This window comes from Paenarthrobacter sp. YIM B13468, assembly GCF_042788025.1.
GTDB classification, from domain to species: domain Bacteria; phylum Actinomycetota; class Actinomycetes; order Actinomycetales; family Micrococcaceae; genus Arthrobacter; species Arthrobacter aromaticivorans.
Genome location: NZ_JBHZPI010000022.1, coordinates 57283 through 111190 on the forward strand (window position 1 = coordinate 57283; position 53908 = coordinate 111190).

Consider the following 53908-nt stretch of genomic DNA (forward strand, 5'->3'; position numbering starts at 1 on the left):
TCCTTGATAAGGGCCTTCCCGCCAGCGGCACCTCGTCCGCCTGCGAAGGGAACATCCTTGTCTCAGATAAGGAACTCGGCCCCGAGCTGGAACTGACCCGCTACTCCCTGGACGTTTGGCACGGCGATCTGGCTGAGCACAAGCGCCTCTGGGAATTCGAAACCAAGGGCGGGATCATCGTGGCCTCGCATGAAAGCAGCCTGGCCTCACTCAACCGGGTGATGGCCGCCCAGGCTGGCTACGGCGTTCGCGTGGACAAACTTGACCCGGACGACCTGAGGAAAGCGGAGCCACACATCGCACCGAACGCCCTGGGCGCGGCGAGCTACCCCGAAGACTGCCAGGTCCAGCCAATGCTGGTTGCGGCGCACCTGGTCCGGTTGGCGACCCAAGCTGGTGCCCGTTTCATGGCAGATACGCCCGTCAGCGGATTTCTCCGCAGCGGCCACCGCGTTACTGGCGTTCGGACGCCACGAGGCGAGTTCTCCGCCGGAGCCGTGGTCAATTGCACCGGAACGTGGGCCGGCCAACTCGCTGCCCTCGCCGGGGTCAACGTCCCGGTTCTTCCCCGCCGCGGTTTCGTCATGGTCACCGAGCCGCTGGCGCCCATGGTCCACCACAAGGTCTATGCCGCCGAGTACATCGACAACGTGGGCAGTTCCGACGCCGGGCTCCAAGCCTCTCCGGTGGTGGAAGGTACCCCCAGCGGCACAATCCTGATCGGTTCAACGCGCGAACGCGTTGGCTTCGACCCCGCGGTGAGCACTGACGCGCTCCGGACCCTTGCGCGTAACGCCGTGGCACTCTTTCCCTTCCTTGAGCACGTCAAGGCCATCCGCCATTATCACGGGTTCCGGCCCTACTGCCCGGACCATCTCCCAGTGATAGGGCACGACGAACGCGCACCTGGCCTATGGCACGCAGCCGGCCACGAGGGTGCCGGCATCGGTCTTTCCGCAGGAACAGGCAAGCTCCTGGCACAGGCCTTGGCTGGCAGGTCACCGGACATGGACCTGGCCCCGTTCGCCCCCGCCCGGTTCGGCACACAAGCCCCCAACAGCTCTCACCGAGAGGACGCCAAAGCATGAGCAAATACTCACCAGGAGACGAGTCGGCTGGCACGCCCGGCGAGGTCACCGTCAGCTTTAACGGCCGTCCGATCACAACGTCCGCCGGCCAAAGCGTGGGATCCGCGTTGGTCACCAACGGCATCACCACCTGGCGCGATACCCGTAAGCAGGCGCGGCCCCGCGGGTTGTTCTGCGGGATCGGGGTTTGCTTCGACTGCCTTGTAAGTGTGGATGGCATACCGAATCAGCGCGCCTGCTTGGTGGAAGTGTGCGAGGGCATGAAGATCGAAGGTTGCTGGGAGGGCACTGACGCCGCCGCGGTGCCTGCCAATGTCCCTGCAGGGCCCGAAGGGGGCCGGGAATGAACGCCACACTTCCGGGCACGCTAAAAGCCGACGTTGCCGTGGTTGGTGCAGGGCCGGCTGGGCTCGCTTCGGCCGTTAGTGCAGCGGAAGCTGGAGCTATCGTGACCGTTGTGGATGCGGGTTCGCAGCCCGGCGGCCAGTTCTGGCGGCACCGGCCCGAAGCCGTCGACCCACATCCTGATGGCAAAGGCCACCACGGCTGGCAGACGTACAGTGACCTCCGCGCCCGTTTCGACGCGGCCCGGCAGAGCGGCAGCATCGTTTACCTGCCCGGGCGACAGGTCTGGATGGCAGAGAAGATCTACAAGGGCTTCATTGTCCGAACGACACCCACTGTCGCCAGCGGCCAAGCAAAAGGGGCCGGCGCCGCGGCTTCCGGGACCGACGACGGCGGCAGCACCGTCGTCGCGACCCGATTGGTTCTCTGCCCTGGAGGCTACGACCGGCAATTGCCGGTACCGGGCTGGGACTTGCCCGGCGTGATGGCCGCGGGTGGAATCCAAGCCTTCATCAAGGGCAACGGGGTCCTGCCGGGGAAGCGTTTCGTCATCGCCGGCACGGGCCCGTTCCTCTTGCCGGTGGCGGCGGGGATCGCAGAAGCAGGCGGTGAGGTGCTCTCGGTGCTGGAGTCGTCGTCGCCGGTGGCTTGGTTGCCGCACCTCAAGGCAGCCGCGAGTGTGCCGGAGAAGGCCGTCGAGGGTGTGGAGTACGCGGCGGTGTTCGCCCGGCACCGGATCCCCTACCGCGTTCGGACCATCGTCACAGAGGTGCTGGGACGCGATTTCGCCTCCGGAGTGCGCACAGCCAAAGTGGATGCCGACGGCCGGGTCCGGTCCGGTACGGAGCGCGTCTACGAGGATATGGACGTTGTGGGATTCGGCTGGGGATTCACCCCGCAGATGGAGTTGCCGCTGTCACTCGGAATCGAAACCCGACTGGATGCGGATGGCTCCCTTGTGGGCCTGGTCAGCGAGCGCCAGGAATCCAGCGTCCCCGGCCTATTCCTGGCAGGTGAGGTAACCGGCGTCGGCGGCGCTTCGCTTGCGGTGCTCGAAGGCCTCGCGGCAGGTGCAGCGGCAGCCGGTGCATCGGCGACCGGCGAACAGGGTCCACTACGCGCCATGGCGCGGCACCGGCGTTTCGCCGAGGCGATGCATCGTGCCCATCCCGTACCGGTCGCTTGGCAGGACTGGCTCGCCCCGGAGACCACTGTGTGCCGCTGCGAAGAAGTCACTGCGGGCGAGATCACCGAGGCCCGTGAGAAGCTGTCGGCCCGCGACGCCCGGACGGTGAAGTCCTTCACGCGCGCCGGAATGGGCTGGTGCCAGGGCCGTGTCTGCGGTTTCGCGGCCGCGTGCTTGGGCGCCGGGCCGGGCGCCGCTCCAACCGTTGAGAGCCTTTCGGCCGCCGCGAAGCGCCCGCTGGCTGCACCTGTGGGGATCGGCGAACTGGCCGACCTCAACATCACAGGCCACTGACCTTTTCCCTCTGAACTGCCTCCCGAAGGAGATTCCGCATGACCTCGATCGCCCCGGCTTCCGCCGTCGTACTCCCACCCACCACAGACGCCGAACTGGAACAATTGCTGACCGCGGCCCAGACCGCGGCGGCACCCCTCGCTGCGCTCCGTCCCGGCGGGCGGGCCGCACTGCTCGACGCCGTTGCTGACGCAATGGACGCAGCAGCGGACAGGCTCGTTCCCGAGGCACAGCGTGAGACCAACTTGCCCGAGGCCCGTCTTCGTGGCGAACTCAAACGCACCACCTTCCAGCTGCGCCTCTTCGGCGAACTTTTGCGCGACGGTGGCTACCTCGACGTCCGGATCGACCATGCCGATCCCGAGTGGCCTATGGGTGCGCCGCGACCGGACCTGCGACGCCTTCGGGTACCGCTTGGCCCGGTCGTAGTGTTCGCCGCCAGCAACTTTCCCTTCGCGTTCTCCGTTGCCGGGGGCGATACCGCCTCGGCGTTGGCCGCAGGCAACCCCGTTCTGCTCAAAGCCCACTCCGGCCACCCGGGTCTGTCCAGGCTCACGGCTGAGGTAGTGAGCTCCGCACTGCGCAAGGCCGGCGCTCCTGACGGCACGTTCGCGCTCATCGCCGGGACTGCAGCGGGAGCCGCAGCACTGCGGGACCCACGGATCAAAGCCGGCGCCTTCACTGGTTCCATCCCTGGTGGGCGCGCCTTGTTCGACATCGCGAGCTCCCGGCCGGAACCCATCCCGTTCTACGGAGAATTGGGCAGCAACAACCCTGCATTCGTCACCGAAGCCGCGGCCAACGAACGGGGCGCGGAGATCGCCCAAGGATTCGTGAGCTCCTTCACCATGGGGGCCGGGCAGTTCTGCACCAAGCCCGGAACGCTCTTCGTTCCTTCCAGGTCCGGGTTGGTGGAAGCACTCCGCGACGCAGTCCTGCCGCCTGCCGCTCCCCTGCTCAATGACCGCATCCAGTCCGGCTACACCGATGTCCTGCAGGATCTGCAGTCAAACCCCCGCCTCACCACACTGGCGCAGGGCGCAGGTCCACTGGACAACCCGCCGGCTCCGACGCTCCTCCACACCACCGCCGCGGATATGTTCGCCGATCCGCACGCCCTCCAGACGGAATGCTTCGGACCCACCGCCGTTGTAGTCACCTACGACGACGAGTCCCAACTCGCCGGGCTCGCCGAGACGTTCGAGGGGCAACTGACGGCCACCATTCACGGAACCGACTCCTGCCAGATAGCGGCGTTGGTGGAGGTACTGGCACGCAAGGCGGGACGTGTGGTCTGGAACCAGTGGCCAACGGGCGTCTCGGTCACCTATGCCCAACAGCATGGCGGACCGTACCCCGCCACCACCGCCATCGGAAGCACCTCGGTTGGCACCGCCGCAATCGAGCGCTTCCTGCGGCCGGTGGCTTACCAGGGCTTCCCGCAACACCTCCTTCCTGAAGCACTCCGTGAGGATAATCCCGGTGGGGTGCCCCGCCTGGTGGACGGCCAGCGGGAGCAGTAGCCATGGCTGCGGTCTCGGTGTGGAGGATTCTCAGCCGACGTGTGGGCGGCGTTCCTGGCCGGGTTGTTGGCGAGCAGGATGCCGGCAGGCCGAGCTTTGGCCAAGGATTGGATGCCAGCGACTCCTACTGGTGGATCCTCGCCGGCGGGATCCACGTGCCGGGATTTGGAGACTACGAGGAGCCAACGCATGCAACATAGGCCGTAGCCGCGACTGCCGCGACCGTAAAAGAAACATCAGAGGCGGGTTCTCCGTGACGACAACCAGCGCCCCGGCAGGAGCACCAAGGCAGCAACCGCTGCCTGAATCACGAGGCCAGTAAGGGCGACGGGCACCGGAGGCGCAAGCTGATCACTTGATTCCCCTCCGATACACGGAACATCACGGCTCGGTCCATCGGCGGCCCACTGCAAGCCGGACAACACCCATGTCAGTTCATGCTCCTTGGGGAGCGTCTCGGCGGCGATGCTACCGAAGAGCAGGATCGGATTGGACGCTGCCAGCCAAGCAACCCACTCTGTATGCGCCACTTCCACGGGGCGCAGTTGCCCAACGCACTCGTATGCTGTGATCCGTCCTGCATCGTCCCGCTCCACGTTGATGGGCACTGACGCTTGGTCCATCACCGCCGTCCCCGGAATCAGCGCGATGGTAGCCGCTACGTTGCCCAGGCACAGGAACGTAACTAATGCCGAAGCCAAGGCAACCCCTGCCGCCGTTCGGGGCGAGCAGGCGCGGGCACCGGCGCCTATGACTCCAAACAACACAATTTCAAGAACAACAACCACGACGCCGGCACCCGCCAACGCGATCGGCCCGCCGACGGCCATGCCCACGATGAGCAGCAAGATGCCGGACGGCACCGCGAAGGCTGCCCCGCGGAACATTCCGGCGAACAGCACACCCAAGAATGTTCGAACTGTTTGACGGAAGCCCCACGCTGCCCCGAGGAGGGCAGAAACGACTGCCATAAATCCGGCCATCAGTATGTACGTGGCGCTTGGCAGACTGGATTCGAACCATCCGTTGGCATCGCCGAAGGCCACCACAGCTGTGGCCATCGCCCAGGCCAGAATCAAGGCGGACGCGCACGCCAACCAGAACCACCACGATTGCAAGGACATGCGGCAGTCAACCCAGGCCTCCCGCACAGCGGCTCCAAGAATGCCGGCGATCCCAGGTTGATGGTTCAGCCTGTGTTCACTCCCCGCGGTCCCGTCATGCCGCGGAAACCGGTCGTCGATTACGCCGCCGCCGATCACTTCGTATTCCGATTCGCTGCGCGCCGGCCCCGGGTCCTCCGGGTTCTCAGGAACCCTGGCCATGGCACCACGCAATGCTCATAAAAGGGATCGTACGCCCGGGGACCTGCTGCTGAAACAGACTGTGTGGCCGCCATGTGGTCACAATTCCTACCAGCCCTGCACACGGCGATAAACTGGCCAAATAAGCTACGCAGGCGTGCTCCAATTTCGATTTTGGCATGCCGCGTTCGAACCCTATTGATGCAGTGAGGGTGCGCGCATGACTATGCCCACTACCGAAGTGAAGATCGACGAGCTCTCCGACGGAGCTGCCATTACCAAGCAGCTGATCGTTCAGAAGTTCGGCGGTTCCTCGGTTGCCGATGCTGATGGCATCAAGCGGGTCGCTCAGCGTGTTGTGGATGCGCAGAAGGCCGGCAACGAGGTTGTGGTTGTTGTTTCCGCCATGGGAGACACCACAGACGAACTCCTGGACCTCGCAGGCCAGGTTACGGACTCCGCTCCTGCCCGCGAAATGGACATGCTCCTTTCCGCCGGAGAACGAATTTCCATGGCACTGCTTGCCATGGCCATCAACAAGTTTGGCGCCTCCGCCCAGTCCTTCACGGGCTCCCAGGCAGGCATGATTACCGACGGCATCCACGGCAAGGCCCGGATTATCGACGTCGACCCCCACCGCATCCGCACCGCTCTGGACAAGGGACACATTGCGATCGTTGCGGGCTTCCAGGGCATGAGCCGCAGCACCAACGAGATCACAACGCTGGGTCGTGGCGGCTCGGACACCACGGCCGTTGCCTTGGCTGCAGCGCTCGAAGCCGATGTTTGCGAGATTTACACGGACGTGGACGGCATCTATACCGCCGATCCCCGTGTTGTGTCGTCGGCCCAGAAGATCGACCGCATCTCCAGCGAGGAAATGCTGGAACTTGCTGCTTCCGGCGCCAAGATCCTGCACCTGCGGTGCGTTGAGTACGCCCGCCGTTTCGGCGTGCCGCTGCACGTCCGTTCGTCATTCAGCCAGCACGAAGGCACGTGGGTCATCCCGGGCGCCGATGAAAAGTTCACGATTCAAGAGGGAGTTGCCTTGGAGCAGCCAATCATCTCCGGCGTTGCACACGACCGGTCCGAAGCCAAGGTCACCGTTGTAGGCGTGCCGGACATCCCGGGCAAGGCCGCTGCGATCTTCCAGGTGATCGCGGACGCGCACTCGAACATCGACATGATCGTACAGAACGTGTCCACCCACGGCACGGGCCGCACGGATATCTCGTTCACGCTTCCCATCGTCGAAGGCGCCGATGCCTTGGCCGCCCTGCGTGCAGCTGAAGGCCAAATCGGCTTCGAGAGCATCGAATACAACGAGCACGTTGGCAAACTGTCTCTGATCGGCGCGGGAATGCGCTCACACCCCGGTGTTTCGGCAACGTTCTTCAAGGCCCTCTCCGACGCCGGCATCAACATCGACATGATCTCCACCTCGGAAATCCGCATCTCGGTTGTCACGAGCGCCGATGCCCTGGATGACGCCGTCCGCGCCATCCACGCTGCATTCGAGCTCGACGGCGACGCTGAAGCTACCGTTTACGGCGGCACGGGCCGCTAGGGTCACCAAGCCTTACAAAACAAGGAGGACCGGAGCAAGTGAACTGGTCCCCGAAAGTTGGACTCTCAAATTGGTGAGGTCTCCACTTTAGCGGCCAGCGACCGGCTCTTCTGAGAAGGCTCCGTCCCCACTTGGGACGGAGCCTTCTTCGCGTGGCGGTATGCCCGTCGTCAACAGGTGCTGTCGGCGGGCGTGTTGGCTGGCATATGCCTCTCTATGTGCTCAGGTCGACACGGTCCGCGCCGGGTTGGTCTCACGCCGCTCCGGCGGCGATATCCAGACTTTTCATCCGCACGCCCGCGCTGTTGGTCCTTACCTTGGCGAGCAGCCAGCCGGCGATCGGCAGGCGGGCGAGGCGGATCATCGCGGTCCGAAGCAGCAGCTCGGCGCGGTTGCCTGGGGTGAAGAAACTGCGCATGTTCACGCCGCTGCCGAGGTGGTGGTCGACGAACGGGCGCAGGTGGTCCTCCCAGTCCTGCAGCGCTCGTGGCACGTCGTGCGGGTGGCGTTCGAGCATGGTGCCGAGCAAGTCGGCCCCGGCCAGGCCGGTGGATGCCCCCATGCCGGAGTAAACGGTCAGGCACCACGCTGCGTCACCGACGAGCACGACTCGCCCGCGGTGCCAGTGGTCGAGGTGCACCTGCTCGGCGGAGTCGAACAGGTGGTCGGGGGCCTTCTCGAACTGGTCGAGCAGCCAACCGAGCGTGGATCCGGTGGGCTCGGGACCGTAGGCGGCGCGCAGCGAGTCGATAGCTGGCCGGGTGAACTCGGCGTCCACGTCGTCGGTGCGGTAGGAGAGCAGCACCGTCGGCGGACGGTCTGCGAACGGGAACACCCATGCTGATCGGCCCTCCTCGGCCAGGATCAGCCCGTCTTGTAGGCGATAGCCGGGTACCGCCTCGGGCAGGCTGTACGCGGCGATCATGTAGTTCATTGGACGGATCGGGCTCTGCTCGGGCTCGAACGCAAGCCGACGCACCGTCGAGCGCAGTCCGTCTGCCCCGACCACCAGGTCGAACCGTTCAACGATCGACGTCTCCGTCGTCAGGTCGCGGATCTCTACGTCCACCCCGTCGAGGTACTGGTCCAGCGCGATCGGCACGGTCGAATACCGGATCTCCACTTCGTCGGGCAGGGCGGTGAAGGCCGCGTCTTCGATGTCGCCCCGCAATACGAGTCGAGACCCGCCGAACACGTCGGCGTAGCTTAGACCGCGGCGGCGCCGGCCCGTGCGGTCGACTTCGTAGCTTAAGGCTTCCGGAGCGACGCGATTCGGCACTGCATCGGCGATGCCCAGTCGTTCGGCGGCAGCGACCCCGGTCCCGAACAGGGCGATGAAGTATCCGCCGCGGCGCCGCTCGGGGGCCTTTTCCAGCACTACCACGTCCCAGCCCGCGCGATGCAGTCGCAGCGCGGAAGCGGTCCCGCTGATCCCGAGGCCGACCACCAGGGCCCGCTGTCGCAATGTCATGTTCTTGTCCATGGGATTGGGCGCGTCGAACGTCTCTTCAGCAGCAATCATGAGATCTCGTGCCTTTCGGGAGTGGGTGGTTTCGACGCCGGTGCGTTCAGACATGGGGTGTCGGACCCGGTCCAGCCGCGTGCAGGGCCGCGTCGGTGTCCGCTATGGCCAGCATCCTGTTGATGTCGGCCCCGGCCAGTGCGCCGGCCGCTGCGGAGGCCCCGACCTGGGCGGTCAGATCGGTGGCGTTGCCGGCCACCCACACTCCAGGCACCTCTGTGATGCCGGCCGTGCCGGAGGCGAAGCTGCGGCCCTTGTTCGGCAGGTCCTGGTCGGGCAGGTGCAGACCTTCCAGGCCCTGGGCGCGGATCTGCAGCTGCGCGAGGACCGCGAGGATGCGGCGGGCCACGACCTGGCCGTCGGCCAGGCGTACCCCGGCGAGGGCGCCGTCGGCGTCGTTGACGACCTCGGTGACCGGGGTGTCGATGACGCGGATGCCGCGGGCGGCGAAGCGGGCGCGGTTGTCCTCGTCCAGGTCGGTGCCGTGGGTGAAGTAGGTCAGGTCCTCGGTCAGCTGACGGTACAGATACGCGTGGGCGATGGAGAGCGGGCCGGTGGCGAGGATACCGATGGGTTCGTCGCGGACCTCCCAGCCGTGGCAGTACGGGCAGTGCACCACGCTGTGCCCCCAGTGTTCGGCGAGCCCGGGCACGTCCGGCAGAACGTCGGTGAGGCCGGTGGCCACGAGGATGCGGCGGGCGGTGATGCTGCGGCCGTCGGCGAGGGTGACGGTGAACCGCAAATCCCCGTCAGCTGAGGGGGCGGCGGGCTCAGCCGAGACCACCTCGCCGAGGACGATGCGTCCGCCGTAGTGGCGCACGTGCTCCCGTCCCCGTCGAAGGATCTCGGACGGCGGCGTGCCGTCCAGGGCGAGGAGGCCGTGCACGGCTTCCGCTGGCGCGTTGCGGGGGTAGCCGCTGTCGATCACGACGACCGAGCGGCGGGAGCGGGCGAGGATCAGAGCGCCGTTCAGTCCTGCGGCGCCGCCGCCTACCACCACCGTGTCGATAGTGCCCTCGGCCAGTTCGTCGCTCGTGAATGGAGGATTTGTCTCATGCATGGTTTGGTCAGCCTTTCGGGTTCTGGACGGCGGTCGGGTTGGTTTCGCCGCGAGGGTCAAGTGAGCCACTCGCCACCCATGTCGCGATCCGTTCCGCGATCGCTTCGGGGGCTTCGATGTGCAGGAAGTGGCCGAGGTCGGGGACGACGGCGCGCACGTGCGGAGCGGCATATCGACGCCGGTCGTCGACGTTCGGGGGGAGGATGCAGTCGTCCTCTGCGCCGTGGATGTGCAGCAGAGGCACCGTGATGGGGTGGGAGAGGCGGCGTGCAGCCTTCAGCATGCCCAGGCGAGTCATCGCCCGGTAGTACTTGAGGGGCGCGGGAAAGCTCGCTCCGAGGTGCTCGTGCAGCTCCGCGCGGAGAGCCGGATGGAGCGACAGGCTTGGTGACCATTGACGCCAGAGGCGGTCGATGAGGGCGAAGTCGCGGGCTCGGGCGATCATGCCGCTTCCGGGAAGCTGGAAGAAGACCATGTACCAGCTCCGGCGGAGCTGGGCGGGGCGAGGCCGGCCGATGAATGTGAGGGGGTGGGGGATAGCGAGCGTGACTGCGCGTTTGATGCGCTTCGGCGCGGTGACGGTGGTGTCGTACGTGATGAAGGCGCCCCAGTCGTGGCCAATGAGGTCCACCTGGCGCCGGGGAGACCACTGGTCGATCAGTGCGACCACGTCGCCGGTCAAGGATGCGAAATCGAACGGACCCGCGGTCGGAGACGGGGCGTAACCGCGAAGCCAGGGCGCGAGGACGTATCGACCCTGGCGGCCGAGCTCGTCGAGGAACGCCTTCGCCGTTGGCGGGTGGTCCGGGAATCCGTGCAGGAAGATCGTCGGTTGACCTGTGGGGTCACCACCCTGCAGAGCGTGAAAAGTCCCATGCGGCAAGTCGAAAGTGACGTGTTCGAAGTCCATGCGTGTTGAGCCTGTTTCGAGAGTGAGCGGACGAGAGATGCTGGTGCTGGCTTCGGTGTCAGCCGGCCAGTTGGTTGAGCTTCCGGATCTGTTTGTCGAAGGTGCGCGAGGGCACGAACCGGCGCAGGACGCTAACGCGTCCGGCCATCGAACCGGCGGTGTACCTGGGTGTCGGCTTGGAATCGGTGGAGGCCGCGACGATCACCTTCGCGACAACGTCAGGATCGTCGGCGGTACGTAAGGCGGTGGCCAGCACGTCTCGGGAGACCTCCCGCTGTGCGGAGTAGATCGGCAGTGGCGAGTCCGGTGCCAGGCTGCTCGCCTCGAAACTCGTGCTTGTAAAGGCCGGCTCGACCAGCAGCACCCGGACGCCGTGCTCGCGAAGCTCGTGGTCGACTGACTCCGAGTAGCCCTCGACTGCATGCTTGGTGGCGGCGTAGATAGCCATGAAGGGGGCTGGGATCAGACCGAGTACCGAGGAGACGTTGACCACACGGCCACTGCCCTGGGCGCGCATGTGGGGCAGCACTGCGTTTGTCATCCGCATCAGGCCGAAGACGTTGATGTCGAAGACCTCCTTGGTCTGGTTGATCGAGCTTTCCTCTCCGGCCCCGACTGCGCCCACGCCTGCGTTGTTGACCAGGACGTCGATCCGACCAAACCGTTCGATCACCTTCTCGACCAGGGAATGGACCGATTCGTCGCTGGCTACATCGAGATCGAGGAACGACACCCCGGCAAGCGGGCGGGCGATCGCGGCGTTGCGGCTCGTACCGATCACCGCGAAGCCGGCGTCCACGAGGGCGCGCGCTGCCGCACGCCCGATTCCTGAGGAAGCGCCCGTCACGAGGGCCACTGGGAGAGCTGTCTGCATGTTGGTTCCTTCGGCTATAGGCGTGACTTCGCCGCGCCAGATATAGGGGGTCAGACGTTTGTGTACTGAACAGTCAACAACGTAGGTGGTTCTGTACTGATTTGTCAACTACGACCGTTCGGCTCTACCTTGTATGTATGGCGAGACCACGAACCTTCGACCGCGACCACGTTCTCCATGCCGCCGAGCGGCAATTTCGCGAGTCGGGCTACAACGGCACGAGCGTTGACGACATCAGCGCAGCCACCGGCCTAGGCCGCGGCAGTCTCTATGCCGCTTTCGACGGCAAACACGGTGTGCTGGTGCAAGCGATGGCCGGATACTTCGACCGGCTGGGAAACGTTCCGGCGAAGGTGCTCGCCGGCCCGGACGAGGGGGCACTCGAACGCCTCCACGGCTATCTGCTCCGTGCCGTCCACGGGGTGCCTCTTGCCGACGACGTGCCCCCAGCTTCCGACCGGGCGGCGGCTGCGTGCTTCGCGGGCAAGATGGCTCTGGAGATCGGCGCCTCCGACGCCGAGGTGCAGCGCATTGCTGCCGAGTGTTTCTCTATGCTCGTGATGGCCGTGGCCGAGTGTGTGCGCGCGGCGCAGCGCAACGGAGACATCGACCCGGACGCGGATGCTGAAGATCTTGCATACCTCTTGCTGACCGTTATCCGCGGGACCGACGTCGTCGGTGCGTACGGCCACAGTCCTGCCCGCTTGACTCAGATTGCCGAGAGCGCGTTCGCGTTGCTGCCACGCGTGAGCCGCCGCTGAGGAGGGCGCAGCCGAGCGGCTGAACGCAACCCGGCGTTATACCAGCGGATGTATTCGTGCAGGGCTGCTGGCAGTGCCTCCGTGCTGACGACTTGGACACGGTGGAAGAGCTCTTCCCTGCGGTGTCCAAAGAAGTTCTCTACGACGGTTTGTGAGATCTTCACTTTAGCGGTCAGTGATCGGCTCCTCACTGAAAGGCCCCATCCCAAAGTGGGGGACGGAGCCGAGACCGCACCCCGGACGCTTAGCTACCTGCGGATGCTCCAGGACACGCCGTCACTGTCAGGCACTACGAGAAGCACCTCGGACAACGAACTTCTTCCATGCATAAAACTGCTCCCCGGTCCTCCTTGCATTACTGCCCGGATGGCGCCAGCAGGACGTCGATGAGCTGCCTCAGTCCCTCCGCCATGTCCACGTCTTTGTCGTAGAGCCACTGCAGCTGCAGGCCATCGAAGGCCGCAACAACCAATCTGGACAGAATGGCGGCGTCAACGTCGGTCCGGACCTCGTTGGCTTGCTGTCGACGGGCGATGTCCTCTGCTATCTCCCGCACCACTGCCTCGTAACGTTCCTTGAAGTAAGGGTGTGAGTCGTGCGCAGGGTGGTTGGCCGTGGCGGACGCTACTGCGTAGAGCGTGGTCAGTCCAGGTTCCGTTCGGTTCCGCTCGGCGATTGCGGGCATCAGGTGTATCCCCACACCTTCGTTACCGCTTGCGGCCAAGGACCGGCGGTCGCGCTCTGCCAGGACTGCGGTGAGAAGCTCCTGCTTGCCTTTGAAGTAATGGAACAGGGTGGCTTCCTTGACGCCGACCAGATCCGCGACGTGCTTAAGGGCTGTGCCTTCAAATCCCTCTGTGGCAAAGACATCGGTGGCCGTCTGGATGATCTGTTCGCGGCGCTCCGCACCTTTCGCGTATTGGCCGCGTGCCCTCGACATTGACATCCGCTCAGTCTATTTCACGCGCCAAAAATCGAGTTGGACTAGATTTATCGCTCAAAAACCTAGTCACGCTAGATTTTTGACGCTAAAGTCGGTGTCAAGACCCGACGGTCCTGGGCCCAGTGCTCGCAGTCTTCAGCGCAGTGGACGCAGCCTTTCCCGTTACCCGTATCAAAGGAGTCAAGTAAATGAACCCCACATTGTCGGCCGCAGTCACGGCCCCGCAGGCCGGAGCGCCGGACGCCGAGGCCCGCATCCGGGAACTCGCACAGAGCCTCTCCCTGGAGCAGCAGATCCAACTACTGACGGGAGCGGACGTCTGGGCAACCCATTCGATCCCCGAGATCGGACTGAGCCGCGTCGTCCTGTCCGACGGGCCAGCAGGCGTCCGCGGCGAAGACTTCGACGAGCGGCACGACTCAATCTCCCTCCCGTCGTCGTCCGCACTGTCCGCGACGTGGAGCGTGGAAACGGCTCGTCGCTACGGACAGGTCCTCGGCCAGGAGGCCCGCCGCAAGGGCGTCCACGCCGTGCTCGGCCCCACCATCAACCTTCATCGTTCGCCTCTGGGTGGACGTCATTTCGAGTGCATGAGCGAGGACCCGCGGCTCACGGCAACCATGGCCGCCGGGTACGTTGCCGGCGTGCAGTCCATGGGCGTAGGAGCGACTCCCAAGCACTACCTGGCCAACGAGGCCGAGACGGAACGCTTCACTTCCGACTCCGTAGTGGACGAACGCCCGCTGCGGGAGCTCTACCTGGCAGCGTTCGAAGACGCCATCACGGAGGCGCGGGCATGGTTGGTCATGAGCTCGTACAACTCCATCAACGGCACCACGGCGAGCGAAAACAAGCTGCTGGAGACGCCGCTCTCCACGGAATGGGGCTTCGACGGCGTGGTGGTTTCCGACTGGACGGGAGTGCGCTCGATCGATGCCGCCAACGCCCACCAGGACCTGGAAATGCCGGGGCCTGTAGGCCATTGGGGCCCCAAGCTTCTGGCCGCCGTCAATGATGGCCGCGTCAGCCGGGAGGCCATCCTGGAAAAGGTCATCCGTATCCTCCGTCTCGCTGCCCGCGTCGGCTCCCTCGAAGGCTTCGAGCCCGCGGTCACCGGGCTCCCCGCCAAACTGGACGGGGCCGCCGTCGCGCGTGAAGTTGCCGTCCGCGGCGCCGTGCTGGTCCGTAACGAAGGCGGCATCCTGCCGCTGGAGGCCACGACGCTGAACAGCCTTGCCGTGATCGGCCACAACGCTGAAGAGGCACGCACGCAGGGCGGCGGAAGCGCCACGGTGATGCCCAAGTACACCGTCTCACCGCTTGAGGGGCTGCGCAAAGCACTGCCCGACCGCGTCAAGGTCACCTACGCGCGCGGCGCCAAGGTGGCCGAGGGCCTTCAGGCGTTCCCCCGGACTTCCCTGCACAATCCGGTCTCCAACGTCCCGGGGATCCGCGTTACGTTCCTTGCAGAAGACGGCACAGAGATCTCGGGCGAAGACCGCCTGGCGTCACACTTGATCTGGTTCGGCATCGGCATCCCGGAAGGCGCCTCCATCATCCGGATGGAAACGGACTGGACAGCCGACTCTGCAGGTATCCACCACCTCGGAGTGGGCACGGTGGGGCACATCCGTCTCTCATTGGATGGAGCCGAAGTCTTCAACGACGAGATCCAGGACGACACTGACGTCCTGGGTGCCGCCCTCTTCGATCCGCCCAAGACTGTTCACGCAGTTGAGACCGCAGCCGGCCAGCAGGTGCGTATCGAAGCCGAATACCGTCTGCCCAAGGAACAGGTCATCCCGTTCACGGCAATCCTGCTGGGTGAAGAAACCGTGGTGGCGGATCCGCAGGCCGAAATCGACGCAGCGGTGGAAGCCGCCCGGGCTTCCGATGTTGCCGTGGTGGTCGTGGGAACCAATGCATCCATCGAATCCGAGGGCTTTGACCGTAAGAACCTGGACCTCCCCGGGTTCCAGAACGACCTCGTAGAAGCTGTCGCGGCGGTCAATCCACGCACGGTGGTGGTTGTAAATTCGGGTTCACCTGTGGTGATGCCGTGGCTCGGGAAGGTAAACGCGGTGCTGCTGGGCTGGTTCGGTGGACAGGAGTTCGGCAGCGCGATTGCAGACATCCTGCTTGGTGCCGAGGAACCTGGCGGCCGCCTCCCAACCACGTGGCCGGCAGCCTTGGAGGATGTCCCGGTCCTGAACACCACTCCCGTGGACGGCAAAGTGGTGTACTCCGAGGGAATTCACGTGGGCTACCGGGCGTGGCTCAAGCAGCAGGGCGAAGGTGGTCCTGCTCCGGCGCTGCCTTTCGGCTTCGGGCTCGGGTATACGACATTCGAGTTGGGCACCGCCCACGCACCACAGTCGGTCACGGCCGGCAACGATGTGGTTGTGCACGTCCCGGTGAAGAACACCGGCACGCGTACGGGACGTGAAGTGGTCCAGGTCTACCTCGAGCGCACCGATTCCGCTGTGGAACGTCCGGTCCGTTGGCTGGCAGGCTACGCAGGAACCCACCTTGCTCCAGCGGGGACTGACAGCGTCGAAGTCCGGATCCCGGCAAGGGCTTTTGCGCATTACGACGGCGGCTGGCAGTTTGAGCGTGGAAGCTTCCGCTTGCTGGTGGGTCGCCATGTTGCGGATAGCTTCCAGACTCTGGACATCGAGGTGCGGTAATAATAGAGGGCAATTGGCGCGGCGTGGCGGCCTTTTTTGGGCCGCCACGCACGTGGTTTTCGCCACAAGCGCCGTATCTGGGGTATGGTATGGAATTTTCATGGCATGCTGTACGTTGCATACCCGGTAACCCCCTAACACGAAGAGGCATCAAAAAGTGGCAGCCGACTACGACGAACTCCGTACCGATGTAAAAGAGAACCAGGAGCAGTCCCTCCAGGCGCTCCAGTCCGCCAGCGCCCCCACGGCCAAGAGCGTGGTTCTTGAACTCGACGAAACCGACGGCCTGGACGCCAACGGTCCCGGTGGCGAAATCGTCGCCGAAGAACTGATTATCCAGGTCATCCCCCAGGCAAACGACGAGTTCACTTGTAACTCGTGCTTCCTGGTCCGCCACCGTTCGCAGATTGCCCGCGAAAAGGATGGCGTCGCCTACTGCACAGACTGCGAAGGCTAAAGACGGCCACCACCCCGGCGGAACATGAATCGTCAGGGAGTGCCGCCGTCGGGATTAATTGCGGAAGGACCGGAGCACGTGCTCCGGTCCTTCCGCAATTAACTACTTGTCGCCCGGTTCCTGCATGCCCTTCTTATCGGGCTCGGACAGTCGCTCCTCGTCGGTGTATTCAGGTGCGACCACCGGGGAAAGAGCGTCACCAAGCAGACCGGCAGCCTCCCTGCCATCCTCTGGAGCAGGCCGGTCCGGCGACTTGTCGTCCTCCAGCGGAGTGTCCGTCATAGCCCGCCTCCTTGTCCGCCGATCATCTTCTGGCGTCGGTGATTACTCACCCTGAGTTGGAGAATCCGCGCACCGCCGGCGAGCGCCACGAGCACGCCTCCTCCAACAGCTGCGATGAACAGCGTGGTGCCGAGGGCGAGTGCTCCTTCCAATCCGAAGAACCGAACGGTGACCATGTCCTGGTTCTGGACGAAGAAGACGATCAACAGGACCAACACCACCAGGCCCACAGCTACGGCCACCCAGATTGCTGCTGTCCGTGTGGGGCGGGAATTGCCCGGAGCCACCCGCGACTGTGGGTAGTCCGCCCGTCCAGGACCTCCCCGGGCCATTGCGGCATCATCTTGAGCGCTCATTGACAGCCCCCTCATTTCCCAGAACGAATGCGTGCTCACCACATGTCCATGCACTCATATAATAAGCGTGCTTATAAGTGGCTCAACAGTGGCCCGGGCATAAGGGCTGCCGTACATAAGGAAGGACCGGAGTTCGCGGTCCGGTCCTTCGGTATTTGGGTGCCGTTGTTACTGTCGGTCACACGCTGTAGTCGGTTGAAGTTGGCCCGGGATCGTCGTTGCGGACGGCGTAGTGATGGCCTTCCGAGTCGGTCTCAACGTCGAAGTGCTTCAAATCTTCCTCGGAAGCCGTTTCGAAGTCGTCGTGCTTATGCACAACAGGGGCATCCGTGTCCCCATGGGTTGCTGGTCCGAATACGGACTGCAGCCGCTCGGTCACGTGCTGAAAGTTTTCCAACTTGCGTCCCATGTTCTTCCACCTCCTTTCAACGGGAGAGAGAAAAGCGGCAGGACGGCGCATGCCGTACCAGTACGCCAATTTTACGCCCGCGGACCAGAAAAGGCGCAGAATCCCAACAGGCGAAAAGGCTTAGCGCAGGGACTTGTCGTCCGGATTACGGGGAACCACGTATGTGCTGCCATCCGGACGGCGAAGGGTTTCCCATTGCTGGGTCTCCGCTTCGCGTTGGGCCAGGAGCCTGCGGTTGGCCTCGGTCATTTCGTGATCAATGGAGCTGCTGTGTGCGGGGCCAAAGATGATCCTCAGCTTTCCGGTAGCGCGCATGAACTTCTGGGTAAACGATTCCTTTGCCACGCGGATCGACTCCTCTTTTAGACGCTTCAACAAGTTCATAGTACGCTAACAATTAGTGCACTAACTAATTGGCGGGAAGGCAGTCATGACCCAGACGGATGAGACAATCCAGGCCAGCGAAACTGACGACCTCCTTTTGGAGCGCCAGCTGTGCTTCGCGCTGACGGTTGCCTCGCGAAGCGTGGTGGGCATCTACAAGCCCATCCTCGAACAACTAGGGCTTACCCATCCGCAGTACCTTGTGATGCTTGCACTCTGGGAGCGGAGCCCCAGGACTCTTAAGGACATCAGCGACAGCCTCCTCCACGAACCCGCCACCCTGTCCCCACTCCTGCGCCGACTCGAGGAAGCCCATCTCATCACCCGCGAGCGCGTACCGGGCAACGAGCGGGCTCTTGCCGTCAAGCTGACAGAAAAGGGGGCAGCGCTTCGGGATCAGGCAACGGCGGTTCCTGGTGCGATCCGGGAGCGCCTGCAGCTCAGTCGCGAGGAGGTGGCCGAACTCCACCAGGCTATGACCGGCCTCATCGCGGCAACCCAGCGCAGCGACACCTGAGACCCAGCGCAAGGCAACCAAGCGCCACCCGGGTCCCGGCTCAGCGCGCCAACGTGAGAATCTCGGCCCCGTCGTCGGTGATGGCTATTGTGTGCTCACTGTGGGCCGTACGGCAACCTGTGGCGCTTCTCAGCGTCCACCCGTCGTCGTCGGTAACAAGCTCGGCGGTGTCCGCCATAACCCAAGGCTCCAGTGCCAGCAGTAATCCGGGACGCAATTTGTATCCACGGCCCGGCCTCCCGGCATTGGCGATGTGCGGGTCCTGATGCATCGTCGATCCGATGCCATGACCACCGAACTGGGTATTGATCGGGTATCCGGCCGCACTGAGGACCGAGCCTATGGCATGGGAGATATCACCGATGCGGGCGCCAGGTCCGGCCACGGCTATCCCTGCGCTCAAGGCCCGCTCGGTTGCGTCGATCATTGCCAGGCTGTCCGAGGGCTTTGAATCGCCCACTGTGAAGCTGATAGCGGAGTCTGCAGCGACCCCATTCTTGGAAACGGCGAGGTCCAGGGACACGAGGTCGCCGTCGGCAAGTGTGTAGTCGTGAGGCAGTCCATGGAGTACAGCGTCATTGACGGACGTGCAGATGTAGTGCCCAAAAGGACCGCGCCCAAAGGACGGCGAATAGTCGACGTAGCAGGATTGGGCCCCGGCATCGACGATCATGGCTCGCGCCCATTGATCAATCTCCAAGAGGTTGACGCCCACCATGCTGCGACTCTTCATCGCTTGAAGGATGTCGGCCACCAAGGCACCGGCCTCCTTTGCCCGATGCAGTTCGGTGCGGCTCAGAATCTCGATCATGCGGCGCCTTTCCCGTTCAACCAATAACTATCCCGGCCATATTATCCCGGTATTAGAATTGGAGCCATGGTTAGGTTGCCACTCACAGCTGAAGAGGTCGAACGCGGGCAGCGTCTCGGCGCCATGTTGCGTCGAGCCCGGGGAGGGCGCTCCATGCTGGAAATTGCACTCGAGGCCCAGGTTTCACCGGAGACACTTCGAAAGATTGAGTCCGGACGTGTGGCAACCCCGGCATTCCAGACCATCGCAGCGATAGCCGATGTCCTCGGGCTGTCCCTCGATGAGGTGTGGGCAGGGATCAGCCAGCCCGAAAGCATTGCCGCACCGGCGTAAAATGGCAGCAACCAAGGAGATTCCATGCGCTCGCGCTTCGTTCGGCCCCTCATAGCCGTCCTGGCCCTCGCTGGCCTGGCCGGCTGCTCGGGCACCCCCGCCCCGGGTGGGTCGAGCAGCGCTACCTCCGCGCCGTCGTCGTCCGTCAGTCCCAGCGCCAGTTCCCCCAGCGCTACGCCCTCCAAACCAACGCCAACCCAGGTGCCCACAACCCTCGGCCCCGAAGACACAACACCGGACCCCAGCCTCCCGGCGGTCAAGCCCACCCCGGGACAGGGAAACGCTGAACTCTCCATCACGGTGCTTGAGTCCGCCGACGCAGCACCGCAGCACTACACGCTCGTCTGCATCGATGGCGCCCCGGCAGCCGAAAGCAAACACCCCACCGCGGATGCGGCCTGCACTGCGCTGAAGAATAATCCTTCGCTGCTCAGCCACGCACCCATCAAGAGCGACCAAGAGTGCACGCAACAGTTCGGCGGACCGCAAACGGCCAAGGTAACCGGCGCGGTTGACGGCATGGAAATTTCCGCTTCCTTCAGCCGCACCGATGGCTGCCAAATCGCCTTGTGGGACGCGGCCAGCGCCATCATCGGTTCCAGTGGTGGAGCAGCTTAGGCCGCAGCACCTCCCCCAAGAGCATTGGCTCGGGTTGGAGGCCGCCCATCATGCACGCGTCGCCCGGTACGCCGACCCCTATTTGGCCCGCCGGTCGGCAGGACAGAAACATCCCGTGGAGGACTTCCTCTTCACCTACTACACCCAGAAACCCGGCCAATTGCTTCGCTGGCATCCCGGCGACGGTGTGGTGTTAAGTGGCGGACGTGCCCTTGAGCGCGCCAACTGGAAGTTCTACCGCATGCTCGACGACGGCGACCTCGCCGCCGTCGGACTGCCGCCAGGTACCCCCGCGGTCACCTTTGACAGGGAGAGTTTCATGGCCCAACGCGCCGAGGCCGTCAGCTTCGCCGGCGTTATCCTCAACGGCACCGCGAAGCGCCCGGGTCAGTTCGGCTGCTTCGGCCTCCATGAGTGGGCAATGGTGTACCGGCAGGAGAAATTCGAGTTGCGGCACGAGTACTTGAAACTGCGGCTTGGCGCGGAGGGCACTGACACCGTGGTGGAGCAGAACCGTATCCGCTGTTCCCACTTCGATGCCTTCCGTTTCTACACGCCGGACGCTGTCCCGCTGAACGAGCTCACGCCCACCCGTGAAAACCAGCGCACCATGGAACAACCGGGCTGCCTCCACGCCAACATGGACCTGTACAAATGGGCCTACAAACTGACTCCGGCGCTGCCGAGCGAGTTGGTGATGGACTGCTTCGAACTGTCGTGGCGGATCCGGACTATGGACATGCAGGCTTCCCCTTACGATCTCGAAGAATGGGGCTACCCGCCCATCAGGATCGAGACACCGCAGGGCAAGGCCGAGTACGTTGAGTACCAGCGGGCTTTTGCGGCCGAATCCCAGACGCTGCGGGCCCGCGTGCTTCAGGCAATCCAACCGCTGCTTTAGGGAACGTCCCGCGGGACTCTTGCCGCAAGCACCCGCCGCCACCAGCGAAAGGTAACCATGGTTTCTCCCGACAACAGCGAGTACGACGTCGACCTCACCGTCACGCTGACAGAGGCACCTGGCGCCGCGCCTACTGAGTTCCACCTGCGGTCCGCTAAGGGCATTCTGTCTCAGGAGCCGGGCTCGATCGACTCGAACCTGCCGGACGCCGCCGCGGCCCTTGCCGCCGTCGAGCAGTTCGGCGAGGAAGTATTCTTTCCGGAGCCGCGGCCGGACCGGATCTGTACCCAACAGTACGGGGGCCCGCAGGTGGCCCTTGTGACAGGTTGGTTCCGTGGGCGGAAGGTCCAAAGCAAGCTCAGCAGAACCGATGGCTGCGAGATCGCGCGCTGGCGGGCAATGGCACCACTCCTGGGCGGCACAGGAGGATCCACCGGCGCGGTCTGACTTTGTGTGGACAGCTGACGCCCTTGAGATAGGGCGTCAGCTGTCCACAAATTCCACGAACGAGCTAGCTTGCGTTGTTGCTTTGCGTTGGCTCGTCTCCGCGGATCTTGTTGTTCTTCTTTTCCTTCTTTGGGTTTTCGTCATCCGGAACAACGGCGGCACCGCCAGGACTCACCACTACGGTGACGAAGCTGGGTTCGCTGGTGCCCTCGAACGTCAGGCGTCCAATGTAGGAGCCCGGCGTGAGGTTGGTCCAGTTCAACGAGATGGTGCCGGCCTTGCCGTTGGCGAGGCGGATCGGGTTGGGCGTCACCGTGGCGTTGCCCTCGTTGGCCCCCAGGACTGCGGCATCAACTGTTGCCTTGGTGGGCTGGTTGTTGGGGCTCGCGTAAAGGTTGGCGAAAACGTAGTAGTCTCCCGGCTCGGGATCGGGCACCGTGACGGATTCGCTGGCCGAGCCGGTCGCGGACGGGAGCTGCTGACCCGTCGGGGTCAGAACGAGCATGTCGAAGTCCGCTGCTTCGTCGGAGGATATGACCGAGAACTTGGCCAAGGCACTGTTCTCCCCCACCGTTACCTTCTTGACGAAGTTCGAGGCATTGGTCTCGCCGGCAAAGGGACCCGGAACCAATTCAATTGCTGAGGAATCCGCCTTGGACAGCCCATCAACCGTGACTCCCACCGGTGCGTTGGTGCCGGAGACGATGTTGATGGCTGCTGAGCCGTTGGGGCCTGTTCCCGTGAAGGCCATTGCCTTATCCGCGATGACAGATTGCGGACGGACGGCAATGGGCGAGGTGACTGTCTTGTTGGCACCCTGCCAGCTGAGTGAACCCATGGCGAACTCGCTCAGGGCTGCATTGTTGTTCTCGAACTGCACCTTGAACGTCTTCTTTTCACCCGCGGCGGCAAAGTTCAGCACGCTCGGTGTGACCTTGACGTTGACACCGGGAACGTTGACGGAGGCGCGGTAGAGGCCCGGTGTCAGGGCTGTAACTGTCCGTGTGACCTCGATCTTGCCGGCCAGGTTGCCCAGCGCAAACGAGGGGACGTTCATGTCCCGCGGCTGCGTGGTGCCAAGTCCTTCAATGCCGAGGTCCAGGCCCGTGCCCTGAACGAATTTGAGGTAGTCCTCGGTGGTGGCGTCGTAAACCAAACCTGGGCTGAGGACCTTTGCGGGGTCCACCTGGCCTGCGCCGGTGGCGAAGACGTCCTTGTTGACAGCGCCATTGGCCAGCTTCACGGGACCGGCGGTGGTCATCATCGCCGATTTCACGGTTGCCGGTGACCACTGTGGGTTCTTGGCCAGGATCAGGGCGCCGAAACCAGCTACGTGCGGAGAAGCCATGGACGTTCCTGACAGGAATCCAAAGTTGTCTCCGCCGGTTCCGATGGGCGAAACGCCAGCAAGGATAGCGACGCCGGGTGCTGATACGTCAGGCTTCAGAAGATCGGAATCTGTTGCCAGCAGTGGGCCGCGGGATGAGAATCCAGCGATCTGCGGCTGGGGCTCAGCGGGCAGTCCCGTGGTGTCGTGGTCCAGCAGGGATACGGTGATCGCCGGGTCGGCCGTCACCTTGTCCTTGATGGTCTGCGTGGCCGGAGGGTTCACATGGACAGTGGGAACAGCATGCTTGTCCGTGTCCAGCGACGATTCCGTCAGGTTCACGAGGATCATTCCGACGCCACCGCCCCGGAGGACCTCCGCGCTCTTGGCGGTGCGGTCAACCACGCCACGGTCACACACAACAACCTTGCCGGTGACCTTGGCCGGATCCAGCGAGCCGGGAGCACACAGCGCTGCATTGCCTTCACCGCTTGCCGCGTTGGTGGAAAGCACTACGCCGGCCCCGCTCACCTCGTGGTTCATAATGCTCGCTCCGCGGAATTTGCTGCCATCGGAGAATTCAATGGTGCCTTGCAGTTCCTGCGAGAAAGAGGTCGCAGCCACAGTGGTCAACCAAGGTGCTCCGTGGTTCACGGTGCTGGGTGTTGGTCCGGAATTTCCGGCGGAGGTGGCCACGAAGATGCCGGCCGACGCAGCGGAAAGGAACGCCAGCGATACGGGATCGGTAGTGGATGTGGTGGAACCGGAGATGGAGTAGTTCAGCACATCCACGCCGTCCAGGATGGCCTGTTCAATGGCATCCACCGAAGCGGAGCCGTAGCAGCCGCCCGTCGTCGGATCTGTGTCTTCCCAACAGACCTTGTAGATGGAGAGCTTGGCGGCAGGAGCGATGCCGCTGGTGATGCCGAAGCTGCGGCCGTCCACCACGGCGTCGACGTTGCCGTTACCTGCCGCCGTGCTCGCGGTGTGGGTGCCGTGGCTGTCCACGTCGACGGGCGAGATGACTTCCTCGGGGGCACGGTTTTCCGGGGGGACGCTTCCCAGGAAGCCATCCGCGAAGTAGTGGGTGCTGAGGACCTTGGAGTTGCAGGCGCTGCCGTCATAGCTGGCGCCTGTGTCCGTGCCGGGCTGGCATTCGCCGATGAAGGTATCGCCGTCCGCCTTCAGCATCGCGATCTTGCCGTCAGCGGTCCGGTAAGGGACGCCCACCTGGGGGTCGCCGACCAGTGGGCCGACGGGATCGCCGGCGAAAAAGGGATTGGAGGGTGTGTATCCGGTGTCGATGACACCAACGACGGTGCCCTTGCCGGCGTTCTCCTGGCCTCCGTATTGCGTTGCCCAGGTGCCGTTGGGGCCGCTAAGTTTCAGGAAGTCAGTGGTGGAGTAGTCAGGTGCGTACTGTGTGTCCGGTGCGACCATCAGGACCTTGGGGTCCTTGGCCAGGCTGATGGCCTGGTCTGCCGTCAGGTTGGCGCTGAAGCCGTTAACGGCGGTGGTGAAGTCACGTTCAATGGTGACGTTTTCTTGCTGCGCGACTTCCTGCTGCGCCTGTTGCAGATGTTTCTGGTAATCCTTCACCTCCGCGCTGCCGGAATCGAGCTTCTTGCCCTCTTCCGGTTTGGTGGGCGCAAGACCCGGCGTACCGCCGTCATATGTAGCCGCAGGCTTTTCTGCCAGGACAACCATGTAGCGGCCGTCCTTGTAGGCGCTGGGGTCAAGGTTCTTCTTGACCACGCCTGTCTGGTTCCCGGACTCCTTCTCCGGGGAGGGAGCTGCCTGGGCCGGCAACGCCACGGAAGAGAGCAGCAACGGCAAACCCACGGCGAGGGCCGCTGCCTTTCGAAGCCCCCCGCTTCTGACGAAGCTCTTTCCTTGTGATTTCACGAGTGATAGCACCTTTCACTGAGTGAGGCCCAGGCTCCATCGCCAAGGCCTGTCAACTGGAGATGGCTGCTTTTTTGACAGGTCCTGTCAAAACAAAGCAACCATCCGAGTCACAGAGTACAGAGTGAGAGGCAAATATGACATACAGCACAGTTTGTGAATTTTGTCGCGTCACTGCCGCAAATTCGCGTCACATGACGACGGGACAACGGGCTTCAGGATACTTTTCATTGCACGTACGGCAATAACCCTTTAGCGATGGAGCTGCAGTGAAAATCCTTGTCCCAAACACCATCAGCCTGGATCTTTCCAACTCCGGCGAGGATGTGTTCGTTTACAAGGTGGATGAGCCCGTTCCGGACGAGCACGTTGACGCGGAGGTCCTGGTTGTCTGGCAGAACACCGGCGCCAACCTCGCGGACGCAGCCAAGCGGATGACCGCGCTCAAACTCGTTCAGACCCTTGCAGCCGGACCGGATTCAGTGCTGGCAGCGGGATTTGGAACCAACGTGTCTATCGCGTCAGGTCGCTCACTTCACGACGGTCCAGTGGCCGAGCACGCCTTGGCTTTGATCCTCGCTGCCGTCCGTCGGCTGGACGTACTGTACGACGCACAAAGGACGGCCACGTGGGAGCGCGCCTACAACGTGGCCCAGTCGGCTGCCGCCACGGAACAGCAGTACACGCTCGACGGCGCGAACGTCACCATTTGGGGGTTCGGCTCCATCGCGGGACGACTCGCTCCCCTGCTGGCAGCATTGGGCGCCAAGGTCACCGGCATTGCGAACTCTGCCGGCGAGCGCTACGGATTCCCCGTGGTGGCAACCGAGAATCTTCCGGAAATCCTGCACACCACGGACGTCCTGGTCTCGATCCTGCCGGCTGTACCGGAAACAGAGAATGCCCTGAACGCGGAGATCCTTGAGGCAATGCCCGATACCGCGGTGTTCATCAACGTGGGCCGCGGAGCCACGGTTGACGAGGATGCCCTCGTAGCCGCGCTGCACGAGGGTCGCCTCCGGGCGGCTGCATTGGACGTCACCAAGGAGGAACCCCTGCCCGCAGACTCCAAGCTCTGGAGCTCCCCAAACCTGATCATTACCCCGCACGTGGCAGGCAACCGGCCCAAGGGCTCAGCACAATTGGTCCTGGCCAACATCTCGGCGCTCCGGGAAGGAATCGACCTGATCAACGTCGTCGACCGCTGATCCCAACTGGGTCGCATTAGAGCGCGTTTAGAGCCGTCAAAACGCGCTCAGCTGCTACTCAGTTGGGTGGCGCCGCGCGAAAAAGTGGGCCCGCCCACCAGGACGGACCCACTTTGGCGAAAGAGATAAAGTCAGGCGTGCTCGTAGGTCAGGCAGTCGGCGGCCTCACGGCCAGGGCCGACCCTGACGTCGTGGGCCTCGCACATGAGGTTGTTGTTGTGAACGCATTCGGACCGCTGGCAAGCACCCACATGGGCAAGGACCTTGGGAAGGCCGCCCATTGCGTTGGTGTCGATGAATGTGGCGCAGGAAGCGTGGTCCTGCGATCCACCAATGGTGATTCCAAAAGCAGTGCATCCGTCATGGTTGAAGCCGCAACTGCCGACGCTACAGGCGGATACTTCGGCAATGTGTTCGGTCATTGTTCCTCCTGGTTGGATCCGGATTTAACAAAGGGCCTGAACCCCGCGTGTAGTCCCTAAACTACGCCGCCTCGGCCGGATTTAACCCGAAGAAATAGCGCATTTGTGCGTGCGCTAATGCCGTTTACTGCCTGGTGTGCGGAGCGCGTCGCTGATCTTCGCGCGCGTTTCCTTATCCAACGGGGCTGTCATGTGGTGTTCCCTCGCCGCCCTGTCAGCCTTGATTTTCTGAATGACCATTCTTCCCAGACCCGCAAAAACAGCTGCGGCTACAACGCCCAGCACCATCGACCTCGGTTTCTCCGCCATGCCACAATCCTAGTGACGGGCGCCTCGCCCGGCGAGTGCCGCCGTCGGGCTTTCATTGCTCCCAATTTGGTGGCGATCGGCGGGGGGTCCTCGCGGAATCCGGCTGAATAGGGTATGCGCGCCCGTCCCGGTAAGATAGGTGTGCAAGCTCGCGGAGCGCCCCCACGCTGTAAGAAACTCAGTTGAACGGCGTGAGACGGCACCTCCGCGGCAGCCTTATTTAAGGTTCACCCAACTCACGCACAGGAGTTACCGGATGCCCCGGATCGTCGTTGACGTCATGCCCAAGCCCGAGATTCTGGACCCCCAGGGGAAAGCCATCGTGGGTGCACTGCCCCGCCTCGGCTTCAACAGCTTCAGCGCAGTCCGTCAGGGCAAGCGTTTCGAACTGACAGTCGACGGCGAGGTGACCGACGCTATCCTGGCCCAGGCCCGTGAGGCCGCAGAGACCCTCCTGTCCAACCCGGTGATCGAGGATGTTGTCAACGTCGAGGTCGTCGAGGCCTGATATGACATCGATCCCCCTGATTGGCGAGGCCGTGGCCGTCGCCGCTGAGCCCCGCCTGGCCGGTGCCAAGATCGGCGTCGTCACCTTCCCCGGCACCCTTGACGACCGCGACGCCGCCCGTGCAGTGCGGCTTGCAGGCGCCACGGCGGTGTCTCTCTGGCACGCAGACACCGAACTGGGCGATGTTGATGCAGTCATCATCCCCGGTGGTTTTTCCTATGGCGACTACCTCCGTGCCGGCGCTATTTCGCGTTTCGCCCCGCTGATGACCAAGATTATCGACGCAGCCAACTCTGACGCGAAGCTCCCGGTTTTGGGTATTTGCAATGGTTTCCAGATCCTGACCGAGTCGCACTTGTTGCCGGGTTCCATGATCAAGAACGACCACCTGAAGTTCATCTGCCGGGACCAGACGCTGCGCGTGGAGAACGCCAACACGGCCTGGACCCTGGATTACGCAGACGGCCAGGAAATCGTTGTGCCGCTGAAGAACCAGGACGGCCAGTACATCGCTGACGAGAAGACCCTGGATGCCCTTGAGGCTGAGGGCCGCGTGGTGTTCCGCTACGTAGGTTTCAACCCGAACGGCTCCCGCCGCGACATCGCAGGCATCTCCAACGCCGCCGGCAACGTGGTTGGGCTCATGCCCCACCCCGAGCACGCGGTTGAGGTCGGTTTCGGACCTGAGTCCCTCGATGGAATCGGTGGCTCCGACACCGACGGCCTGGGCTTCTTCACCTCCGTTTTGAACAAGATTGTGGGAGGCGACAAGTGACCACGGAAACCACCAAGAAGTTCAACATCGATACTGTTGAGCACGCTGCCAAGACCCCGGACACGGAACTCCCGTGGGCTGAGCTGGGCCTGAAGCAGAACGAATTCGACGAGATCGTCAAGGTCCTGGGCCGCCGCCCCACCGGCGCCGAGCTCGCCATGTACTCCGTTATGTGGAGCGAGCACTGCTCCTACAAGTCCTCCAAGAACCACCTCCGCCAGTTCGGCGAGAAGGTCACCGAGGAAATGAAGAAGGACATGCTGGTGGGCATCGGCGAGAACGCCGGCGTCACCAACCTTGGCGACGGCTGGGCCGTGACGTTCAAGATCGAGTCCCACAACTCGCCGTCGTTCGTTGAGCCGTACCAGGGTGCCGCTACCGGCATCGGTGGCATCGTCCGCGACATCATCTCCATGGGCGCACGCCCGGTTGCCGTCATGGACCCGCTGCGCTTCGGCGCGATCGACCACCCGGACACCGCACGCGTCATGCACGGTGCCGTTGCCGGCATTGGTGGCTACGGCAACTGCCTCGGCCTGCCGAACATCGGCGGCGAGATGGTCTTCGACTCCGTCTACCAGGGCAACCCGCTGGTGAACGCACTCGCTGTAGGCGTCATGCGCCACGAGGACATCCGCCTGGCCAACGCCTCCGGCAAGGGCAACAAGGTTGTCCTCTTCGGCGCCCGCACCGGTGGCGACGGCATCGGCGGCGCTTCGGTGCTGGCCTCGGAGTCCTTCGACGACACCAAGCCTTCCAAGCGCCCCGCCGTCCAGGTGGGCGACCCCTTCGCTGAGAAGGTCCTCATTGAGTGCTGCCTCGAGCTCTTCAAGGGCTCGCTGGTTGAAGGCATCCAGGACCTCGGCGCTGCTGGTATTTCCTGTGCCACGTCCGAGCTCGCCTCCAACGGCGACGGCGGCATGGAGGTCGAACTGACCTCTGTCCTGTTGCGCGACCCCACGCTGACCCCGGGCGAGATCCTCATGTCCGAGTCGCAGGAACGCATGATGGCCGTGGTCACCCCCGAGAACATCGAAGCTTTCGAAGCTGTGATGGACAAGTGGGCCGTGGAGTACTCCTGGTTGGGTGAGGTCACCGATACAGGTCGCCTCATCATCACCTGGGAAGGCGAAGTAATCGTCGACGTCGACCCCCGCACCGTTGCGCACGACGGCCCGGTCTACGACCGCCCGTTCGCACGCCCGGAATGGCAGGACTCGGTCCAGGCGAACTCCTTCACCGGTTCCGTCGAGGATGCCGGCCGTCCTTCCGCTCCGTCGGAACTGGCTGCAGCCGTTACTGAACTGGTCGCTTCGCCGAACATGTGCAGCAAGGACTGGATCACCAAGCAGTACGACCGCTACGTTGGCGGCAACACTGCCATGGCCTTCCCGGATGATGCCGGCGTGGTCCGCGTTGACGAGGAAACCGGCCTGGGCGTTGCCTTGGCTACCGATGCCAACGGCCGCTACACCTACCTTGAGCCGTACCAGGGAGCCCAGCTCGCGTTGGCCGAGGCTTACCGCAATGTGGCCACCTCCGGTGCTGTTCCGATGGCCGTCAGCGACTGCCTGAACTTCGGTTCCCCTGAGGACCCGGACGTCATGTGGCAGCTGGCCGAAGCCATCCGTGGCCTCTCGGACGCTTGCATGGAACTCGGCATTCCCGTCACCGGCGGCAACGTCTCCCTGTACAACCAGACCGGCACCACGCCGATCCACCCCTCCCCTGTGGTGGCAGTCCTGGGCAAGCTCGACGACGTCGCCCGCCGTACGCCGTCGGGGTGGCGCGAGGATGGCCAGGCAATCTACCTGCTGGGCACCACCGCAGCAGAACTGGACGGTTCGGAATGGTCCAACCTGCGTGGACACCTCGGTGGCCTGCCGCCGAAGGTCGACCTCGCAGCTGAGCGCCAGCTTGGTGAGATCCTCATCAACGCTTCCCGCGACGGCATGGTTGACGCCGCACACGACCTCTCCGAAGGCGGGCTTGCAGCCGCACTCGTGGAGTCGTCACTGCGCTACGGCGTTGGCGCCCGGATCGCCCTCGAGGAACTCCTGGAGCGCGACGGCGTGGACCTGTTCACCGCACTGTTCTCCGAGTCCCAGGCGCGCGCAATCGTCTCGGTGCCGCGCTCCGAGGAAGTCCGCTTCAAGGACATGTGCACCGCCCGCGGCTTCGCCCACCTCCGGATCGGCGTCGTTGATGCTGCCAGCGCGAAGCTGGAGATCAACGGCGTGGACGAGCTGTCCTTGGACGCTCTCCGCGAAGCACACGAGGCCACCTTGCCGAAGTACTTCGGCTAAGCCTCCCGCCGCTAAGCAACGCGGGGTCACTTACGGCCCATAAATCCCCTCGGGATGGGCCATAAGTGACCCCGCGTTGCTTTTTAAGCGGGCTGTTGCCGGGAGAGCTGGTCCGTGAATTCCGGTCCGGGCAGAGGTCGGCCGAAATAGTAGCCTTGTCCGCTCGTGCATCCGATGCTTCGCAGCGCTTCGGCCTGTTCCGCCGTTTCGATTCCTTCCCAGATTCCCTGCAGTCCGCAGGAGCGGATTACCTGTTGGATCGCGGCAAGGAAACCCAACTGGGTACTGTCCTTGCTAAGTTCCTGGACGAACTGCCGGTCCACTTTCACCGCGTCCACGGGAAGTTTTCGCAGGTATCCCATGGACGAGTAGCCTGTGCCGAAGTCGTCGATCTCCAGCCCGACGCCCAGGCGGTGCAGGCTCGCCAAGGTGTAGCGATCCAGCTCGTTGTTCTGGATGATAGCGCTCTCGGTAAGCTCCAAAACCAGTGATTCCGGCGGCAGACCCGTCTTGGCCAACGCGTCCCGCACATCGTCCACGAACTCCAGGCTTTGCAGGTCTGCAGCGGAGACGTTGATTCGCATCGTGAAATTGTGTTGTGCCGTGGCGGGGTTCTCCCGCCACTGACGCAGTTGCTCCACAGCCGCGCGGAGCACCCAGCGCCCCAACTCGGCGATCAATCCGCTGGCCTCTGCAACAGGGATGAAATGGTCCGGCATGATGAGGCCACGCACAGGGTGGTTCCAGCGGACCAAGGCCTCGCTGCCCTCAATCCGGCCGGTGGCCAGCTCAACGATCGGCTGGTAAAAGAGGACCAGCTGGTCCGAGCGGATGGCTTCCCGGAGCTCCCCCACGATCTGGCGCTGGAGTTGCCGGGCATGAAGCGTGGTGGGATCGAACAACTTGAGCTTGTTCCGGCCCTCGCTCTTGGACTCCTCCATCGCCATATCGGCCTCCTGGAGAAGGTCCTCGACGCTGTGGTGCGGCTCGGCAATCCGCAGGCCCATGCTGGCACCGCAGCGGACACTGCTGTTCCCGAGGTCGATGTTGGGTTCCAGCGCCGCAAGGATACGGTTTCCGACGGCGGCCGCCCGGTTTTGCGGCGTGGCGGGCAACAGCACGGCGAATTCGTCGCCGCCCAGGCGGGTGACGACGTCGTTCTCCCTCACCGCCGAGCGGATCCGCATCCCCACCGTGACCAGAATCTGGTCCGCGGAAGCATAGCCAGCGGACTTCTTGAGTCCCTTGAAGCCGTCCAGGGTAAGCAGGAGGAGCGCGGCCGGGGTTGCGCCCCTGGCAGCAGCCTCCTGGGCTTCAATAAAGGCATCCGTCAAAGCCACGCGGTTGCCAAGTCCCGTGAGGGCATCCGTGAAGACTTCCCGCCGCTGCTCGTGGCGTGCGCGGTGGAGTTCCTCCATCAACGCCCTGATGTGCCGCTCAAGTTTCCCGATCCGGGCGTCAATGTCGGCCGGGAAGGAGCGGGTGGGATGGATTCCGCTGGGCTGGGTTGCGCTGGGCTGGGTTGCGCTCACGACGCTTCCATGCGACGCAGGGTATCGTCGGCTACGGCTTTCGGTTTGGCGACTGGGTTGCGGCGTTCGTCGAGGAAGAGCCGGTACGAGGCAACATCCAGCCTGCCGTCTCCTTCTATCGGAGTCCCGGCCCGGTACACATGGGTAATCCATGAGCCTCCGAGAATGGCCTCAATCCACGCATCGCATTCAGCCAATGGAAGGGGTACGCGCGTTCCGGTGTTTCGCCGATGGCCGGCGATGGAGACCGTAATGCAACTGCCCAGGAGGCCCTTATCGGCGGTGAACCATGCAAGGCCCTCGACATCGGCCACAATGGTCAGGTTTGCGCTGTCGTCGCCTACGGACTGGACAGGTTGCATCCGCACAGAACGCCGGGCCACGTTCAAGGCCGCGGGTGTTCCAGCCTGATACGGAGCACTGGTGATGTCTTGCCTGAAAGCACTTAGTTCCTGGTTGTGCTGGATCTGGATCCGGGTGGTGAGTTCATTGATTGTCATGATCGTGCCTCGTCAGCGATAGTGGCCGCCTGGAGGCGGTCGGCTCCTACAATCCGGTTTCTTCCCTGTGCTTTGGCGCTGTACAGGGCTGCGTCTGCCACCTCGATCATGGAGGTGAGGTCTGGGGCAGCAGGGGTGCTTGCCGTGACTCCGTAGCTGATGGTTGGGAAGGACACGCCCTCCGGAACCTCGGTGGAAGCCATACGGCGGCTGATCTCGACCGCAATGCTTTGGGCCCGCTCCTGCGTGGCTCCGGGCAGGAAGAGAACGAATTCTTCCCCGCCGTACCTGCCGATGAGATCCGTAGACCTGACCGAGGACGTGCAGGCCTCGGCGAAAGCCTTCAAGGCGGCGTCCCCAGCGCGGTGACCGTGGGCGTCGTTGACCAGCTTGAAGTGGTCCAGATCAGCCAGGACTATTGCTGCACCGGACTCATTGGCGCGCAATCGTTTGAGCTCGGTGGACGCCAGATCCAGGAAGGCTCCCCGGTTGAGAAGACCCGTCAGGTGGTCCTTGGTGGCCCGTTCCTTCAGGCCCTTGATCAGTTGGTCGCTGCTCAGTGTGGTCATGCTGAAGGACACCGTTACCAGCAGCACCAAGGACACCAGGCCAGAGGGCCCCGGACCAAAATAGCTACGGAATGATTCGCTGTCCGGCCCTTGCAACGCGTAGACGCCCCAGCGGCCCAGATAGTAGATGGCCAAAAGTCCGGCGGCCAGGGACAGCGCTTTGTGCACTTGCGAGTGGGTCGCCTTGATGAACCACAAGTCACGTGCCGCCAGTGAGATGCCAAGGGTCATCATGGCCAGGTACACGAAGCCGCCGGACCAAACGTTGGAGCCGGGGCTTTCCAACACGGAGGCCACCGCAGTGATGACGGGAGCGACGGCGAGTTGCCATGGTGCCGCTTTAAGGTCCCGCAGCGTACGGGCACCCGCCCAGACGCTGAACGCTCCGGCCACCACCAGGACGTTGCCGAAAGGGTTGGCCCAGTGCTGGGCCGATGTTCCGTTCAGGAGGAACGCCGTGTTTCCCAGCATGAACTGCAGCAGGGCCAGGCTCCACCAGCCCGCGTAGGGTGACCGGGTGCGGCGGTACGAGGCGACGAACAGCGCGAAGAGCGTCAATGTGACCACTCCGAGGGCTATCCTCACCGAAAACGAGTCAAGCACCATTGTTCGCTCCTGCCGATTGGTCCCACGCCAATTTCTAACATGTCAGGGTTCCTGTCAAAGCGGAGCCTTTCCACATGTTGGTCGTGCCGGGAACCTTGTAATACCCGCGGATTTCGTAAGTCCACGTGCCTACAGGCTGAATTCCGGACCTATAAGACTTTCCGGCATTCTTGCTAAGGTCGCCGGTGAATTCCAAACTCCCAGAGGGGTTGTATAGCTTGATCTCGTGATAGTTCGCGCCTGGAACTTCCGCGAAGGAATTCACATCCACGGCGACCTTGGCACCGTTCGATGAGCAGGCCATGACCACGTCCGCGGTGGTCGGGGACAGAAGACGCATGGCCGTGAACTGAGGATTGGCATTCTCGGTCGCAGAGAATGCAGCAAGTGCCGCGGCAGGTGCCATCATCATGGAAACGGCGACGGCGGTTACGCCCGCGAGTGCGCGCCAGGTATGGTTCTTGCTCATGCCGCCCGCCCCCTTAGCTGCTTCCGGCCCTGCTCTGGTTCCAGTCTGATCGGGCTGGATCAATCCCGGTGCGACATTTCCTCAAGATTGGCTCAGGATTACAGTCCGGAGACTGCTCATAATGAACCATGTGGATCGGTTGGATTGAATTCGATGTGCTCCTGGGCGATGTCCATAGCCTCAAGGAGAAACGCTCGCTCGTACGGCCCCTCGTTGCTGAACTCAAACGCCGCTTCGAAGTGTCCGCCGCCGAGACCGGATTGCAGGACCAATATCGCCGGACCTTGCTGGGGGCAGCACTGGTGGCGCCTGACCGCGCGCACCTCAAGGAAGTGCTCGACGCCGTTGAACGGTTCGTCGCTGCCCGGCCCGAGCTTGAGCTGCTCAGCGCAAGGCAACGGGAGCTGCACAGCGAAGACTAGGTGTACAGAATCCCGCGAGGTTAGTAGCCGATGACCGCCAGCCGCGTTGAATCCAGATGGGCATCGATCGCTTGATGTGCGGCGTCCAGGCTCCGGCTGCGCAGGGCATCCACAATCAGCTGATGCTCGCGGAGCACGTCCCCCGCACGGTCCGTCCCCTGCGTGACAGCGCGGACACCAATCCTGAGTTGCCGCTGCCGAAGGGAAGCGTAGAAATCGGCCAGGATTGGATTTCCTCCTGCACGGACCATGAGCGTGTGGAATTCGGTGTCCAACTCAATGAACCGGGCGGGGTCGTCCTTAGCTTCGTGCTGCTGGTCGATGATGCGTTGGAACGCGTCGACTTGCCCATCCGGCATGCTGTCCAGTGCTGAGACGGCCCACTTCTCCACTACGGACCGTGCCTGGAGGATGGCCCGGACATCAGGATCCGAGATCGGTGGCACGTAAGCACCCTTGTGTGGGATGCGCTTGACGAAACCTTCCGCTTCCAGTCGCAGCAGGGCTTCGCGGACTGGTGTGCGCGAGGTACCGGTGGACTTGGCAAGGACTGCCTCGTTCAGGAAGGTCTCCTCGTCGCGAGGCAGGGCAGCGATATAGCTTTTCATCCACTGGTACGCCACTTCGGGCTGTGATTGGGCAGTGGGAGACATCTGAATCATGGAGAGCCTTTCTCGCGAAGCCCAGTATACGAGTTGCATTCAAGGTTCAGCCCCGCCCACACCTCGCAAAAAACTTCTTCGTCCAATGTAGACGGGTTGTATACAACTAGTCTACAGTGTTGTTCAGTGACTCCGCTCACGCATTTGGAACCCCTCAATTTCTTGGGATCGGCCTCGCTTCACCGGAAGCCCCGGCCTCTCCCAACCGCAAAAGGATCCCCACAATGACCGATTTGAAGAAAGCAGAACTGAGGCAGCAAAAGCATTCCAGCCTGCCCGTGGTCGCTGCTTCGTCCCTGGCCGGCACGGCCGTGGAATGGTACGACTTCTTTCTCTACGGCACCGCCGCTGCATTGGTTTTCAACAAGCTCTTTTTCCCTACTAATGACCCGCTCGTGGGCACCATGCTGGCGCTGGGAACATTTGCAGCCGGCTTCCTTGCCCGTCCGCTGGGCGCCGTCGTCCTGGGGCACCTCGGCGATAAGCACGGCCGTCGCGCCACCCTTGTAGCCAGCCTCATGCTCATGGGCGTAGCCACCACACTTATTGCGTTCATCCCTTCTTATGCAGCCATCGGCGTCGCAGCACCGTTGCTGCTCTTACTGCTGCGCCTGATCCAGGGATTCGCACTGGGCGGCGAATGGGGCGGCGCCGTTCTCCTCGTCTCCGAGCACAGCAATGACAGTGCACGCCGGGCGTTCTGGGCATCCTGGCCCAACATGGGTCCGCCGCTGGGCAACCTCATGGCCGCAGGTGTGCTGGCAATCCTCGCCGCCACCATGCCCGAAAGTGAATTCCTTGCGTGGGGCTGGCGCCTCGCCTTCGGGCTGTCCGCCCTGCTGGTGATCATCGGCCTCGTCCTGCGTCTCTACGTTCAGGAGACTCCGCTGTTCAAGGAAGCACAGCTGAAGCGCGAGGCAGAAGCCGTCAAGGAACGTAAATTGCCCCTGGCCATTCTGTTCCGCCGCAACTGGCGCCAACTGCTCATCGCCACCGGCAGCCGCATGGGTGAGAACGCAGGCTTCTACATCTACTCGCTGTTCATCATCACCTACGTCACCCAGATCATGGGCTTGCAGCGGCAGACAGGCCTCACCGCCGTCATGATCGGCCAAGGCGTCGCCGTCGTCGCTATCCCCATCCTGGCGCTCTATGCGGACAAAGTGGGCCGGAAGCCGATCATGATCGGCGCTTCGATCGCCACAGTCATCTGGGCGTTCGCGTTCTTCGCACTGCTGAACACCGGCCAGGTGTGGGGCATCATTGCCGCCGCCGTCGGCGGCCTGTTGATCTTCGCCGCCTACAGCTCCGTGATCGGTGCGTTCTTCTCCGAACTCTTCCCCACGGATGTCCGCTACAGCGGCACCTCGGTTGCGTACAACCTCGCCTCGCTGATCGCCGGCTCGCTGTCCCCCATCATTGCCCTGGCTCTCTACAGCGCCTTCGGCACCGGCTACGCGATCGGCATCTATCTCGCGGCGATGGGCCTGATCTCCATGGTCTCGGTCATGTTCGCCAAGGAGACCAAGGGCCTTCGGCTCAGCGACCTGGACGAGCAGAAATAGTCCCTCGCGAGATGGCACTTCATAACAGTGTTTGCCCAAAACATTGGCACGAAGTGCCAACTCGAATCACGAAAGTAAGGAAACAACCATGAAAGTCGCACTCGTCCAGGTGGCCAGTCCGGATTCGGAATCCCGTGGGCAGCGGATAGATCGCGTTGAAGCGATTCTTCGCGGCATCGACGGTGCCGAGCTGATCGTCCTGCCTGAACTGTGGAGTGCCGGATACTTCCACTTCGATGAGTACCAGTCCCTGGCCGAGACCCTCACTGGCCCCACCGTGTCCATGTGCTCACGGGTGGCGGCGGAGCTTGGTGTGTACCTTCACGTCGGGAGCATCATCGAGGCCGGCGAGGACGGCCGGCTCAGCAACAGGTCCATCCTGCTGGGACCGGACGGGAAAATCCTGCACACGTACCGGAAGATCCACGTCTTTGGTTACAAGTCCAAGGAAGCCAGCCTCCTCACCGCGGGATCCTCCCTTCCAGTGGTGGAGTTGCCGTTCGGAGCTACGGCCGGGATCACCTGCTACGACCTCCGGTTCCCAGGATTGTGGATGGAGTTGAGCACGCGGGGCGCGGAAATCGTCATCGTCCCGGCGGCCTGGCCCGCAGCGCGTCGCGAACACTGGCGACTGCTCACAACCGCCAGGGCGCTGGAGCACCAAATCTTCGTCATTGCCTGCAACGCCGCAGGCAGCCAGGAAGGCGTGGAGCTCGGAGGACACAGCAGGGTGGTGGACCCGGCCGGCAACGTACTCGCCGAAGCCGGTGCCGGGGAATCGGTGCTCATGGTGGACATCGATCCTGATCAGGTCAAGGCAGTACGCACCGAATTCCCGGTCATTGGCGATCGGCTCGCGGCCTACGACGCCCTCGCCGTTTGACCAGTTTGGCCAGACTGACCCACCACGATTTAGCCAGCATTCAAGGAGACGGAATGGAAACAACACGGCAAGTCCCACTCACCTTCAGGGTGGTGGGCACGGACAAGACAATCACGGTCTCGGACTTCCACGCAGTAGTGGCCGGCTATACCGGCAGGGATCCCAAGGCCGTGCAGCATCACATCGACGAGCTGGCAGCCATTGGAGTAGCTCCACCACCCGAGGTTCCCATGTTCTACCGTATGGACTCGCACCTGTTCGATACATCAGGCGAACACGACACCAGCAACAACCTGACCTCCGGCGAAATTGAGCCGCTCTATATTCGCCACGACGGCAAGTACTACCTCGGCATCGGTTCCGACCACACGGACAGGGACATCGAAGCCCAGGATATTGGCGATTCCAAAAGGGCATGCCCCAAGCCCATCGCGACCGAGGTCATCGAAGTCCCCTCACTCGAGGACCTGGACCTTGACCAGTGCACCGCCCGCTCGTGGGTGGACGGCGAACTGTACCAAGAGGGCTCGTTGGCGGGCCTGCGCAAGCCGGCGGACGTCGTCGAAAAGCTCCTGACGCGGACGGACATCGGTGACTCCGACTTCATGTGCTTGGGTGGCACTTTGCCACTGCTGAAGGGGAAGTTCGTTGACGGAACTTCCTGGAAAGTAGAGCTCTCGTTCCCGGATGGGACGAGAATCGAACACAACTACAAAATCAAGAAAGGCTCACTTCGATGAGAACCGGAAAGCAATACCTTAAGTCCCTGAACGATGGCCGGTCGGTGATCCTCGATGGCGAGGTAGTTGGCAACGTCCTGGAACACCCGGCGTTCGCGAAGGTCGCCCAGACCATGGCTGAGCTGTTCGACATCGCAGCCGATCCCAGCAACGGCATGCAGTTCCATTCGGAAGAAATTGATGGACCCGCGAACCGCACGTTCGCTGCTCCGCGCACCCAGGAAGAGCTCGTCCTCCGCCGCCACGCCATTGAAAAGTGGGCCAAGCACACCCATGGCTGGGTAGGCCGCAGCCCCGACCACGTGGGTACCTTCTTCGCCGCCTTCGGCTCCCACGCGGACGTGTTCAAGAATGACGAGCGCGACTTCGCCGGTAACGTGGAGCGGTACTACAAGAAGATCCTTTCCGAAAACCTGTACCTTTCCTACGCGATCATTCCGCCTCAGGTCTCCCGCGCAACCACGGCGTCAGGTTGGGAAGGCGAATACCTGCAGGTCGGCGTCGTGCGTGAAACCGAGGAAGGCATCATCGTCCGCGGTTCGCAGATGCTTGCCACCGGCGCGGCGATTGCCGACGAAGTGTTCGTCACCTGCATCAAGCCGCTGGGTCCGGATGACGTGGACTTTGCCGTCAGCTTCGCTGTTCCCGTGGCGACTGACGGGTTGAAGCTGTACTGCCGCCGTCCGTTCGCGCCGGCAGCCACCAGCGACTTCGACTACCCGCTGACGAGCCACTACGACGAGCCAGACGCACTTGTGGTGTTCGATGACGTGCTCATCCCCTGGGACCGCGTCTTCATCAACCGGAACATCGATACCCTTCGCCGCCAGTTCTTCGATACCGGTGCCCACGCGCTGGGAAACTGGCAGGCCCAGATCAGGTTCTCCACCAAGCTGAAGTTCATTGCTTCTGTTGCCCGCAAGGTCACCCAGATGAACGGCACGGACAAGATCCCCGGAGTACAGGAGAAGCTTGGCGAGCTCGCCGCGATCGTGCAGTCCGTTGAATCGGCAGTTCTTGCCGCCGAATACACGGCAACGGTTGACGACGCCGGCATGGTGGTTCCCGGGAAGAGTGCCCTTTACGGGGCCATGGGTCTTCAGTCCGAGACTTACCCAAGGGTGATTTCGATCCTTCGCGACCTGGTGGGTGGTGGCGTGCTGCAACTGCCGTCCAGCGTCGCCGACATGACCAGCAGTGTGACCCGTCCGGACATGCAACGCTACGTGCAGTCCCCGGGTGTTGCCAGCGAAGAACGCGTGAAGCTGTTCAAGTTGGCCTGGGACATCATCGGCTCCGAATTCGCCGGCCGCCACCAGCAGTACGAAATGTTCTACGCGGGCGCCCCGTTCGTGGTCCGCGGAGCCTACACCTACCGGAACTACGGCTACGACGCGCTGGTGGCTGAGCTGGATAAGTACCTTGGTTCCTACAGCATCAACGGCCCAGTAGAGGGCAGCGTCAACGGCATGGAAGGAGAATAGCCATGGCAAAGCCCGAATTCGAGTTCACCCCCACCGCATCGGTGGACTTCGCACCCTGCAACCCGCACATTGAGGGCTTGTCCGAGGCTATCCTTGCCCGGGATTCAGACAATGACAGCGTCACGCGCATCCTCAAGTTCGAGCCCGGCACGGATACCTCCCCCAATGGCGTGCTGACCCACGATTTCTGGGAAGAGGTCTTCATCTTCGAGGGCTCGTTCGTTGACCAGCGCCTCGGTAAGACCTTCAAAGCCGGCGACTGGGCCACCCGCCCGCCCGGCATGGAACACGGGCCGTGGGTTTCCGAAACCGGTGCCAAGATGTTCGAGGTCCGGTACTACGCCGATCCGGTACAAGCCGAGCGGAGCAACTGACATGAGCCTCGCACCGCTCTTCACTGTTCCCGATGCCATGGGAATGCGCCGCGCAATGGGCCGCTTCCTCACGGGTGTCGCCGTGGTCACCACCAAGCACGAGGGTGAGCTGTATGGGATGACCATCAGCTCGTTGACCTCCATCAGCCTGGAACCGCCCATCCTTATGATCTCGCTGAACTTCGGTACCCGGACCGGTGAGGCGTTGATCGAGAGTGGCAAGTTCGCCGTCTCGATCCTTGGGGCCAAGCAGGAGTCAATGGCCCGACGCTTTGCGGTGCGTGGCGGCGACCGTTTCAGCGATGGCGAATTCGACATGACCGAGAATGGACTTCCTGTCATCAAGGGAGCCCTCGCCCAGGCGGACTGCACCGTTGTGCAGCAGTACGACGTCGGAGATCACCAGGTCTTCTTCGGCCAGGTCACCACATGCCGGGACCGCGACGGCGACGTTCTCGCGTTCAAGGCGGGCCGCTTCGGTTCGTTCTCCGACTTCGGCCACGCGGAGATCCCCTGGATGTTCTGACCCCCTCTTAAAGCAACGCGGGGTCACTTACGGCCCATAAATCCCCTCGGGATGGGCCGTAAGTGACCCCGCGATGCTTCTATGTCTTGTCACGCGGTCGGAGGGCAACATCCGCATCAAAGCCGTGCACACCCCGGAGCACCTTTCCTTCCTGGTCACCGACGGCGCGTTCGGCGACCAGCCCGGCTACCAGCTCTCCGGTTGTTCTCCGGCGATCTGGGCCGGCCGGACCTGCTGGACGAAGCAGCCGGCGGCGTGGGCACCCGCTTTGAGGGGGCAAATCAGCTCTTTTGCCAGCCTGCGGGATAACTTCCTGACACTGCCAGACTACGTTCAGGTCCACCCAGCGCACGGCGCCAGCAGCGACTGCGGCAAGGAACTCGGGGCCATCCCGTCCCCACGGTGGGCTACGAACGCCTGTACGCCTGGTGGGGCCCCTACCTGGGAGCCAACGACGAGCAAGACTTCATCGACGAACTCCTCGACGGCCAGTCCGACGCCCACGCCTACTTCGGCCGCATGAAACGCGAAAACCGTGAAGGCCCGGCCAGGGTGAGCGCATCCCGCTGCCCAAACTCTCCACCGGGACCGTCTCCGCGGCCCTCACCGCCGCCTCCGGCGCAGTTGTAGCCGTCCGGATGCGCAGCAATGACGATCTGCGGGAAACGTCGATGCCCTAGACTCCGCCCCACACCGAGGCCGAGCCAGAGTGGCCGGTCACAACGGCTTCGTAAATCAGGAACAGCCCAGCAAGGGCCCCGAGAACGGACGTGGCGGGGACAGCCCAGCGGGCGGCCAGCAGGCGGCCGGCTCTGCGGAGCGGCAGCCAGCGGCTCACGACAAAGGGAAACGCGGCAAGAATCTGCGCGGCGGCCACGATCAGGAAGATCACTGTGACATACCGGAAGAAACTGCCTTGCTCTGCGTGCTCCCGGACGAGATCCGAGGCGGGCTTGGTCTTCTCCAGCTGCTCACCGGCTTCCGCGGTGAGGATGGACAGCGGCACCAAGGCAAGGGCCAGGATACCAAGCGGCCAAGCTAAGTAAGCCCTGCTGCGGCGGCCGAGCGCGAAGACCACCGCCATCAGACCCGCCAGCGGCGCGAGGACAACTACTCCGTGGACCAAGAGAATGTGGGCTGGAAGGCCAGCGATTTCCACCATGCAAAGCTCCTCAGGACTGGGACACCGGATCAGGCGTGCTGGTCTCAGGCTATCCCTGTGGTGCCCAGCAGCAGGCCAACGGCATAGGTGAAGGCCATGGCAAGGGCGCCCCCGATGACCAGGCGCAGGGTGGCCTTCCGTTTCGAGCTGCCGCCGATCCTGGCGCTGACCGTGCCGGTAATGACCAACGCCACCACCACGGCCACGAACGTCGACGGGACCCGGATCTCGGCCGGCGGGAGGAGGATGGCCAGCAGCGGCAGCACCGCGCCGACGGTGAAGGCGATCGCCGAGGCGAAGGCCGCATGCCAGGCATTGACCACCTCTGCCTCGTCGATCTTCAGTTCAGCCTCCAAGTGCGCGCCCAGGGCATCATGCTCGGTGAGTTCGCGGGCCACCGTCCGCACGGTGGCTTCGGTGAGGCCCTTGGTCTGGTAGATGGCCGCAAGTTCCTCAAGCTCGCCGGCGGGATCATCACGGAGTTCCTGTCGTTCCTTCTCGATCAAGGCCCGCTGGCTATCGCTCTGGCTGCTGACCGAGACGTATTCGCCAAGGGCCATGGAAACGGCACCGCCCACAACGGCGGCTGTGCCCGCCACCAAGATGGGTGTGACATCGTTGGTCACCCCGGCGACGCCGACAACCGTGGCCGCCACGGACACGATGCCGTCGTTGGCTCCAAGTACGCCCGCGCGCAGCCAGTTCAGGCGCGCTGAGATGTTGTCGTCGTGCGGTTCGTTCGGGTGCTGCTTCAGCAACTCAGTCATAGTGAAAAGTAAAACATCGGCGTCCAGGCCCGGCTATGCCGGAATACGCCCCTGCCGGGACCCAAGACCGCCCCACCCCACTCCAGTTGAGCGCCCCAGCAGGCTTCTCGAAGCGACAAATAGCGTAGCTAGAAAGCCGCCATTTACAGCCACAAGTGCCACCCGACACCGATCCGTTTGGGCTTCTCGGAGGCGAACGTAATGTCTTGAAAAGCTCTAGATTTACAAGACATCAACGAGCGTGTGATGCCGCTGCGAATTGCCCTCTCCTGAAACCTGGCGCTGGCTTCCAATTCTTCGGGCCGGAATACCCTAAGCAACAGCTGCCCGCCGTGTTGTTCTTGATGGCATGGGAAGAAATCAGGTGGCCCTGCGGGCGGTTAAAGCCTTTCATACTCTGGCTTGGTTCAGTATCGAGGCCTGCATGGTCTATCTTCTATATGCGGGATTCCGCGGGAAGACCGACAGGCGAGCCGCCACTGCCGCTGCAGTTGTAGCTGGGGAAACGCTCATCTTCGTGGGCAATGGCTTCCATTGCCCCCTGACCCCCTTGGCGCGACGGCTCGGTGACCCGACCGGCTCCGTCACAGACATCTACCTGCCACGCTGGTTCGCGCATAACCTCCCTGCCATTCACGTTCCTTTACTCGTCCTGGCCATAGTTCTGCACCGGCGGAATTTCAGGAAGCAGCACCGTAAATCCTAGGGTCCCTGGTGCCGAGTTCAGAATGGTCCCTCATCGCAAAGCCCCGCCACCCCTGTGAATCCGTGAGGTGGGCGGGGACTTTGGACTCTGTCGCCGTTTCACTCCTGTGCCTTGTCAGGCCCAAAGCAGCCCGGATTTTCGTCGGCGTCTTCTTCATCATCATGGCCGTGGGCGTCAACGCCGCGCTAAGTATCGCCGCCCCGGAGCAGTTCGTGAAACTCGGTACGGACAGCCCACTGACTCCTCTCTACCGCTGGTTCTTCGAAAATGTTGTCGCTCCAACACCCCAACTCATTGGGATCCTCGCTGCGGCTGGCGAGAGCGCGCTGGGGCTGCTCATTCTCAGCGGGGGCAGACGGGCGAGACTCGGGCTGCTCGGCGCGATCATTTTCCTGATCTTTATCACGCCTCTGGGAATCTGGACGCTGCCCAATCCGGTGCTGGCAAGTGGTCTGGCGTGGCTGCTGACAAAGGAGCACCCGAGGAACCTGTTGAGCGTATTCCGTTCACCACGGCCCAGGACAGCTACCGAGGGAACACTGACATGACATCACAAAATAGGCTCACCATCGCCCTTGAGGATGTGGGAGGCACCTCCTGGTGGGCGAGCATTCTAAGCACCCTCGGCTCCCAATACGGAAACACCCAGCAGCGGTTTGTGGGTCAAGTCGACGGAAAGACCCTTTACAAGAGCCCCACATTTCCTGTAGCACGATCGGTCAATCCCCCTCCGCCAGAGGAAGCATGGGCTCCGGGGATGACGGCAGCACTTGCCGAATTGAGGCGGGACCTAGCCAGAGACGGCTGGGTACAAGTCTCTGAGGATGGGGATCCCCCGTTGCCGGTGTATGAGCGCAAGTGAACCTTCCCCTGTTAGCAGTGGGCGGTGTCTCCGGACTCCTCGCAAACGGGACTACTCTCGGCGCGGCGTCAGCTCCCACACGTTGCCGAGGCCGCCATTCTGCCTTTGGGCTTGCCGTGGGCGCGGTGACGGGAGCTTAGTCCCTAGGACCACGCGGCCTCGACGAAGACGCTGAAAAGTAGGAAGTGAGGTGGTCCCTTGCGTAAGCGATCATCACCAGTGTGTTCCTCGGCCGTATTCTCGTCCGTGTCGCTGGCTTAGTCCTCCTCGCGGCAGTGTTCGTGATCGCGGCGTGGGGTGATCGCAGAGTTGTTCGCCTGGACAGGTGCCAACGGCCCACAGACACCCCTTATCGCCATCTGTACTCCGGCCTACCCTGGCGGCAGGGAAAATCCCTGCCGGGGTGGTCGGGAACTTCTCACACTCGATTTGTAGGTTGGTACCGGCGTCGTTGATGGCGAAGGTGCGGGCGTGAGAGTCCACGCCGATGACGAACGGGCGGGTCTGCGCAACGATAGTCAACGCGGCCACCCTCCTGCTTTCGAACGGACAGGACAGGCCGCAGCACGACCGGCACTGGACTTGGGAAGAGTCACTTCGAGGCAAAGCTATGATGAGCCACAACCTCCAGAGGCTGGGCAAGCCTCTGATCAAGCCACCGACGTGGTAAAGATCAGCACCGGCCGCTCTACCCAGCACGGACAAATCGGGGAAAACACGCCCACGATGGGGCAATTGTTTTTTCGAGTCACGCGCCAAGCAGAACGACCGGCATCAACACCGCCAGCTAGTCCCAGACCAGCCACTGCAAGACTCACAGTTGTTTTTTAGCGGGCGTGTGCTACTTCGAGGTGCCCTGTGAAACCGAGCCTTGCAGCTGGCGCTGGAAGATAACGTAGACGATCAGGACCGGAACCACCGTGACAGTGACCGCTGCGAAGAGTGCCCCGAAGTCCACGGCGTACCCCATCTGGCCGGCGAAGGCAGCGAGGCCCTGCGAGAGAACGCGCGGCCCGGCAGCGTTGATGGATACAGGGATGAGGAACTGGTTCCACAGGCCCAGGAAGTTGAAGATGGCAACCGAGGCGAGGCCCGGCTTGGCCATCGGCAGCATGACCTGGAAGAACGTGCGCCACTCCCCTGCGCCGTCGAGTGCTGCTGCTTCAGTGATTTCGTGCGGCAGCGACTTGAAGAAGGAGAACAGGAAGAACACTGTGAACGGCAGCGCGAAGCCCACGTACACGATGATCAGGCCCGGCAGGGTGTTCAGCAGTCCGATGTTCTTCAGCACGAAGAACAGCGGGACCATGGCGAGGAAGATGGGGAACGTCAGGCCGGCCAGCATGAGGTAGTAGATCGCCCGGCTACCCGGGAACGTGTACCTCGCCAGGACGTAGGCGCACATGGCACCGAGCACCATGACGATCACCAGCGCCGAACCCACCACAACCACCGAGTTCAGGAAGTAGCTCCCGATCCCGGCCTCACTCCAGGCCTTCACATAGTTATCGAACCGCCACTGCGAGGGCAGGGCGAATGGGGAGGCGAAGATCTCGCTGGATGTTTTGAAGGAGGACATGAACGTCCACAACAACGGCAGGATCACGATGAGCGACCAAATGGTCAGCGCAGTGTGTGAAACGGCGCCCACGAGTTTGTCCCCGGGCGTAGTGGCGGGCTTGCGCGGCTGGAAGTGCAGCGACTTCATTTCAGGGGTTGAGACTTTTGTTGTCATTAGATGCTCACGTCCTTGTCGCCACCAGTGAGCCGGTTAATCACGAACACCAGGCCTGAGAAGATCAGGGTGGCCACAGCCAGGACAACGCCCATGGCGCTGGCCAGTCCGAATTGCCCCTTGCTGAAAGCTGTGAAGAACAACTGCTGTGCCATCACGAGCGTCGAGTTGTCCGGACCACCGCCGGAGTTCAGTGCCGCCATGTAGACGAACGCGTCGAGCGCCAGGATGCCCATATAGATGTAGGCGGTCTGGATGTTATCCCTGATAAGCGGGATGGTAATGGACACGGCAGTACGGAGCCTTCCCGCGCCGTCGATCCTTGCGGCCTCGAACAACTCAGCAGGAATGCCTTTGATACCGGCCACGAAAAGGACCATGTAGAAGCCAACGAAACCCCAGACAATCACGAACATGGTGGCGGTCATGGCCGTGTTCTTATCGCCCAGCCACGCGAAGTCCTTGAACTGGTCAAGGCCCATGCCGGTCAGGATCCCGTTGAGCAGGCCACCGGATGGATCATAGATCTGGCCCCACATGATGCCGATCGCGATGGCAGGAATGGTGTACGGGAAGAACGAGACAACACGGTAGAAGCTGGAATTGCGCAGGCCCTTGATCTGGCCCTTGCTGCTCCCGCCAACGGTCACCATGGTGGCGAGCACCAGGCTCAGAATGATGGTGACGATCGGCAGCACGATGACCAGGAGGATGTTGTTCCCCATCGCCTTCATGAAGATGTCGTCCGAGAAGATCCTGGCGTAGTTATCAAAGCCGATGAAGTTCTGTGTGGGCGAAAAACCCGACCAGTCCGTCAAGGAATACCCGAAGGCCTGGATGAACGGCCAGATCACGAACAAGAGATAGATCGCCAGCGGCAGGCCAAGGAACACCGCGAAGAAGCTGACCTTGTCCCAGGTCAGCGGCTTGCGCCGGCGCCTCACCACAACCGGTGGGGCCATGGCCGGAACGACGGCGGCCAGGCCGTCGTCGTTCCGGCTCTGCTTGGTTTTCACTACGGTCACTTCACTTCAATCTTCTTGACCGAGCTGTCGTTGCGGACCTTGTCGGTGATGTTCTGGAGGGCGGAGGTCAGCGTCGCAACGTCCGACTTGCCATCGAGGAAGGTGTTCCAGACGACGAGCTGGTCCTTGTTGGTGCCATAAAGGTCGATGAAGTTCCAGGTGTAGATGTTCTCGCCTGCATCGCTGAGCAGCTTTGTCTGCGAGACCAACGCCGTGGAGCCGAAGCCATCGGCCGGGACGGTGTCCTTGACGATGGTGGGAGCAAGCTTGGTCTTGGCGAAGTTGGTGGCAGCTTCCTTGGAGAGCATGACGCGGAGCAATTCCTTGCCGCCGGCAACGTTCTTGCCCTGGGAGGGAACCACGTAAGGCTCGCCGGCTGCACTGTGCAGCGAGGCGTACGGCTTCTTGGGGCTCGCACTCACTGAGGGCACCGGCGCACCCGTCATCTTGAAGTCCGCCTTGGTCTGGTCCTTCATCTCGTTTTCGATCCACGAACCGGACGGGTAGAACACTGCCTCTTGGGCATTGCTCCACTGGGCCTGCGCTGCCGTGAACTGGGTGCCAGAACCGCCGGGCTTGAAGTAGCCCGCCTTGATGATCTTGTCCATGGCCGTGAAGACGGACTGGATAGCCGGGTGCGACCAGCAGTCTGCCTTGAGGTTCTCCAAGGCCAACCGGACGTCGTCGCCACCTTCCTTGATAGCGGAAGCGATCGCCATTTCCTGGTAATACGTGGCAGCTTCCTTGCCCCAGAGGAACAGGTACTTGCCCTTGGCCTTGGCCTGCTCACCCAGTGCGTACATTTCGTCCCAGGTCTTGGGAACGGTCCAGCCGTTTTCCTTGAGCAGGGAGTCCGAGTACCACATGGCGTAGACAGTGAGCACATAGTTCAGGGCCGCCAGCTTGCCCTCGAAGGTCCCTGGAGCGAGCACGCCGGTGTACAGGGTGTCCTTGATGACCTTGCCTTCGAGGTTCTTGGCCTCCACCACGCTGGTGAGGTCCTCGAGCTGCGCCAGGATAGTGCTGAAGCCAATGGCCTTTGCACCGGAGTTGTCGATCAGGTCCGGCGGGTTGCCGCCGACGAAACGCGGCTGGAGCTCCTGCGCGATGTCCGTGGACGGGGCAATCTTGGCGGTGGACCCCGAGTGGGCCTTTTCGAAGGCCTTGCCGGCGAACTCGACGTAGTCGATGCCGTAGCCACCCTTGAAGATCACGGCATCGACGGTGGACTTATCCGCCATGCCGAAAGGGTTGGTGTCAGAGACGGCGCCCGTGGGCCCGGCGCTGGTGCCGCCACCACCTGCTGCACAGGACGCAATGGATCCCCCCATGGGGACGAGCACCGCAGCTGCGAGTGCCCCGCGGAGGAATCCGCGACGGCCAAGGGACTGGTGCTGAACGTTCATTTTCGTAACCCTCCAGTGACTCGTAATGTCGACTGTTGCGGCAGGCGCCGGAAAGTCGGACAGTCTGGGTTGGCCACTCTGCAGTGCCAACCTTCGTGTGACATACTTCACCACGAATGATCGAAAATCAATATTTCTCGGCAGTTTCGATCAACATTTGTCAAAGCGTGATCTTTCTACGGACCTTCCGCGAGGGCCTTTCCGCACTCGGTAATCGCTTCCCGGGCAAGCACCCTTTGCCGCTCAGTTCCCAGTCGTTCCGCCCATTGTTCGGCTAATTGGAACTCCACCAAGGCCTCGGTGAAGCGCCCGTTACCGTGCAGAAACCAACCAAGGCTTGTGTGCAAAACAATCATCCATCGCTTGGTTCGCTCATGATGGGCCGTGGAGGCATACTCGAGGCCGCTCCGCATCCAGGCGTCGGCATTGGCGGTATCCGCAATCGACAGCATATGCAGCGCGTCCACCGCCAGGAACTCCTCACCGAGGTGGTCAGCCAACTCGGCAGCCTGCTCGAGGAGTGGCACTGCCATCGCGGCGTGCCCGCCGGCGTTCAAAACCCGCCCACGCTCCAGGAGCACGCGCACGCCCACTGTGGGTTCGTCGCCGTCGATTCCGTCAAGGAGTGCATCGGCTTCCTCGAGCCGACCCTGCAAACCGATGGCCCGCCCAAGCTGGGTTGTAAGCTCCGCCCGCTCATCGGCGTCGTAGATTTCCTCCAGCATGGCTGCACGAAACCTGGCTTCGGACGCTGCCGGATCGCCAAAGTTCCATAAGTGGTCCAAAGTTCCCTGATCCAGCATCAACCCGCTCCTGACCAGCTTCAGCTGCGCCCGTTGGCTTGCATTATCAATGTAGCCCCATGTCAGCGGCGTGGGGAGAGGGTGGGGGCCGTGTCAGGCCCGGGGCATTCCGGCTTTAGAGACCAGGACGGTTGACGAGGCGCGCCCAGCCGAGCTGTTCCTGTTGCTTCCGGCTTAGCGTAGCCACCACCAGATCATAGGAGTCCTCCACCATGTCCCGGATCATGTCGTCGGGAAGGGCTCCATCCAGCCGGACGCCGTTCCAGTGGGTCTTGTTCATATGCCAGGCGCCTGTGATCTCGGGATGCGCTGCCCGGAGTTGCTCGGCCAACGCGGGCTCGCACTTCAGGCTCACCGACCAATTGTCAGGATCCATGGCTGAAAGCGCGAACATCTTGGCCTCGTGCCGCGCTCCACCAGCGACGGCGGCCCGCACCTTGAACACGGACGTTTCCGGTCCGAAGGGGAAGTCTTCAAAGGCCCCGGGAAAGCCCAGGCAGATCCGGCGGAGCTGGGAAACGTCCATGGAGAGAGCCTACCCGGGCAGCCCTACGCCACGCCTAGGAAATCCTCCAGCAGCACCACTTCCAGGCCCGCGGCCAACTGCGCAGCACGGAACGCAGCGAGGTCCGCGGCGAACTCGGCACGGAAATGCATCAGCACGATGTCGCCGGGACGCAGGGAGTTACCCACCTGGTAGTCCATCTTTCCGGCGTTCGCCTTGGCTTCCCACGTGATGATCGCCTTCATTCCGGCAGCCGCAACCGCCTGGCGCATGACGTTGGAATAGGCTCCGCCCGGGGGGCGGAACAGCGTGGGACGCCGGCCATAATGCTGAAAGGCGTAGTCCTGCATGCCCACGATGTCGTTCAGCTGCTGCTGATACCCCCACTGCCGGACCATGTTGATGTTGTGCGTGACGGTGTGGTTCTCCACGAGGCTGCCTTGCGCCTTGAACGCGTTGAAGAATGCGGGGTTGTCGGCGATGGTGTCCCTGGTCAGGAACAGGGAAGCCGGGTAGTCGTAGTCAGTCATGAGCTTGACCGATTCCGGGGTCTTAATATTTCCGTCGTCGATCGTCAGGAACACTACTGGGTGCTTGGTTTCGATCTTGGTGATCACTGGCGCAAGGCCGCCAACGATCGGCGGCAGCTGGTAATCGGGGATGAACGTCCGCCGGATCCGCTTCGTGGCGGTGGGCGTTGGGGTTGGCGCTGCACTGTACGACGGCGGCACCTCGCCACCGACGGACAGCGCACCGTTCGGGCCCGGCACCTCGGGCGAGGCAGACGCGGAAGCAGGCGACAGCTCCGGCGTCGTGGTTTCAGGTGCTGTGCTTTCGGGTGCAGCGCAGGCACTCAAACCGGCAACAAGCGAAGCCCCGAATACCCCCAAGACGGCCCGCCTGGCTGGTGTGGAAATGGGCACCGCTGAATGGTCGCCACACATGGCCGTCCCCCAAGGCTAAAAGAATGAGTCAGCTGCAGATTAGCAAAGGAATCGACTTGGCGATTACAGGCCGTAATGCCAGCCTTCACGCGCCGGGCACGAATTGACCACGACGTCCAGACCTGCATCCCTGGCGCGCTGGACGGCGTCGTCGTCAAAGACGCCCAGCTGCAGCCACACAGCCTTGGCGCCGATCGCGATTGCCTGATCAATAACTGCGCCCACCCGCTGGGAGTTAACGAAGCAGTCAACGACGTCAATGGGGTGTTTCTCCGCAGGAATATCCGCGAGCGACTTGTATCCCTTTTCGCCATGGACATCCTCGCCCTTGAGGTTCACGGGGATGATCTCCATGCCCATGCGATCGCGAACGTACAAGGAGACGTCGTATGCGGAGCGCCACTCATTGTTGCTAAGCCCGACGATTGCCCAGCATCCTTTTGTTCGCATCAATCGTTCCACCACGGCCGGATCGTTGACATGCATCATGAAGCTAGCTTAGTGTCCCGCGCCTTTCAGCCGCTGCTTCAGCTTGTCGACGAAGGACTGGGACTGTTCGTGAGCCGGCTTCCCGCCCAGCGATCGGAAAGCCTGGCTTGGTTTATTACCGTCGGCGGGCGCGGGCGTAGCCGGCGCGGCGGTTGGTTCGACGGCCTCGAGGAGACTCGCCTGCCCAAGCACCGCCTCGTAAAGCTTTGCCTCAAGCTTTATCTCCCGAGGTTCTGCTTCTGCAGGTTTCGTCTGGGCGGTTCGAGGTAGCTCGCCGGCGACGCTTGAAGCTGGGACGTTTGCGACGGCGTCCGCTTGCGCCCCAGGCCCTGGCTGCGCTCCAGGCCCTGGCTGCACTCCGGGCGCTGGCTGGACTCCATGCTCTGGCTGAACAGGCGTCTGGCCTGACGGTACGGCAGCGTCGGAAGTCCCCGGAATTCGCGGCACCGCGGGTGATTCGGTGGCTGGCGGGAGGGCGGCGGGATCCACTGGGGGCGCTGGTTCGGTGCTGACCTTCGGAGCATCAGGCGTAGGCAGTGCTGGCGCTGCGGCCGAAGGTTGCGGAGCGAAATTGCCCAGCAGTTCATCGACGAACGTAGGCGTACGGGTGAATCCGGAACTGGCAGCGGCCACACCACTTACGCCGAGTCCCATAGCCGCAACCACGGCTACGCTCACCACAGCCGTCCGGTGCTTGTGTCGCCAACGGCGCTTGCTGACTTCATCGTGCGGTCCGGCGAGCATCGCGGCCAGCGCCGCATTCGGGGCGGGTGCTGGGAGGTTCGCGAAGGAACGCATGGAGAGCAGGGCCTGCCGGAGGTCGGGCGCGTCAGTGGGCCCGGCGTCGAGCATGAGCTCGTCGACGATATCTTCGCGTTCCATATCCCTGTATGTCATGAGGACACGTATTCCTTTACTACCGAATGCTCACGGAGCGTCATCAAAGCCCTGCGCTGCAGTTGCTTTACCGCGCCGGCGGATTTCCCCATGATGTCGGCCACCTGCTCCACGGTCAGGCCTGCCACGATCCGGAGGGCCAGGACCTCCCGTTGATCGTCCCCGAGGTAATCAAGGAGCTTCATGACGTCGCGGGGAGCCAGGAGGCCCATTGCCTCGGATTCGGCAGAACCCGCTTGGCGGGGATCGCGCTCCGGTGCGAACTCGTGGTGTTCCGGGGCCCTGCTTTGCTTCCGATGCTCATCCACCATGCGGGCGTGGGCCACGGAAAAAACAAAGGTCCGCAATCCGCCCGCACCGCCTCGGATGTCATCCAAACGGGACAGGACAGCAAGGAACACGTCCTGTGTAATGGCCTCGGGATCTGAGACGCCTTTAGCCGTCAGGTAGCCGAGAACCGGTCCGGCGTACGCCTGGTAGACGGCGCTGAACAGTTCCGCGTTATTGCCCTTGAGCGCATGGAGCGCTTCGTCGGTCAATGCGTCGGTCACAGTTAAGAGACTTTCGATCGGCGGCAGGTCCGGGGCTTGGAGCCAGGTCATCCGCCTTTGCTCGACGGGCAACCCACCAAGGCTATCTGCTCAACCGGGCCACCCCAAGGATGGCTCATCATGTCTCTCAAAATCTCATTAAGAAAGAGAAGAACCGAGCTGGAACATGATGGGGGACAAATTCCAGCTCGGCCCTTTCAAAGACGTAATCGTCGGGGTACGCCAAAGGGTTACGCGAGGTACGAACTTTTTTTGAATCATTTCCTGTGGGACCAGTTCGGGCCCGCCGTCAGGCTATGGCCATCAAACCATTGACAGATACAAAACGTTTTGCATACAGTGATCCAAGGCACATACAAAACGTTTTGCAAAGGTGAGTCAATGACGACCAAGGTCAACATCAAGGACGTAGCGAAGGCAGCTGGAGTTTCCGTCACCACGGTTTCCCATGCCCTGAGCGAGACGCACCGCTCCCGTGTCAACGCTGAAACGGTGGCCCATGTGCAGTCCGTGGCAGATGGGCTGGGCTATGCGCCCAATCGACTGGCCAGCGGGTTGCGGAACCAGCGGTCCCAGATCCTGGGACTGGTGAGCGACGAGATCGTCACCACCCCCTTCGCAGGGGCGATGCTTCAAGGGGCTCAGGATGCGGCCTCGGAGCTCGGCTATCTGCTCATGGTAGTCAACTCCGGTCTGGACAATGAATTGGAAAGGCGCGAAATCCGGGCACTCAAGCAGCACCAAGTGGATGGCATCATCTACGCCCGGATGTACAACCACTCCGTCTCGATCCCTGAAGAACTCCGGGGAAGTCCCATCATCCTGCTCGATGCCACCTGCGATGATCCGTCGGTGTCCTCCGTAGTCCCTGACGAAGTCGGCGCCGGTGTAGCAGGCGCGGAATTGCTGATTGCCGCCGGCCACCGCCGCATCGGCATGATCAACAACCACGACGATATCCCGGCCGCCCAAGGGCGCTTGGAGGGGTTCCTCGCGGCGCTGAGCCGCCACGGTTTGTCCTGCCACCCTGATCATTACGTGGCCACGTCGCCCAGTACCGAGGATGCCAGAAACGGCGCCTTGAAGGTGCTGTCGCTCCCTGAGCGGCCCACCGCACTGTTCTGTTTCCGTGACCAGATGGCCATGGGCGCCTACCAAGCCGCCGCTCATCTTGGCCTCAGTGTTCCCAAGGACGTCTCAATAGTGGGCGTTGATAACTTGGACATCGTCGCGGACGGACTCTGGCCAGGCCTGTCAACCATCGCGCTCCCCCATTACGAGATGGGGCGGTGGGCCGTCCGAAAGCTCCTCGAAGAAGTGGAGAACTCCCAGGCGCCCCGTCTGCAGGAAAGGATCTCCTGCCCACCGGTTATCAGGGCCTCTGT

Annotated in this window: 61 protein-coding genes and 1 pseudogene (2 of these 62 running past the window's edge); 31 read left to right on the forward strand and 31 right to left on the reverse strand. The window is 62.8% G+C overall.

Annotated features, from left to right (window positions below; all coding sequences use genetic code 11):
* The 5 genes in view from ACFX4T_RS19320 to ACFX4T_RS19340 are tightly spaced (at most 38 nt apart) and all read left to right on the forward strand, a layout consistent with a single transcriptional unit that may run on beyond the window.
* Nucleotides 1-1088, forward strand: the 3' portion of a protein-coding gene (locus tag ACFX4T_RS19320) for an NAD(P)/FAD-dependent oxidoreductase (protein ID WP_377653413.1). It extends 94 nt beyond the left edge of the window; only the last 1088 of its 1182 coding nucleotides appear in the window; its start codon lies beyond the left edge, outside the window; it ends in the stop codon at nt 1086-1088.
* The gene (locus ACFX4T_RS19325) at nt 1085-1435 is read left to right on the forward strand and encodes a (2Fe-2S)-binding protein (protein ID WP_377653415.1); all 351 of its coding nucleotides are present in this window, start codon (nt 1085-1087) and stop codon (nt 1433-1435) included. The genes ACFX4T_RS19320 and ACFX4T_RS19325 overlap by 4 nt, the downstream gene beginning before the upstream one ends.
* Nucleotides 1432-2913 (forward strand): FAD-dependent oxidoreductase, encoded by a 1482-nt coding sequence (locus tag ACFX4T_RS19330; protein ID WP_377653417.1) that lies wholly within the window; start codon nt 1432-1434, stop codon nt 2911-2913. The genes ACFX4T_RS19325 and ACFX4T_RS19330 overlap by 4 nt, the downstream gene beginning before the upstream one ends.
* A gap of 38 nt (nt 2914-2951) precedes the next feature.
* Nucleotides 2952-4436, forward strand: coding sequence for an aldehyde dehydrogenase (NADP(+)) (locus ACFX4T_RS19335; protein WP_377653419.1), 1485 nt, complete (start codon nt 2952-2954; stop codon nt 4434-4436).
* A gap of 2 nt (nt 4437-4438) precedes the next feature.
* Nucleotides 4439-4636: a hypothetical protein gene (locus ACFX4T_RS19340; RefSeq protein WP_377653421.1), complete on the forward strand. Its 198-nt coding sequence runs from the start codon at nt 4439-4441 to the stop codon at nt 4634-4636.
* Nucleotides 4637-4672: 36 nt separating this feature from the next.
* Here ACFX4T_RS19340 and ACFX4T_RS19345 read toward each other — a convergent pair whose 3' ends face one another.
* Nucleotides 4673-5761, reverse strand: coding sequence for a hypothetical protein (locus tag ACFX4T_RS19345; protein WP_377653423.1), 1089 nt, complete (start codon nt 5759-5761; stop codon nt 4673-4675).
* Between the two features lie 199 nt (nt 5762-5960).
* Here ACFX4T_RS19345 and ACFX4T_RS19350 point away from each other — a divergent pair, with 199 nt between their 5' ends.
* Complete coding sequence (locus tag ACFX4T_RS19350; protein WP_377653425.1) at nt 5961-7307, forward strand: aspartate kinase; 1347 nt, start codon at nt 5961-5963, stop codon at nt 7305-7307.
* Nucleotides 7308-7560: 253 nt separating this feature from the next.
* Here ACFX4T_RS19350 and ACFX4T_RS19355 read toward each other — a convergent pair whose 3' ends face one another.
* From ACFX4T_RS19355 to ACFX4T_RS19370, 4 genes are read right to left on the reverse strand one after another with little or no spacing between them, the layout of a single operon-like run.
* Nucleotides 7561-8829, reverse strand: a complete 1269-nt coding sequence (locus ACFX4T_RS19355; RefSeq protein ID WP_377653427.1) for an FAD-dependent monooxygenase — start codon at nt 8827-8829, stop codon at nt 7561-7563.
* A gap of 46 nt (nt 8830-8875) precedes the next feature.
* Complete coding sequence (locus tag ACFX4T_RS19360; protein WP_377653429.1) at nt 8876-9889, reverse strand: NAD(P)/FAD-dependent oxidoreductase; 1014 nt, start codon at nt 9887-9889, stop codon at nt 8876-8878.
* A 7-nt stretch (nt 9890-9896) separates the two neighbouring features.
* Nucleotides 9897-10799 carry an alpha/beta fold hydrolase gene (locus ACFX4T_RS19365; RefSeq protein ID WP_377653431.1) on the reverse strand — a complete coding sequence of 301 codons (903 nt, stop codon included), beginning with the start codon at nt 10797-10799 and terminating at the stop codon, nt 9897-9899.
* 58 nt (nt 10800-10857) lie between these two features.
* A complete protein-coding gene (locus tag ACFX4T_RS19370) occupies nt 10858-11673 on the reverse strand; it encodes an oxidoreductase (protein WP_377653433.1) in 816 nt (271 codons plus the stop codon).
* A 137-nt stretch (nt 11674-11810) separates the two neighbouring features.
* Between ACFX4T_RS19370 and ACFX4T_RS19375 the strand changes: the two genes are divergently transcribed.
* Nucleotides 11811-12434 carry a TetR/AcrR family transcriptional regulator gene (locus ACFX4T_RS19375; protein WP_377653435.1) on the forward strand — a complete coding sequence of 208 codons (624 nt, stop codon included), beginning with the start codon at nt 11811-11813 and terminating at the stop codon, nt 12432-12434.
* Here the strand turns inward: ACFX4T_RS19375 and ACFX4T_RS19380 are convergent.
* Both ACFX4T_RS19380 and ACFX4T_RS19385 read right to left on the reverse strand, forming a co-directional pair.
* A complete protein-coding gene (locus ACFX4T_RS19380; protein WP_377653437.1) occupies nt 12383-12625 on the reverse strand; it encodes an IS3 family transposase in 243 nt (80 codons plus the stop codon). The two genes, ACFX4T_RS19375 and ACFX4T_RS19380, sit on opposite strands and share 52 nt — an antisense overlap.
* Before the next feature lie 164 nt (nt 12626-12789).
* Nucleotides 12790-13380, reverse strand: coding sequence for a TetR/AcrR family transcriptional regulator (locus tag ACFX4T_RS19385; protein ID WP_377653439.1), 591 nt, complete (start codon nt 13378-13380; stop codon nt 12790-12792).
* 185 nt (nt 13381-13565) lie between these two features.
* On the opposite strand from ACFX4T_RS19385, the gene ACFX4T_RS19390 reads away from it, so the two are divergent.
* Both ACFX4T_RS19390 and ACFX4T_RS19395 read left to right on the forward strand, forming a co-directional pair.
* A complete protein-coding gene (locus ACFX4T_RS19390; RefSeq protein WP_377653441.1) occupies nt 13566-16064 on the forward strand; it encodes a beta-glucosidase in 2499 nt (832 codons plus the stop codon).
* 157 nt (nt 16065-16221) lie between these two features.
* Nucleotides 16222-16521 carry a DUF4193 domain-containing protein gene (locus ACFX4T_RS19395; protein WP_216921958.1) on the forward strand — a complete coding sequence of 100 codons (300 nt, stop codon included), beginning with the start codon at nt 16222-16224 and terminating at the stop codon, nt 16519-16521.
* A 102-nt stretch (nt 16522-16623) separates the two neighbouring features.
* Here ACFX4T_RS19395 and ACFX4T_RS19400 read toward each other — a convergent pair whose 3' ends face one another.
* The 4 genes from ACFX4T_RS19400 to ACFX4T_RS19415 all read right to left on the reverse strand — a co-directional run bounded on the left by ACFX4T_RS19400 (nt 16624) and on the right by ACFX4T_RS19415 (nt 17913).
* Nucleotides 16624-16803 (reverse strand): hypothetical protein, encoded by a 180-nt coding sequence (locus ACFX4T_RS19400; RefSeq protein WP_377653443.1) that lies wholly within the window; start codon nt 16801-16803, stop codon nt 16624-16626.
* Nucleotides 16800-17159 carry a lipopolysaccharide assembly LapA domain-containing protein gene (locus ACFX4T_RS19405; RefSeq protein ID WP_377653445.1) on the reverse strand — a complete coding sequence of 120 codons (360 nt, stop codon included), beginning with the start codon at nt 17157-17159 and terminating at the stop codon, nt 16800-16802. Before ACFX4T_RS19405 ends, ACFX4T_RS19400 begins: the two co-directional genes overlap by 4 nt.
* 178 nt (nt 17160-17337) lie before the next feature.
* Entirely contained in the window at nt 17338-17568 is a 231-nt protein-coding gene (locus ACFX4T_RS19410; protein ID WP_216921968.1) for a hypothetical protein, read from the reverse strand.
* 120 nt (nt 17569-17688) lie between these two features.
* Nucleotides 17689-17913 carry a hypothetical protein gene (locus ACFX4T_RS19415; RefSeq protein WP_216921971.1) on the reverse strand — a complete coding sequence of 75 codons (225 nt, stop codon included), beginning with the start codon at nt 17911-17913 and terminating at the stop codon, nt 17689-17691.
* A gap of 85 nt (nt 17914-17998) precedes the next feature.
* On the opposite strand from ACFX4T_RS19415, the gene ACFX4T_RS19420 reads away from it, so the two are divergent.
* The gene (locus ACFX4T_RS19420; protein ID WP_377653447.1) at nt 17999-18469 is read left to right on the forward strand and encodes a MarR family winged helix-turn-helix transcriptional regulator; all 471 of its coding nucleotides are present in this window, start codon (nt 17999-18001) and stop codon (nt 18467-18469) included.
* A 40-nt stretch (nt 18470-18509) separates the two neighbouring features.
* Here ACFX4T_RS19420 and map read toward each other — a convergent pair whose 3' ends face one another.
* The gene (gene map / locus ACFX4T_RS19425; RefSeq protein WP_377653448.1) at nt 18510-19280 is read right to left on the reverse strand and encodes a type I methionyl aminopeptidase; all 771 of its coding nucleotides are present in this window, start codon (nt 19278-19280) and stop codon (nt 18510-18512) included.
* Between the two features lie 66 nt (nt 19281-19346).
* Here map and ACFX4T_RS19430 point away from each other — a divergent pair, with 66 nt between their 5' ends.
* Genes ACFX4T_RS19430 through ACFX4T_RS19445 form a run of 4 tightly spaced genes read left to right on the forward strand, consistent with a single transcriptional unit; the run spans nt 19347 to nt 21579 of the window.
* Entirely contained in the window at nt 19347-19613 is a 267-nt protein-coding gene (locus ACFX4T_RS19430; protein ID WP_223947860.1) for a helix-turn-helix domain-containing protein, read from the forward strand.
* A 24-nt stretch (nt 19614-19637) separates the two neighbouring features.
* Entirely contained in the window at nt 19638-20231 is a 594-nt protein-coding gene (locus ACFX4T_RS19435; protein WP_377653450.1) for an SSI family serine proteinase inhibitor, read from the forward strand.
* Entirely contained in the window at nt 20164-21132 is a 969-nt protein-coding gene (locus ACFX4T_RS19440) for a 3-methyladenine DNA glycosylase (protein WP_377653452.1), read from the forward strand. Before ACFX4T_RS19435 ends, ACFX4T_RS19440 begins: the two co-directional genes overlap by 68 nt.
* 57 nt (nt 21133-21189) lie before the next feature.
* A complete protein-coding gene (locus tag ACFX4T_RS19445; protein WP_377653454.1) occupies nt 21190-21579 on the forward strand; it encodes a serine protease inhibitor in 390 nt (129 codons plus the stop codon).
* 64 nt (nt 21580-21643) lie between these two features.
* Here ACFX4T_RS19445 and ACFX4T_RS19450 read toward each other — a convergent pair whose 3' ends face one another.
* Complete coding sequence (locus tag ACFX4T_RS19450; protein ID WP_377653456.1) at nt 21644-24811, reverse strand: S8 family serine peptidase; 3168 nt, start codon at nt 24809-24811, stop codon at nt 21644-21646.
* Between the two features lie 269 nt (nt 24812-25080).
* On the opposite strand from ACFX4T_RS19450, the gene ACFX4T_RS19455 reads away from it, so the two are divergent.
* Nucleotides 25081-26019 carry an NAD(P)-dependent oxidoreductase gene (locus ACFX4T_RS19455; protein WP_377653458.1) on the forward strand — a complete coding sequence of 313 codons (939 nt, stop codon included), beginning with the start codon at nt 25081-25083 and terminating at the stop codon, nt 26017-26019.
* A 131-nt stretch (nt 26020-26150) separates the two neighbouring features.
* Here ACFX4T_RS19455 and ACFX4T_RS19460 read toward each other — a convergent pair whose 3' ends face one another.
* Both ACFX4T_RS19460 and ACFX4T_RS19465 read right to left on the reverse strand, forming a co-directional pair.
* A complete protein-coding gene (locus ACFX4T_RS19460) occupies nt 26151-26441 on the reverse strand; it encodes a DUF1540 domain-containing protein (RefSeq protein WP_144650113.1) in 291 nt (96 codons plus the stop codon).
* A 114-nt stretch (nt 26442-26555) separates the two neighbouring features.
* The gene (locus ACFX4T_RS19465; RefSeq protein WP_377653460.1) at nt 26556-26750 is read right to left on the reverse strand and encodes a hypothetical protein; all 195 of its coding nucleotides are present in this window, start codon (nt 26748-26750) and stop codon (nt 26556-26558) included.
* 256 nt (nt 26751-27006) lie between these two features.
* Here ACFX4T_RS19465 and purS point away from each other — a divergent pair, with 256 nt between their 5' ends.
* The 3 genes from purS to purL are packed head-to-tail and all read left to right on the forward strand — an operon-like array spanning nt 27007 to nt 30339.
* Nucleotides 27007-27258, forward strand: a complete 252-nt coding sequence (gene purS / locus ACFX4T_RS19470; protein WP_011773385.1) for a phosphoribosylformylglycinamidine synthase subunit PurS — start codon at nt 27007-27009, stop codon at nt 27256-27258.
* Nucleotide 27259: 1 nt separating this feature from the next.
* Nucleotides 27260-28033 carry a phosphoribosylformylglycinamidine synthase subunit PurQ gene (gene purQ / locus ACFX4T_RS19475; RefSeq protein ID WP_377653462.1) on the forward strand — a complete coding sequence of 258 codons (774 nt, stop codon included), beginning with the start codon at nt 27260-27262 and terminating at the stop codon, nt 28031-28033.
* Entirely contained in the window at nt 28030-30339 is a 2310-nt protein-coding gene (purL, locus tag ACFX4T_RS19480; RefSeq protein ID WP_216921991.1) for a phosphoribosylformylglycinamidine synthase subunit PurL, read from the forward strand. The genes purQ and purL overlap by 4 nt, the downstream gene beginning before the upstream one ends.
* Nucleotides 30340-30422: 83 nt before the next feature.
* Here purL and ACFX4T_RS19485 read toward each other — a convergent pair whose 3' ends face one another.
* Genes ACFX4T_RS19485 through ACFX4T_RS19500 form a run of 4 tightly spaced genes read right to left on the reverse strand, consistent with a single transcriptional unit; the run spans nt 30423 to nt 34015 of the window.
* Entirely contained in the window at nt 30423-31871 is a 1449-nt protein-coding gene (locus ACFX4T_RS19485) for a putative bifunctional diguanylate cyclase/phosphodiesterase (protein WP_377653464.1), read from the reverse strand.
* Nucleotides 31868-32371: a hypothetical protein gene (locus ACFX4T_RS19490; RefSeq protein WP_216921993.1), complete on the reverse strand. Its 504-nt coding sequence runs from the start codon at nt 32369-32371 to the stop codon at nt 31868-31870. The genes ACFX4T_RS19485 and ACFX4T_RS19490 overlap by 4 nt, the downstream gene beginning before the upstream one ends.
* Nucleotides 32368-33546: a diguanylate cyclase gene (locus ACFX4T_RS19495; protein WP_216921995.1), complete on the reverse strand. Its 1179-nt coding sequence runs from the start codon at nt 33544-33546 to the stop codon at nt 32368-32370. The genes ACFX4T_RS19490 and ACFX4T_RS19495 overlap by 4 nt, the downstream gene beginning before the upstream one ends.
* Nucleotides 33547-33580: 34 nt before the next feature.
* Nucleotides 33581-34015 carry a SipW-dependent-type signal peptide-containing protein gene (locus ACFX4T_RS19500; RefSeq protein WP_377653466.1) on the reverse strand — a complete coding sequence of 145 codons (435 nt, stop codon included), beginning with the start codon at nt 34013-34015 and terminating at the stop codon, nt 33581-33583.
* Between the two features lie 128 nt (nt 34016-34143).
* On the opposite strand from ACFX4T_RS19500, the gene ACFX4T_RS19505 reads away from it, so the two are divergent.
* Nucleotides 34144-34437, forward strand: a complete 294-nt coding sequence (locus ACFX4T_RS19505; protein WP_216921997.1) for a DUF503 domain-containing protein — start codon at nt 34144-34146, stop codon at nt 34435-34437.
* Nucleotides 34438-34457: 20 nt separating this feature from the next.
* Here ACFX4T_RS19505 and ACFX4T_RS19510 read toward each other — a convergent pair whose 3' ends face one another.
* The gene (locus ACFX4T_RS19510) at nt 34458-35099 is read right to left on the reverse strand and encodes a GntR family transcriptional regulator (RefSeq protein ID WP_377653469.1); all 642 of its coding nucleotides are present in this window, start codon (nt 35097-35099) and stop codon (nt 34458-34460) included.
* Nucleotides 35100-35323: 224 nt separating this feature from the next.
* Here ACFX4T_RS19510 and ACFX4T_RS19515 point away from each other — a divergent pair, with 224 nt between their 5' ends.
* The 7 genes and pseudogenes from ACFX4T_RS19515 to ACFX4T_RS19545 all read left to right on the forward strand — a co-directional run.
* Entirely contained in the window at nt 35324-36664 is a 1341-nt protein-coding gene (locus ACFX4T_RS19515; RefSeq protein WP_377653471.1) for an MFS transporter, read from the forward strand.
* An 88-nt stretch (nt 36665-36752) separates the two neighbouring features.
* The gene (locus tag ACFX4T_RS19520) at nt 36753-37547 is read left to right on the forward strand and encodes a carbon-nitrogen family hydrolase (RefSeq protein ID WP_377653473.1); all 795 of its coding nucleotides are present in this window, start codon (nt 36753-36755) and stop codon (nt 37545-37547) included.
* 53 nt (nt 37548-37600) lie between these two features.
* Nucleotides 37601-38287 carry a DUF2848 family protein gene (locus ACFX4T_RS19525; protein WP_377653475.1) on the forward strand — a complete coding sequence of 229 codons (687 nt, stop codon included), beginning with the start codon at nt 37601-37603 and terminating at the stop codon, nt 38285-38287.
* Nucleotides 38284-39771 (forward strand): 4-hydroxyphenylacetate 3-hydroxylase family protein, encoded by a 1488-nt coding sequence (locus ACFX4T_RS19530; protein WP_377653477.1) that lies wholly within the window; start codon nt 38284-38286, stop codon nt 39769-39771. Before ACFX4T_RS19525 ends, ACFX4T_RS19530 begins: the two co-directional genes overlap by 4 nt.
* Before the next feature lie 2 nt (nt 39772-39773).
* On the forward strand, nt 39774-40145 hold the full coding sequence (locus ACFX4T_RS19535) for a cupin domain-containing protein (protein WP_377653479.1): 372 nt from the start codon (nt 39774-39776) through the stop codon (nt 40143-40145).
* Between the two features lies 1 nt (nt 40146).
* Nucleotides 40147-40671 carry a flavin reductase family protein gene (locus ACFX4T_RS19540; protein WP_377653481.1) on the forward strand — a complete coding sequence of 175 codons (525 nt, stop codon included), beginning with the start codon at nt 40147-40149 and terminating at the stop codon, nt 40669-40671.
* Nucleotides 40672-40774: 103 nt separating this feature from the next.
* A pseudogene (locus ACFX4T_RS19545) lies at nt 40775-41336 on the forward strand (MBL fold metallo-hydrolase); the annotation flags it as partial.
* A gap of 11 nt (nt 41337-41347) precedes the next feature.
* On the opposite strand, the gene ACFX4T_RS19550 reads toward ACFX4T_RS19545, so the two are convergent.
* Complete coding sequence (locus ACFX4T_RS19550; protein ID WP_216921998.1) at nt 41348-41833, reverse strand: hypothetical protein; 486 nt, start codon at nt 41831-41833, stop codon at nt 41348-41350.
* 44 nt (nt 41834-41877) lie between these two features.
* Nucleotides 41878-42600 (reverse strand): VIT family protein, encoded by a 723-nt coding sequence (locus ACFX4T_RS19555; protein ID WP_377653483.1) that lies wholly within the window; start codon nt 42598-42600, stop codon nt 41878-41880.
* A 424-nt stretch (nt 42601-43024) separates the two neighbouring features.
* Here ACFX4T_RS19555 and ACFX4T_RS19560 point away from each other — a divergent pair, with 424 nt between their 5' ends.
* The 3 genes from ACFX4T_RS19560 (at nt 43025) to ACFX4T_RS19570 (ending at nt 44168) form a co-directional block, all read left to right on the forward strand.
* The gene (locus ACFX4T_RS19560) at nt 43025-43306 is read left to right on the forward strand and encodes a hypothetical protein (RefSeq protein WP_377653485.1); all 282 of its coding nucleotides are present in this window, start codon (nt 43025-43027) and stop codon (nt 43304-43306) included.
* 80 nt (nt 43307-43386) lie between these two features.
* Nucleotides 43387-43854, forward strand: a complete 468-nt coding sequence (locus ACFX4T_RS19565; protein ID WP_254186018.1) for a hypothetical protein — start codon at nt 43387-43389, stop codon at nt 43852-43854.
* On the forward strand, nt 43851-44168 hold the full coding sequence (locus ACFX4T_RS19570) for a hypothetical protein (RefSeq protein WP_377653487.1): 318 nt from the start codon (nt 43851-43853) through the stop codon (nt 44166-44168). Before ACFX4T_RS19565 ends, ACFX4T_RS19570 begins: the two co-directional genes overlap by 4 nt.
* Before the next feature lie 841 nt (nt 44169-45009).
* On the opposite strand, the gene ACFX4T_RS19575 is transcribed toward ACFX4T_RS19570, so the two are convergent.
* The 6 genes from ACFX4T_RS19575 to ACFX4T_RS19600 all read right to left on the reverse strand — a co-directional run bounded on the left by ACFX4T_RS19575 (nt 45010) and on the right by ACFX4T_RS19600 (nt 50259).
* A complete protein-coding gene (locus ACFX4T_RS19575) occupies nt 45010-45903 on the reverse strand; it encodes a carbohydrate ABC transporter permease (RefSeq protein WP_216922004.1) in 894 nt (297 codons plus the stop codon).
* Nucleotides 45903-46928: a carbohydrate ABC transporter permease gene (locus tag ACFX4T_RS19580; protein WP_223947838.1), complete on the reverse strand. Its 1026-nt coding sequence runs from the start codon at nt 46926-46928 to the stop codon at nt 45903-45905. Before ACFX4T_RS19580 ends, ACFX4T_RS19575 begins: the two co-directional genes overlap by 1 nt.
* Nucleotides 46925-48334 carry an N-acetylglucosamine/diacetylchitobiose ABC transporter substrate-binding protein gene (gene ngcE / locus ACFX4T_RS19585; RefSeq protein WP_216922006.1) on the reverse strand — a complete coding sequence of 470 codons (1410 nt, stop codon included), beginning with the start codon at nt 48332-48334 and terminating at the stop codon, nt 46925-46927. The genes ACFX4T_RS19580 and ngcE overlap by 4 nt, the downstream gene beginning before the upstream one ends.
* 176 nt (nt 48335-48510) lie before the next feature.
* Nucleotides 48511-49137: a hypothetical protein gene (locus tag ACFX4T_RS19590; protein WP_377653489.1), complete on the reverse strand. Its 627-nt coding sequence runs from the start codon at nt 49135-49137 to the stop codon at nt 48511-48513.
* Nucleotides 49138-49252: 115 nt separating this feature from the next.
* Entirely contained in the window at nt 49253-49663 is a 411-nt protein-coding gene (locus ACFX4T_RS19595) for an MmcQ/YjbR family DNA-binding protein (protein WP_223947836.1), read from the reverse strand.
* 23 nt (nt 49664-49686) lie between these two features.
* Entirely contained in the window at nt 49687-50259 is a 573-nt protein-coding gene (locus tag ACFX4T_RS19600; RefSeq protein ID WP_223947835.1) for a polysaccharide deacetylase family protein, read from the reverse strand.
* A 43-nt stretch (nt 50260-50302) separates the two neighbouring features.
* On the opposite strand from ACFX4T_RS19600, the gene ACFX4T_RS19605 reads away from it, so the two are divergent.
* Nucleotides 50303-50605, forward strand: coding sequence for a hypothetical protein (locus ACFX4T_RS19605; RefSeq protein WP_223947834.1), 303 nt, complete (start codon nt 50303-50305; stop codon nt 50603-50605).
* A gap of 44 nt (nt 50606-50649) precedes the next feature.
* Here ACFX4T_RS19605 and ACFX4T_RS19610 read toward each other — a convergent pair whose 3' ends face one another.
* The 3 genes from ACFX4T_RS19610 to ACFX4T_RS19620 are packed head-to-tail and all read right to left on the reverse strand — an operon-like array spanning nt 50650 to nt 52523.
* On the reverse strand, nt 50650-51075 hold the full coding sequence (locus ACFX4T_RS19610) for a CoA-binding protein (RefSeq protein ID WP_216922015.1): 426 nt from the start codon (nt 51073-51075) through the stop codon (nt 50650-50652).
* Between the two features lie 9 nt (nt 51076-51084).
* Complete coding sequence (locus ACFX4T_RS19615) at nt 51085-51972, reverse strand: hypothetical protein (protein WP_377653492.1); 888 nt, start codon at nt 51970-51972, stop codon at nt 51085-51087.
* Nucleotides 51969-52523, reverse strand: coding sequence for an RNA polymerase sigma factor (locus tag ACFX4T_RS19620; protein WP_377653504.1), 555 nt, complete (start codon nt 52521-52523; stop codon nt 51969-51971). The genes ACFX4T_RS19615 and ACFX4T_RS19620 overlap by 4 nt, the downstream gene beginning before the upstream one ends.
* A 381-nt stretch (nt 52524-52904) precedes the next feature.
* Between ACFX4T_RS19620 and ACFX4T_RS19625 the strand changes: the two genes are divergently transcribed.
* Nucleotides 52905-53908: the 5' portion of a LacI family DNA-binding transcriptional regulator gene (locus ACFX4T_RS19625; RefSeq protein WP_377653494.1), read on the forward strand. The gene runs 19 nt beyond the window's last position; the window shows 1004 of its 1023 coding nt (coding positions 1-1004); it begins with the start codon at nt 52905-52907; its stop codon lies off the right edge, out of view.

Excerpts from the sequence above, each read along its gene's own strand:
- ACFX4T_RS19430 (WP_223947860.1), top strand. The coding sequence starts at position 19,347 with ATGGTTAGGTTGCCACTCACAGCTGAAGAGGTCGAACGCGGGCAGCGT.
- ACFX4T_RS19360 (WP_377653429.1), bottom strand. The coding sequence starts at position 9,889 with ATGCATGAGACAAATCCTCCATTCACGAGCGACGAACTGGCCGAGGGC.
- ACFX4T_RS19465 (WP_377653460.1), bottom strand. The coding sequence starts at position 26,750 with ATGGCGGAGAAACCGAGGTCGATGGTGCTGGGCGTTGTAGCCGCAGCT.
- ACFX4T_RS19540 (WP_377653481.1), top strand. The coding sequence starts at position 40,147 with ATGAGCCTCGCACCGCTCTTCACTGTTCCCGATGCCATGGGAATGCGC.
- ACFX4T_RS19500 (WP_377653466.1), bottom strand. The coding sequence starts at position 34,015 with ATGAGCAAGAACCATACCTGGCGCGCACTCGCGGGCGTAACCGCCGTC.
- ACFX4T_RS19405 (WP_377653445.1), bottom strand. The coding sequence starts at position 17,159 with ATGAGCGCTCAAGATGATGCCGCAATGGCCCGGGGAGGTCCTGGACGG.
- ACFX4T_RS19335 (WP_377653419.1), top strand. The coding sequence starts at position 2,952 with ATGACCTCGATCGCCCCGGCTTCCGCCGTCGTACTCCCACCCACCACA.
- ACFX4T_RS19595 (WP_223947836.1), bottom strand. The coding sequence starts at position 49,663 with ATGGACGTTTCCCAGCTCCGCCGGATCTGCCTGGGCTTTCCCGGGGCC.
- purS (WP_011773385.1), top strand. The coding sequence starts at position 27,007 with ATGCCCCGGATCGTCGTTGACGTCATGCCCAAGCCCGAGATTCTGGAC.
- ACFX4T_RS19410 (WP_216921968.1), bottom strand. The coding sequence starts at position 17,568 with ATGGGACGCAAGTTGGAAAACTTTCAGCACGTGACCGAGCGGCTGCAG.
- map (WP_377653448.1), bottom strand. The coding sequence starts at position 19,280 with ATGATCGAGATTCTGAGCCGCACCGAACTGCATCGGGCAAAGGAGGCC.
- ACFX4T_RS19350 (WP_377653425.1), top strand. The coding sequence starts at position 5,961 with ATGACTATGCCCACTACCGAAGTGAAGATCGACGAGCTCTCCGACGGA.
- ACFX4T_RS19610 (WP_216922015.1), bottom strand. The coding sequence starts at position 51,075 with ATGATGCATGTCAACGATCCGGCCGTGGTGGAACGATTGATGCGAACA.
- ACFX4T_RS19325 (WP_377653415.1), top strand. The coding sequence starts at position 1,085 with ATGAGCAAATACTCACCAGGAGACGAGTCGGCTGGCACGCCCGGCGAG.
- ACFX4T_RS19590 (WP_377653489.1), bottom strand. The coding sequence starts at position 49,137 with ATGCTGGATCAGGGAACTTTGGACCACTTATGGAACTTTGGCGATCCG.
- ACFX4T_RS19420 (WP_377653447.1), top strand. The coding sequence starts at position 17,999 with ATGACCCAGACGGATGAGACAATCCAGGCCAGCGAAACTGACGACCTC.
- ACFX4T_RS19330 (WP_377653417.1), top strand. The coding sequence starts at position 1,432 with ATGAACGCCACACTTCCGGGCACGCTAAAAGCCGACGTTGCCGTGGTT.
- ACFX4T_RS19385 (WP_377653439.1), bottom strand. The coding sequence starts at position 13,380 with ATGTCAATGTCGAGGGCACGCGGCCAATACGCGAAAGGTGCGGAGCGC.
- ACFX4T_RS19445 (WP_377653454.1), top strand. The coding sequence starts at position 21,190 with ATGGTTTCTCCCGACAACAGCGAGTACGACGTCGACCTCACCGTCACG.
- ACFX4T_RS19555 (WP_377653483.1), bottom strand. The coding sequence starts at position 42,600 with ATGACTGAGTTGCTGAAGCAGCACCCGAACGAACCGCACGACGACAAC.
- purQ (WP_377653462.1), top strand. The coding sequence starts at position 27,260 with ATGACATCGATCCCCCTGATTGGCGAGGCCGTGGCCGTCGCCGCTGAG.
- ACFX4T_RS19365 (WP_377653431.1), bottom strand. The coding sequence starts at position 10,799 with ATGGACTTCGAACACGTCACTTTCGACTTGCCGCATGGGACTTTTCAC.
- ACFX4T_RS19525 (WP_377653475.1), top strand. The coding sequence starts at position 37,601 with ATGGAAACAACACGGCAAGTCCCACTCACCTTCAGGGTGGTGGGCACG.
- ACFX4T_RS19615 (WP_377653492.1), bottom strand. The coding sequence starts at position 51,972 with ATGACATACAGGGATATGGAACGCGAAGATATCGTCGACGAGCTCATG.
- ACFX4T_RS19560 (WP_377653485.1), top strand. The coding sequence starts at position 43,025 with ATGGTCTATCTTCTATATGCGGGATTCCGCGGGAAGACCGACAGGCGA.
- ACFX4T_RS19440 (WP_377653452.1), top strand. The coding sequence starts at position 20,164 with ATGGCTGCCAAATCGCCTTGTGGGACGCGGCCAGCGCCATCATCGGTT.
- ACFX4T_RS19575 (WP_216922004.1), bottom strand. The coding sequence starts at position 45,903 with ATGACAACAAAAGTCTCAACCCCTGAAATGAAGTCGCTGCACTTCCAG.
- ACFX4T_RS19400 (WP_377653443.1), bottom strand. The coding sequence starts at position 16,803 with ATGACGGACACTCCGCTGGAGGACGACAAGTCGCCGGACCGGCCTGCT.
- ACFX4T_RS19495 (WP_216921995.1), bottom strand. The coding sequence starts at position 33,546 with ATGGTGCTTGACTCGTTTTCGGTGAGGATAGCCCTCGGAGTGGTCACA.
- ACFX4T_RS19535 (WP_377653479.1), top strand. The coding sequence starts at position 39,774 with ATGGCAAAGCCCGAATTCGAGTTCACCCCCACCGCATCGGTGGACTTC.
- ACFX4T_RS19550 (WP_216921998.1), bottom strand. The coding sequence starts at position 41,833 with ATGGTGGAAATCGCTGGCCTTCCAGCCCACATTCTCTTGGTCCACGGA.
- ACFX4T_RS19390 (WP_377653441.1), top strand. The coding sequence starts at position 13,566 with ATGAACCCCACATTGTCGGCCGCAGTCACGGCCCCGCAGGCCGGAGCG.
- ACFX4T_RS19505 (WP_216921997.1), top strand. The coding sequence starts at position 34,144 with ATGTGGATCGGTTGGATTGAATTCGATGTGCTCCTGGGCGATGTCCAT.
- ACFX4T_RS19370 (WP_377653433.1), bottom strand. The coding sequence starts at position 11,673 with ATGCAGACAGCTCTCCCAGTGGCCCTCGTGACGGGCGCTTCCTCAGGA.
- ACFX4T_RS19490 (WP_216921993.1), bottom strand. The coding sequence starts at position 32,371 with ATGACAATCAATGAACTCACCACCCGGATCCAGATCCAGCACAACCAG.
- ACFX4T_RS19515 (WP_377653471.1), top strand. The coding sequence starts at position 35,324 with ATGACCGATTTGAAGAAAGCAGAACTGAGGCAGCAAAAGCATTCCAGC.
- ACFX4T_RS19460 (WP_144650113.1), bottom strand. The coding sequence starts at position 26,441 with ATGACCGAACACATTGCCGAAGTATCCGCCTGTAGCGTCGGCAGTTGC.
- ACFX4T_RS19510 (WP_377653469.1), bottom strand. The coding sequence starts at position 35,099 with ATGATTCAGATGTCTCCCACTGCCCAATCACAGCCCGAAGTGGCGTAC.
- ACFX4T_RS19355 (WP_377653427.1), bottom strand. The coding sequence starts at position 8,829 with ATGATTGCTGCTGAAGAGACGTTCGACGCGCCCAATCCCATGGACAAG.
- ACFX4T_RS19530 (WP_377653477.1), top strand. The coding sequence starts at position 38,284 with ATGAGAACCGGAAAGCAATACCTTAAGTCCCTGAACGATGGCCGGTCG.
- ACFX4T_RS19345 (WP_377653423.1), bottom strand. The coding sequence starts at position 5,761 with ATGGCCAGGGTTCCTGAGAACCCGGAGGACCCGGGGCCGGCGCGCAGC.
- ACFX4T_RS19520 (WP_377653473.1), top strand. The coding sequence starts at position 36,753 with ATGAAAGTCGCACTCGTCCAGGTGGCCAGTCCGGATTCGGAATCCCGT.
- ACFX4T_RS19340 (WP_377653421.1), top strand. The coding sequence starts at position 4,439 with ATGGCTGCGGTCTCGGTGTGGAGGATTCTCAGCCGACGTGTGGGCGGC.
- ACFX4T_RS19375 (WP_377653435.1), top strand. The coding sequence starts at position 11,811 with ATGGCGAGACCACGAACCTTCGACCGCGACCACGTTCTCCATGCCGCC.
- ngcE (WP_216922006.1), bottom strand. The coding sequence starts at position 48,334 with ATGAACGTTCAGCACCAGTCCCTTGGCCGTCGCGGATTCCTCCGCGGG.
- ACFX4T_RS19570 (WP_377653487.1), top strand. The coding sequence starts at position 43,851 with ATGACATCACAAAATAGGCTCACCATCGCCCTTGAGGATGTGGGAGGC.
- ACFX4T_RS19435 (WP_377653450.1), top strand. The coding sequence starts at position 19,638 with ATGCGCTCGCGCTTCGTTCGGCCCCTCATAGCCGTCCTGGCCCTCGCT.
- ACFX4T_RS19605 (WP_223947834.1), top strand. The coding sequence starts at position 50,303 with ATGAACGTCCGCCGGATCCGCTTCGTGGCGGTGGGCGTTGGGGTTGGC.